Origin of the sequence: Pseudomonas sp. UBA7530, from assembly GCF_002479365.1 — a bacterium.
Classification (GTDB): Bacteria; Pseudomonadota; Gammaproteobacteria; order Pseudomonadales; family Pseudomonadaceae; genus Aquipseudomonas.
The window spans coordinates 773,604-827,445 of sequence record NZ_DLMS01000011.1; the positions used below are offsets into that span (position 1 = coordinate 773,604).

A 53,842-nucleotide genomic window follows, 5' to 3' on the forward strand; every position below is an offset into this window, starting at 1 on the left:
GCCGTGTTCCTGGCCGATCAGCCCCAGCATCAGATCCAGGCTGCTGGTACCGCCTGCACTGGTGATGCGCTTGCCGTCGATCTCGAACAGCTCCTGGGTCACCAGTAGCGCCGGGTAGCGCTCGCGAAAGGCATCGATGGCTTCCCAATGCAGGGTCAGGCGCTGGTGCTGGAACAGCCCGGCCTCGGCCAGCACGAAGCTGCCCGTGTCGATGCCGCCAAGCACAGCCAGCTCCGGCTCGCGCCGTTGCAGCCAGTGCGCCAGGTGGTGGTCGTAGTGCGCCAATGGCTCGAAACCGGCCACCACGAACAGCGCCCGGGTTGCCTCCGGCAGTTCCAGCGCACCGTCGACGTTCAGCGACATGCCATTGCTCGCCTGCACGGCGTTACCGTCCTGGCTGAGCAAACGCCAGCGATACAGCTCGCCGCGAAAGCGATTGGCCACGCGCAGCGGCTCGATGGCCGACATCAGGCCCATCATGGAAAAGCCGGGCAGCAGCAGGAAGCAGAAGGTCTGGGGCATGTAGGTGGCGAACAGGGTTGCTGGTAGCCCGGATGCAATCCGGGATGGATTTCGCAGGGCATGCGGACTCCGACGAAATCACAGCCTAGCAACCGAATAGCGTGCTGTGAAAAAAATAGTCGGTATGGGTCAATTAACGGTCGGCAGAGTGCGGGTAATACAGCGTGTCCCGGCGTAAGGTGACGTCATCGGGCGACTACGAACCCGAGCACGGTGGGGGCCGTCATGGCCTCTAGAAAAACGAAATAAAACCGCTGTGACACGATAAGGAGCACCCAGATGAAAGGTCTTACCGCACTGGCCGCGTGCTGCACCCTGAGCCTGTTCAGTACCTCCCTGCTGGCCGACGATGCCAGTTGCAAGAACGTTCGCATTGGCGCCGTCGGCTGGACCGACGTGGTCGCCACCACCGCCGTCGCCAGCGAGTTGCTGCAGGGTCTCGGTTACGAAACCAAGCAGACCCAGGCTTCGCAACAGATCATCTTCGCCGGTATCCAGAAGGGCCAGATCGACGCCTTTCTCGGTTACTGGAAGCCGATCATGGACGACAACATCAAACCCTTCCTCGATGCCGGCGCGGTCAAGGTCGCGGCCGAGCCGTCGCTGGATGATGCCGTGGCCGTGCTCGCCGTGCCCAGCTACACCGCAGACAAGGGCCTGAAAACCCTGGCCGACATCGCCAAGTTCAAGGATGAACTGGACGGCAAGATCTACGGCATCGAGGCCGGCTCAGGCGCCAATACGGCGATCCAGAAGATGATCGACTCCAACCAGTTCGGCCTTGGCGGCTTCAAACTGGTGGAGTCCAGCGAAGCCGGCATGCTCGCCGCCGTTGGCCGTGCCGTGCGCAATGAGAAACCCGTGGTGTTCTTTGGCTGGAAACCACACCCGATGAACCTGTCGATGCAGATCACCTATCTGACCGGCACCGAGGACGTGTTCGGCCCCAACGATGGTGCCGCCACGGTTTCCACCGTTACCGCGCCGGACTACGCCGAGCGCTGTCCCAACGCCAACCGGCTGCTGACCAGCCTGCGCTTCACCAGCGCGCAGGAAGCCGAGCTGATGCAGCCGATCATGGATCGCAAGCAGCCTGCGCAGGTGGCGCGCGACTGGATCAAGGCCAATCCGCAGGTGGTCGAGGCCTGGCTCGATGGCGTCACCACCCTGGACGGCAAGCCCGCCAGCGCGTCGCTGGTCGCCGGCAACTGATACACGAGCGCCGGTTTAACCGGCGCTGATTTCCCTATTTGCTCAACGCCTGCGGCCCTGCCGTCGGCTTCCGTTCGCCCCCGGAAAGGACAGTCGAAAATGAACTACGAGGTTATCGTCACCTGCGCGGTGACCGGCGCTGGCGACACCGTCGGCAAGCACCCGGCGATCCCGGTCACGCCCAAGGAAATCGCGGCGGCTGCCATCGAGGCGGCCAAGGCCGGCGCCACCGTCGCCCACTGTCATGTGCGTGATCCACAGACCGGCAAGCCGAGCCGCGATGTGGCGCTGTACCGCGAGGTGGTCGAGCGCATCCGCGAAAGCGACACCGACGTGATCATCAACCTCACTGCCGGCATGGGTGGTGATCTGGAGATCGGCCAGGGCGAGCAGCCGTTGGAATTCGGCGCCGGCACTGACCTGGTCGGGCCGATCACCCGCCTGGCGCATGTCGAGGAACTGCTGCCGGAAATCTGCACGCTGGACTGCGGCACGCTGAATTTCGGTGACGGCGACTTCATCTACGTCTCCACCCCGGCGCAACTGCGCGCCGGCGCCAAGCGCATTACCGAGCTGGGGGTGAAGGCCGAACTGGAAATCTTCGACACCGGCCACCTGTGGTTCGCCAAGCAAATGATCAAGGAAGGCTTGCTGGACGATCCGCTGATCCAGCTGTGCCTGGGCATCCCATGGGGCGCGCCGGCCGACACCACGACCATGAAGGCCATGGCCGACAACCTGCCGCCGGGCGTCACCTGGGCCGGCTTCGGCATCGGCCGCATGCAGATGCCCATGGTCGCCCAGGCCATGCTGCTCGGCGGCAACGTGCGGGTCGGCCTGGAGGACAACATCTGGCTGGATCGCGGCGTGCACGCCAGCAACGGCCAGCTGGTCGAGCGCGCCATCGAGATCATCGAGCGCCTCGGCGGCCGCGCCCTGACCCCGGCCGAGGGGCGGGAAAGGATGAAGCTCAAGGCCAGGCTGTAGGAGCGAATTTATTCGCGATTGTGCCGCGATTTTCGCGAATAAATTCGCTCCTACACAGCCCCGTAGCCCGGATGAAATCCGGGAAAACTTTACCTGCCATGCCCCGGATTGCATCCGGGCTACCGGAGTTCAACCATGACCTTCGTTACCGATATCAAGACTTTCGCCGCACTCGGCACCGGGGTGATCGGCGCCGGCTGGATTGCCCGCGCCCTGGCCCATGGCCTCGACGTGATCGCCTGGGACCCGGCGCCCGGTGCCGAGGCTGCGTTGCGTACCCGTCTGGCCAATGCCTGGCCGGCGCTGGAGAAAAAGGGCCTGGCGGCAGTTGCCTCGCTGGAGCGCCTGCGCTTCGTCGACAGCATCAAGGACTGCGTACGCGATGCCGACTTCATCCAGGAGAGCGCCCCCGAGCGCCTCGAACTCAAGTGCGAACTGCACGCGAAGATCAGCGCCGCCGCGCGCCCGAACGTGCTGATTGGCTCCAGCACCTCGGGCCTGCTACCCAGCGAATTCTACGAGGGTGCCACGCACCCTGAGCGTTGCGTGGTCGGCCATCCATTCAATCCGGTGTACCTGTTGCCGCTGGTGGAGGTGGTGGGCGGGGCAAAGAGCGCGCCCGAGGCGGTGCAGGCCGCCATGCAGGTCTACCAATCTCTGGGCATGCGCCCCTTGCACGTGCGCAAGGAGGTGCCGGGCTTTATCGCCGACCGCCTGCTCGAAGCGCTATGGCGCGAGGCGCTGCATCTGGTCAACGACGGCGTGGCGACCACCGGCGAGATCGACGATGCGATCCGTTTCGGTGCCGGCTTGCGCTGGTCGTTCATGGGCAGCTTCCTGACCTACACCCTGGCCGGCGGCCCGGCCGGCATGCGCCATTTCATGGCCCAATTCGGGCCGGCGCTGAAACTGCCCTGGACATATCTGGAGGCGCCGGAGCTTACCGAGGAGCTGATCGACGCGGTGGTCGAAGGCACGGCGGAGCAGCAGGGCGAACGCAGCCTGAATGCCCTGGAGCGCTACCGCGACGACTGCCTGCTGGCGGTGCTGGAGGCGATTCGCCAGACCAAGGCCAAGCACGGTTTTGCGTTCGCCGACTGAGTGTCGAAGTTTTGAGGCTATCGAGCTGTTTGTGGGAGCGGACTTGTCCGCGAAAAAGACCTGGCACAGTGCCAAACCATTCGCGGACAAGTCCGCTCCCACAGGTCCGCTCCCACCAGTTCGAAACCGAGTTCCTCCGATACAGATCAAACTGCCCAGCGGGCCGGACCACGGGAGACAGAGCATGTCCCTTGTCACTTACCAAACCAGCATCCAGAACGACTGGGTCGACTACAACGGCCACCTGCGCGATGCCTTCTATCTGCTGATCTTCAGTCACGCCACCGATGCGCTGATGGACGTGCTGGGCCTGGACGAAGCCGGTCGTGCCCGTACTGGACACACGCTCTACACCCTGGAGTGTCACCTCAACTTCCTGGCGGAAGTGAAGGAGGGCGAGCGGGTGGAAGTGCGCACGCAATTATTGGCGCATGACGGCAAACGCCTGCATATCCACCACGCACTGTATCGACCTGGCGAGAACGCCAGCCTCGCGGAGAGCGAGCAGATGCTGATGAACATCGACAGCGCTGCCGGCCGCGCGGCGCCGTTCGACGCGCAAGTGGCAGGCAAGGTCGCGCACCTGGCCAGCGAGCATCAGGGATTGCCTCAGCCGGCCTGCGTTGGCCGGGTCATTGGCCTGCGCCGCGGTTCTTAGGATAGATCCGCGTCGCAACCCTTATTTCGGTTTGTATGCGCAATACCCCGGCCGCGGGCCGACCTTGGGATGATGACGGCAGGTGTCCGGGCGCTTGTCGTAGACGGTGCACAGGCGCGTCTTGCGATCGAGAAACAGGCAGTCGTTGTTGGACATGCGCGTCAGGGTGAAGATGCCCGACTTCTGGTTGAAGCGTTCGACCACTCCATCCTTCTGCAGGCGCTTGGCGATGTTCTTCGGTGGCTCGCTGCGTTCGAACTCGTCCACCAGTTCCAGGCGGATCAGATCGTTCAGGCGCACTTCTACCGGCAGGGTGCAGCAGCTGGAGATGCAGCTGTGGCACATGTCGGCCGTATATTTGGCCCAGGTTTCCAGGCGGTCGATCTCGGCGGCGGCTATCAGGCGGGGCTTCATCATGGTTGGCTATCGTGCGGTCTGCGCCGCTGCTGTCACGGGGCGGCGATAATAGCGGGCGCGTAGCGTTTGTGAAGCACCGGCTGGCGGCTGATTGCGATGCGTTGTGCCTGTGAACGGCTTGGCAGTCGTCTCTCTGGGTGTTGGTCGATGCGGCTCCTATACTGTGTGCCCGTCTCGGGCGGCAGGAACGCGAGGCGACCTTTTCTCTGGATCGGAACATAACGCATGCAATGGATCTTCATGCTGGTCGGTTTGGTGCTCGGCATGGGCGCCAGCGAATCGGCCACGGGCGCAATTCTTGGCGGTTTGATGGGGCTCAGTCTGGGCCAGGCGCTGCGCCTGCAAGGGCTGGAGTCGCGCAACGCGCAGTTGGCCGCGCAGCTCAAGGACTTCGCCGAGCGCTTCGACCGCGGTACCCGCGCGATCCACGAACGCCTGGTCAAGGTGGAGCAGGGCGAGCGCAGCGAGCCGGAACCTTCCCCGGCCGCAGCACCTGCCGAAGCCGAAGCCCCGTCCGAGCCGGAGGTGCAGCCTGAGCCGGTCGTTGCCGAAGAGCCCGTGCCGGAGCTGGACTGGACGCTACCGGAGTTGGAGGCGCTCCCAGCCGAGCAACCTGTCCAGCTTGCTGCACAGGTCATCCCCGAGCCGCAGCCGGCTTCCCAGCAAAGCCCTTGGCGTGAACAGGCGCTGCGTGAACCGAATCTGATCGAGCGTGGCATCGCCGCCGCCAAGGCCTGGTTGTTTGGTGGCAACACCGTGTTGCGGATCGGCGTGGTGCTGCTGTTCCTCGGCCTGGCCTTCCTGCTGCGCTACGCCACCGAGGGCGTCGAGGTGCCGGTAGAGCTGCGTTACATGGGCGTTGCGGCCAGTGCCCTGGCCTTGCTCGGCCTGGGCTGGTGGCTGCGTCGGCGTAACCGCAACTACGCCCTGGTGCTGCAGGGCACCGGTATCGCTGTGCTGTACCTGACGGTCTTCGCCGCCATGCGCCTGCATCCGCTGCTCGACCCTGGCATGGCGCTGGGGCTGTTGGTCGCGGTCACACTGTTCTCGGCCATTCTTTCGGTGCAGCAGAATGCCCTTGGCCTGGCTGCTGCGGCGGCTCTGGGTGGCTTTGCCGCGCCGATCCTCACAGCGACTGGTAGCGGCAGCCATGTCGCGCTGTTCTCCTATTTCGCGCTGCTCAATGCCGGCATCTTCGCCATCGCCTGGTTCAAGGCCTGGCGCTTGCTCAACCTGATCGGTTTCGTCGGCACCTTCGGTATCGGCTTCGCCTGGGGCCTGCGTTCCTACACGCCAGAGCTGCTGTGGAGCACCCAGCCCTTCCTGATCCTGTTCTTCCTGATGTACGTGGCCATCGGCCTGCTGTTCGCTCGCCGCACCCTGCGTGACGCAGCGGATGCGCCCGAGGCGCGGGACGAGCTGCTGCGCTGGTCGCTGCGCCGTGGCGACTATGTCGATGCCACTACGCTGTTCGGCCCGCCGCTGGTCGGCTTCGGCCTGCAAGTGGCGTTGGTCAGCCATATCGAGTTCGCTGCGGCGTTCAGCGCCCTTGGTCTTGGCTTGTTCTATCTGTTGCTGGCGCGCGTACTCAAGGCGCGCGCCGGCGAACGAGCGTTGCTGCTGGTGGAAACCTGCCTGGCGCTCGGCGTGGTATTCGCCAGCCTGGCCATCCCGCTGGGTCTGGATACGCGCTGGACGAGCGCTGCCTGGGCGGTGGAAGGCGCCGGTATCTACTGGCTCGGTCTGCGTCAGGGCAGGCCGCTGGCGCGTGCCTTCGCTCTGTTGTTGCAGGTGGGCGCGGCGTTGGCTTTCCTCAGTGGTTTGGATTTCGGCTACAGCAGCCTGCTCGACGGTTCGCCGCTGGGCGCACTGATGCTCGGTATGGCCTTGCTGTTCAGCTACTGGCAACTGCGCCAGGCGCCGCAACTCGCCAATGCCTGGGAGAACCGACTGCTGCCCTGGCTTGGCCTGGCCGGTCTGGCATTCCTCTATCTGATTGCGCCGCTGCTGTTCGAGGCGCCCGGTACGGCGATTGCCTGGGCGCTGGCCGGGCTGGCGACCTTGTTCGTCGGGCTGCGTATTGCCGCGCCGAGCTTCGTCTACAGCGCCTTCGCCATCCAGTTGCTCGGTGGCCTGCTGTTCCTCGGCCAGATGGCGCTGGATTCGCTATCTGGCACTGGTGGTTTCAGCGCCGGATGGTTCGGCTTGCTGGCTGCATCCTTGGTCGGTTTCAGTCTGATTGCCGGCATGCTGCTGGCGGCGCGTGATCCGCACATCCGCGAGAACCGCCGGCTGCTCGGCGCACTGTCGGCGATCATGCTGGTGGGCCTGGTGTTCATCAATCTGGCCGTGCTGTTCGTTCTGCCCTGGGTCGCAGCCGCGGCGGTATGGGGCGGTACGGGGCTGCTGATTCTCTGGCTGGGGCTGTATCTGAAGCAGCGTGCGGCCTTCCTGTTCAGCCTGGTGCTGCAGGTATTCGCCGGCCTGGCCTTTCTTGCTGCGGGGCCGCTGTTGTTGGCGGGGATCAGCGGCGAAGGCTTGTCGCCGCTAGCGCATACCGGCTTCTGGACGCCTGCCGTGCTGGGTCTCGCCGCGCAAGTCGGTGCCTGGCGCCTGCATAGCCTGGCGCGCGGCGGTCGTGAGACGGGCATCGATGGCGTCAGCCTGCAGCGCCTGGGCCAGCTGCTGCTGGCCTGGGGCGCTAGTTGGTGGGCACTGGCGGTGAGCAGCGAAGTGCTGCGCTTCGTGGCGCCGGATCTGCAAGCCAGCGCGTTGCTGGTGCTGGCGGCACTGTCGGTGCTGATCTGGATGCTGCTGGCCCTGCGCACCCGCTGGCGCGAGTTGGCGGTGCTGTGCAGCCTGCTGGCCCCGGTAGCCGGGTTGATCCTGATTTATGCCTGGCATCCGCTTTACCATCCGGGCGCGAACTTTGGCTGGCTGGGGTGGACTGCCGTGATCGCGGTGCATCTGCTGGCACTGCGGCGCCTGACCGATCTGCTGCCGAGCCAGGTGGCCAGTGTCGCCCATGTGCTTGGCTGCTGGCTGCTGATCGGCGTGCTGGCTTTGGAACTGCGTTACCTGCTGCTGAGCCTAGCCGATCACTACAATGCCTGGCGCTGGCTGGGCTGGGCGCTGCTGCCGACGGCCTATCTCTGGGTCATGGCGCAGGCGCGTCGCCTGCCCTGGCCGGTGGCCGGCTTCGAGCGCGAATACCGCCTGTGGGCAGCGGCGCCGCTGGCCGCGCTGATGCTCGTCTGGTTCTGGCTGGCCAACGCCAACAGTGCCGGCGACAGCGACCCGCTGCCCTATCTGCCGCTGTTCAACCCGCTGGAGCTGGGGCTGCTGTTGTGCCTGGGCGCGCTGGTCGTATGGGGGCGATTCGCCCTGCCGCGTTTCGGCCTGGAATCTGCGCGTGCACTGCAGATCACGCAGGGTGTGGCGGGACTGTCGCTGTTTGCCCTGCTGACGGTGATGGTGATGCGTACCGCTCATCACTGGGGCGGTGTCGCCTGGGACAGCCCGGCGCTGTTCGATTCGATGCTGGTGCAGGCCGGCTTGTCCATTGTCTGGACCCTGATCGCCCTGGCGCTGATGCTGTTCGGCCACCTCCGCGTGCGTCGCGAGCTGTGGCTGGTCGGCGCCGCGCTGATCGCTCTGGTGGTGGCCAAGCTGTTCTTCATCGAGCTGGGCAATCGTGGCGGGCTGGAGCGCATCGTGTCGTTCATCGGTGTCGGCGTGTTGCTCCTGGTGGTGGGCTATTTTGCCCCGCTACCGCCGCGCAAGACCGATGAAACCCCTGCGAACAAGGAGTCGTTGTCTTGAGAATCATCGCTGCCTGTCTGGCCCTTGGCCTGTCGCTGATCGCCTGCGTACAGGCCGAGGAGCGCCCGCAGGACTATCGCCAGTTGCTGCCGCTGACGCTGGATGGGGCAGGCCCCTGGTATCGGGTCGAGCTGCCGATGGCCGTGCACTACGCCGCTCGGCATGCTGATCTGCGTGACCTGCGTATCTTCAATGGCGCCGGTCAGGCCCAGGCCTACGCGCTGTTGCCAGGCCAAAGCGAATCGCGCGACGAGGAACAGGAGCACGGCGTGCGCTGGTTCCCGTTGCACGCCGATGCACAGCAGAGCGATGTGCCGCGCCTGCGCGTGCAACGCAGCACCGACGGTACCCTGATCGAATTGACTGGCGACGAGCCGGCGCCCGCGCAGCGCCAGTTGCGCGGCTGGTTGCTCGACGCCAGCGCCATCGATGCGCCGCTGGTGCGCCTCGACCTGAGCTGGAGTGGCGGCGAGGAGGGCTTTCAGCATTTCGCCATCGAGGCCAGCGACGACCTGCAGCAATGGCGCAGCTGGGGCGAGGGGCAGGTGGCGCGCCTGAGCTTCGCAGGCGACAGGATCGATCAGCGCCAGGTGGAACTGCCCGCTCGCTCGGCACGCTACATCCGGCTGCTCTGGGACAGCCCGCGGCAGGCGCCGGAGCTGGACGCGGTGACGCTGCGCAGTCGCCGCCAGGCGAGCAGCCCGGCGCCGCTGGTCTGGTCCGAACCGATGCAGGCGCAGGCCATGAACGATGGGCATTACCAATGGCAATTGCCGCAAGCGCTGCCCCTCCAGCGCCTGCGCATCAACCTGGACGAGCCCAACACCCTGGCCCCAGCCTCGTTCGAGGCGCGCGTGCTGGAGAAGGATCCCTGGCGGCCGCTTGCCCGTGGTGTGCTCTATCGGCTGCGGCAGGATGGTCACGAGGTACTTCAGGATGAATTGGCCTTACCGGCCTGGCCGGTGCGCCATCTGCGCATGAAGATCGACGCGCGTGGCGGCGGCCTGGGCGATCAGGCACCGACCGCGGCCTTCGCTGTCCGCGCCACCCAGCTGGTGTTCCTGGCGCGCGGCGAGCCGCCCTACCGACTCGCGGTAGGAAGGGGCGATGTCACATCGGCCGCGCTTCCCGTCAGCACCCTGATCCCCGGATATTCGGATGAGCGTCTGGCTTCGCTGGCTGTGGCACAGGTCGATGTCGCTGCCGTGCAGTCGACTGAGGTGGATGTACCGACGACTGCGGCGATGGACTGGAAGCGTTGGGGACTTTGGGCTGTACTGTTGCTCGGCGTGGCATTGTTGGCTGCGATGGCGGCGAGCCTCCTGCGGCGCCCCGACAAAGGCTGAGTGCTATGGTCGGGAATGCATGTCATTACTGTTCAAGCCATGCTTTTGCAGTATCGTAAGCAGCGTTCACGGTTTCTTCGGTTGGGAAGTATCGCCGCGTTGTGAGTCGTGAGCAGTTTCGGGCGCCAGCGCCCTCTACTCTGGTCAGGAAGGCCCGCTTGCGTATCTCGACTTGCTTCATCGTTCCCTCCGTAAAAGGCTTTTGCCAACGGAGGCCCGGTTGATGCAGGCCTGCCTGGCGCCGGGCTGGTCACCGTCGCCCCCGGTTCTCGTCACTCTGCTAGTGTGCTTTGGCGTCATCCTGCTGGCGCACTGGATGACCCGCCAGCGCGATTTTCCAGGACGCGACAGCTTCATACTGCTGCACCTTTCCAGCCTCTGGTGGATGGCCTGCGCATCACTCGAACTGAGCGTGATGTCGGCAGAGTGCAAGATGTTCCTCTCCGGCCTCGCCTGGCTCGGCATCCTGTTCACGCCCACGTTCTGGGCGGTATTTCTCTGGCAGTACGTCAACAGTGTGCGCACACCGGTGCCGCGTGCCGGGGTGCTGGCGCTGAGCCTGATGCCCGTGCTGGTCTGGATCATTGCGCTGAGCAACCCCTGGCACGGCCTTTTTTACCTTGCCAGCACTGGCCCGATCGACGACAGCCCCGGGGCTCCGGTGCTTTATCGGCATGGCCCGCTGTTCTATGCCACCGCGGCTTATGTCTACCTGCTGATGGCGTTCTGCATGGGCGTGGTGGTGCGTGCAGCGGTGCTCAGCCATGGGTTGCATCGGCGACATTATCTGGGTTTCGTTCTGGTCACGGCAGCGCCTTGGACGGCCAACATCGCTTACGTGGTGTTCGGCTGGACGGTGTTTGGCGTCGACCCCACGCCGTTCTGCTTCGCCTTCACCCTGGTCGCCTTCGCCTGGCTGATTCTCGGTGTGCGCCTGTTCGACCTGCTGCCGGTGGCGCGGCACCTGCTGCTCGAAGCGCTGATCGATCCGGTGCTGGTGGTCGACCCGCGCGGGCGGGTGATCGAGGCCAACCCGGCCGCGCTCAAGCTGGCCGGCCTGCAGCAGGGCTGGCAGGGGCGAGCGCTGGCCGACTGGCCGGTATTCGGCGCCGACCTGCAGCGCTTGCTCGAACAGCACGAGGGCGAGGCGAGCGAGCAGATGCTCAGCCTGACCAGCGCCGCGCGCTACTACGAAGTGCGTGTGCGCGGGATCGAGCGCACGACGCGCAACGGCCCGGTTCTGCTTGGGCGCATGCTTTACGTGCGTGATGTCACGCAGCGCCATCTCGCCGAGCTCAAGCTGGCCGAGGCCCTGGCCGTCAGCGAGGAGCGCTTGCGCACCATTTCCGTTTTGCACGAGCAACTGCGTGAGCAGGCGTTGTGCGACCCGCTGACCGGACTCTACAACCGTCGCTATCTGGATGAGTTCTTCGACCGTGAACTGGCCAGGGCGCAGCGCGAAAATCTGCCATTGGCACTGGCGCTTATCGATCTCGACCATTTCAAGCAGCTCAACGACGAGTACGGCCACCTGGTAGGCGACGACGTACTCAAGTCCGTGGCACAGCACCTCTTGGACAACCTGCGCAGCACCGACGCGGTATTCCGTATCGGTGGCGAGGAATTTCTGCTGATTCTGCCGGGGTTGAATGCGCAGGCTGCGCACGCTCGACTCGAATCGCTGCGCATGCAGCTGGCGAGCGTGGATCACCCGACGCGCATGGGTACGATGCCTGTGACTTTGTCCGCTGGCATCGCAGTATGGCCGGCCAATGGTGGACAACTCGATGCGCTGCTGCATGCGGCAGACATAGCGCTGTATGCGGCCAAACGCGGCGGGAGAAATCGTATAGCTTTGGCTTCATAGAGTGAATATCGCAGCCAACTGGGTGTTTTTCAGCGCAGGAGCCGCTACATTTGTTGAGAAGTTCATTCCAACAACAATAAGGACTTGCCATGAAACGTCTGCTTAAACCGCTGGCGGCTGCCTGTTTGCTGGCTAGCGCCCATCCTCTTTACGCCGCCCCCTACAGCGCATTGCACGTATTTGGTGACAGCCTCAGTGATGCAGGCTGGTTTACTGATGCTGACGGCCCAGCCGGTGCTACTACCCGTTTCACCAATCGAGTTGGCCCTACCTATCAGGACGGCAGTGGCGAAGCTTTCGGCCCGGTGGCGCCCATGCTGCTTGGCGATGCCCTTGGTTTGGGTGGAGCAGGCCTGGGGCCCGCGAATTCGGTTGATGGTGGCAACAACTGGGCGGTTGGTGGCTATCGTACCGACGAGATCCTCAACACCATCAGCGGTCCAGGCGGGTACCTGGCCTCCAGCGGCGGGCGTGCCGATCCCAACGCGTTGTATTACCTCACCGGTGGTGGGAATGATTTTCTTCAGTTTCGTGTAATCGATACCGCCAGCGCTCAAGCGGCTGGCGGTAGGCTGGTCGACAGCGTCGAGGTTCTGCAGCAGGCAGGCGCGCGCTACATCATGGTGTGGCTGCTGCCGGATATCGGTCTCACACCGAATTTCTACGGTGGCGGACTGCAGGACTTCCTTTCCGGGCTGGGAAGCGACTTCAACCAGGAGGTGGTAAGTCAGTTGGCAACCATCAATGCCAATGTGATCCCGCTGAATATCCCGCTCAATCTTTCGGAAACACTGGCTGATCCCGGCCGTTACGGCCTGGTCGATGACCGCGACGCGGTAATCGGCAGCTGTTTCGATGACTGCACCAACCAACACCCGGTTTACGGGGTCAATGGCACCAATCCTGACCCGACCAAGCTACTGTTCAACGACAGCGTTCATCCGACAATCGCCGGGCAGCGTATCATTGCCGACTATGCCTACTCGCTTCTCGCGGCGCCCTGGGAAATCACGCTTCTGCCGGAAATGGCATTGGGTACGCTGCGTGGCCACCAGGACCAGTTGCGCGCTCAGTGGCTTGCTGACTGGGAAGCCTGGCAAGGGGTAGGGCAGTGGCGTGCCTTCATCAACACCGGCGGCCAGCGCCTGGATTACGATCTGCACGATGGCGATGCCGATGGCAATGGCTACAGCCTCAACTTCGGGACCAGTTATCGAGTCAGTGATGCCTGGCGCCTGGGTCTGGCCGCCGGGCTTTACCAGCAGAGCCTGGAAGCAGGTGCTGCAGATTCCGATTACGATCTGCGCAGCTACCTGGGCACTGCGTTCGCGCAGTATCAGCACAATCGCTGGTGGGGCGATTTGTCCGCCAGTATCGGTCGTCTCGACTACGACGACCTCAAGCGCAAGTTCGCTATCGGTCCTGCCACCAACTCGGAAAAGGGCGATACCGACGGTGATCTGTGGGCCTTCAGCGGCCGCTTCGGCTACGACATCGCTCAGCCTGGCAGCCAGTGGCACCTGAGCCCTTTCCTGAGCGCCGACTATGCGCGGATCGAAGTGGACGGCTATGCCGAGGATGGTCAACGCTCCACGGCCCTGAGCTACGGAGATCAGGTGCGCAAATCCAAGCGTCTCGGTGCCGGCCTGCAGGGGCTTTACGACCTCACGCCACAGACCCGTCTCTTCGCTGAGCTGGCGATGGAGCGGGAATATGAAGACGATCCAAGCGAAGTGCGCATGGCTCTTAACAGCCTGCCGGGGATCGGTTTCGAACTGCCTGGCTATCAACCCGACGATCGTATGTGGCGCGGTCATGTCGGTGTCAGCCATAACCTGGGGAACGGTTTGTCGCTACGCGGCAGCTATAGCTACCGGCATGCCGACGATGAAGCCCAGCATGGTTTGAATCTTTCCCTGTCACTGGAGCTCTAAGAGTCGTTCCGACGCCAGCGTACTTCCTCTGAAGAGCGCTGGCAGCCGGTCCGAAGCGCGCTTCGTCATTTTCTCCTGCTCGTCGTGGCCTCAGGGAGGCGGCCATGGCGGGAACGGGTTAAACTGCGCGCGATTTTTCCCCTTTCCGGAGCCGTCCATGTCCCGCGTCACCCTGAGCCGCTACCTGATCGAGCAGACTCGCAGCCATAACACCCCGGCCGACCTGCGTTTCCTTATCGAAGTCGTAGCACGGGCCTGCAAGGCGATCAGCCACCAGGTTTCCAAGGGCGCCCTCGGCGGCGTACTGGGCAGCCTGGACAGCGAGAACGTACAGGGCGAGGTACAGAAGAAGCTCGATGTGATCTCCAACGAGATCCTGCTCGAAGCCAACGAATGGGGTGGCCACCTGGCCGGTATGGCGTCCGAGGAAATGGACAATGCCTACCAGATCCCCGGCAAGTATCCGAAAGGCGCCTACCTGCTGGTATTCGACCCGCTGGACGGCTCCAGCAACATCGACGTCAACGTTTCGGTCGGCACCATCTTCTCGGTGCTGCGTTGCCCCGAGCGCAACGGCGAGACCGGTGACCTGGGCGAGGAGGCTTTCCTCCAGCCGGGCACGCAGCAGGTTGCGGCCGGCTACGCCATCTACGGTCCGCAGACCATGCTGATGCTGACCCTTGGCGACGGCGTCAAGGGCTTCACCCTGGATCGCGAACTGGGCAGCTTCGTGCTCACCCACGACAACATCAAGGTGCCGGAGTCGACCAAGGAATTCGCCATCAACATGTCCAACCAGCGTCACTGGGAAGCGCCGGTGCAGCGTTACGTGTCCGAGCTGCTGGCCGGCGAGACCGGGCCGCTGGGGCGTAACTACAACATGCGCTGGATTGCCTCTATGGTGGCCGACGTGCATCGCATCCTTACCCGTGGCGGCGTGTTCATGTATCCGCGTGACGCTCGCGAGCCCGAGAAACCGGGCAAGCTGCGCCTGATGTACGAAGCCAACCCGATGTCGATGATCATCGAACAGGCTGGCGGCGCTGCCACCGACGGTAGCCAGCGCATTCTCGATATCCAGCCCACCTCGCTGCACCAGCGCGTGCCGGTCTTCCTCGGCTCCAAGGAAGAAGTGTTGCGCGTTACCGCCTATCACCGTAGCTGATGCACGCCTGGCAGCCGTTGCTCGACTGGTGGTTCGGTGCCGATCACGGCACCGCCACCGAAGTGGCGGTGGCGCGCCACGGTTTGTGGTTCGGCAAGCGTGACAGCCAGGATCGCGAGGCCAAGGTGCGTTTCGGCGCATTGGTCGAACGGGCCCTTGCCGGCGAGCTGCAAGGCTGGGCGGATGACCCACAGGGCTGGCTGGCGCAACTGATTCTTCTCGATCAGTTGCCGCGTATGATCTTCCGCGATACGCCCCGGGCCTTCGCCGGTGACCGCCTAGCTCGCCCGCTGTTGCAAGCAGGGTTGGATCGCGATTGGGATCGCAGGCTGGCACCCATCCAGCGGGTGTTTGCCTATCTGGTGTTCGAGCATGCCGAAGACCTGCCATTGCAGAACCGCGCTATCGAGCTGTTCGCCAGCCTGGTGAACGAAGCCGCCGCCGGCGAGCAGACGTTATTTGCCGACTTCCTCGATTTCGCCGAGCGCCACCAGCGGATTATCGCCCGTTTCGGGCGCTTCCCCCATCGCAACGCGATTCTGGGGCGCGCCTGCACTGACGAAGAACAGGCCTTCCTGCGGGAACCCGGCTCGCGTTTCTGAACTCCAATCGGGCAAGTCGTCGCCGGCTATGCCAAGCTTGCCGGCACCTTCCCATCTGGAGCTTTATCCATGTCGATGCGTATCGTCGCTTTGCTCGCCTGCTGCCTGCTTGCCGCCTGCAGCAAGATCAATCAGGAAAACTACTCCAAACTCGAAGCCGGCATGAGCAAGCAGGAGGTTGAAAGCCTGCTCGGTACGCCGGCCGAGTGTGCCGGTGCGCTGGGGATGACCAGCTGTACCTGGGGCGACGACAAGGCCTATATCAGCGTCCAGTACGCCGGGAACAAAGTCATGCTGTTTTCCGGCAAGGGACTCAAGTAAACAGGAGCTTCCATGCGTTCGATCCTAATCGCCAGCGCCATTCTCGCCCTCGCCGGCTGTGCCAACTCCGGTACTGGCAGCATTCAGAAACCGCCACCGCAGACCATGCAGGTCGACCTGCAGCGTTACCAGGGCACTTGGTACGAGCTGGCGCGCCTGCCGATGTTCTTCCAGCGCAACTGCGTGGAGTCCGAGGCGCATTACGGCCTGCGTGACGATGGTCGCATCGACGTGACCAACCGCTGCCGCGACAAGGATGGCGAGTGGATCGAGGCCAAGGGCGTGGCCGAGCCGCAGGTCGAAGGCAAGACCGACAAGCTCTGGGTCACCTTCGATAACTGGGCCAGCAAGCTGCTGCCGATCAAGGGCGACTACTGGGTGATCTACCACGACGAGGACTACCGCGTGGCGCTGGTCGGCCACCCGGAGCACAAGTACCTGTGGCTGCTGTCGCGCACTCCGGAAATCGACCAGGAAACCCGCAACAAGCTGCTCGACATCGCGCGCGAGCAGGGTTACGTGACCTCGGAGCTGATCTGGCGCAAGGCCGACTGATATCCCTGTAGCCCGGATGCAATCCGGGGATGTTTTTCCGGACTGTCACGGATTGCATTCGGGCTACGCCTTCACTCCCAATCCAGGCGCGCGAGCTTCCATTCGCCGTCGTCGAGCCACCACTCCAGTTTCACCGAATAGTGCCGCGCACTGTCGGGAATCAATCCTTCGGCGCCGCTCAGGCCCACCTGCGCCTCGGTGTAACCCTTGCTGCTGATGGCCTTGTCGATCCAGCTATTCTTGCCCAGGGCGAGCACCTTGATGTTCTTGTGGCGCAGAAACAGCAGGGTCATGGTGCGCTTGGCCCATTCGCGATCAAGCTCCTGGCGGGCCAGGAAATCGCCATGCAACTGGTCCATTACCGCACCGGTGCTCTTGGCTTCGATATTGTCCTGCAACTGCTGAACAGCGGCTTCCAGTGCAGCCTGCGGGTCGTCCCGGCCGCCGCAGCCGGCGAGCAGGAGGGTGATAGTCATGAACAGCGACCAGGATAGATGACGCATCGACATGCTGAACTTCCTTTTCATGGTTATGATGCCGGGCAGAGCGGACACGGCAGTTGTAGCCCAGCGAACAGGAGCCAACCATGCAGACTTTGTATCCGGAGATCAAACCCTACGCACGCCATGAGCTGGCGGTCGAGGCGCCGCACGTGCTGTACGTCGACGAGAGCGGCTCGGAGGACGGGTTGCCGGTGTTGTTCATCCATGGCGGCCCGGGCGCCGGCTGTGATTCTGCCAGCCGCCGCTATTTCGACCCTGCCCTGTATCGCATCGTTACCTTCGACCAGCGCGGCTGTGGTCGTTCCATGCCGCACGCGAGCCTGGAGAACAACACCACCCAGGCGCTGATCGGTGATATCGAGCGTATTCGCGAGCACCTGGGGATCGACAGGTTCGTGCTGTTCGGCGGCTCCTGGGGTTTCACCTTGGCGCTGGCCTACGCGCAAGCGCATCCGCAGCGGGTGCTCGGGCTGATTCTACGCGGCATCTTCCTGTGCCGGCCGCAGGAGTTCAGCTGGTTCTATCAGGAGGGCGCCAGCCGCCTGTTCCCCGATTACTGGGAAGACTATATCGCGCCGATTCCGCCAGAGGAGCGCGGCGATCTGATACAGGCCTTTTACAAGCGCCTGACCGGTGCCGACCAGATCGCCCAGATGCACGCGGCCAAGGCCTGGTCGACCTGGGAAGGGCGTACCGCCACGTTGCGCCCGAACACCCAGGTGGTCGAGCGCTTCAGCGAGGCGCATCGAGCGCTGTCCATTGCCCGTATCGAGTGCCACTACTTCGTCAATGATGCCTTTCTCGAGCCGAACCAGCTTCTGCGCGACATGCCGAAAATCGCCCACCTGCCGGGCATCATCGTGCACGGCCGCTATGACGCCATCTGCCCGCTGGACAACGCCTGGGCACTGCACCAGGCTTGGCCCAACAGCGAGCTGCAGATCATCCGCGACGCCGGCCACTCGGCGGCGGAACCCGGTATCACCGATGCGCTGATCCGCGCCACCGAGCAGATGGCCCGCCGCCTGCTCGACCTGCCGCCGGAGGACGCATGAAGCTGCTGATCCAGCGCGTCAGCGCAGCGAAGGTCGAGGTCGACGGCGAGGTGGTAGGCAGCATCGATCAGGGCCTGCTGGCACTGGTCGGCATCGAGCCGCAGGACGATCAGGCCAGCCTCGCCCGCGCCCTGCACAAACTGCTGAACTACCGCGTATTCAGCGACGAGGCGGGCAAGATGAACCGCTCGCTGACGGACGTGCAGGGAGGTCTCCTGCTGGTCTCGCAATTCACCCTGGCCGCCGATACCAAGAGCGGCATGCGCCCCAGCTTTTCCAGCGCAGCGCCGCCTGCGCAGGGCGCTGCACTATTCGATGCCTTGGTCGAGATGGCCAAGGCCCAGCACCCTCAGGTCGGCACCGGACGTTTCGGCGCCAATATGCAGGTGCACCTGGTCAACGATGGGCCGGTAACCTTCCTGCTCGAGGTATAGCGCTCGCTCCTACAGATTGGTCGTTCTCGTTCAGAACAACCGGGCCAGTAACGCTGGCACCGCCGTCTCCACCCGTAGAATGCGCTCGCCCAACTGCACCGGTTGCAGGCCTGCGGCTTCGCGCAGTAGCTCGACTTCGTAGGGAATCCAGCCACCTTCCGGGCCGATGGCCAGGGTCACCGGCTGCTGCACCGCGCGCGGGCAGGCCGGGTAGTCGCCCGGGTGGCCGATCAGACCCAGCGTGCCGGTTGTCAACGCCGGCAGGCGATCCTCGACGAAGGGCTTGAAGCGCTTCTCGATGCTCACCTCGGGCAGCACCGTATCCCGCGCTTGTTCCAGGCCGAGAATCAGCTGTTCGCGAATCGCCTCGGCCTCCAGGAATGGCGTCTGCCAGAAGCTCTTTTCCACCCGGTAGCTGTTGACCAGCACCAGACGCGGTACGCCCATCGCGCTGACCGTCTGCAGCACACGCTTGAGCATCTTCGGGCGGGGCAGGGCGAGGACCAGGGTCAGCGGCAGCTTGGCCGGTGGCGGCTGGTCGAAGCTGACCTGCAGCTCTGCATGTTCGGTATCCAGGGCGAGTAGATGCCCCTCGCCCATCATCCCGCCAAGGCGGCCGACGCGCAGACGATCACCCGCTTCGGCGCGATGCACCTCATGCAGATGCTTCAGGCGCCTGCCAGTGAGGCGAACTCGATCGACGCCGACGAAATCGGCGTCTTCCAGCAGCAGCAGGTTCACGACAGCGGCGCGGGGGGCTGGTCTTCGGGCTCGGCCTGTTCTTCGCCCTGTTCCTCGTCGCGCTTGCGCTTGACCAGCGCGCCGGCCAGCAGGCCGCTTTCGAACAACAGCCACATCGGCAGGGCCAGCAAGGTTTGCGAGAACACGTCCGGCGGCGTCAGCACCATGCCGACCACGAAGCAGCCGACAATCACGTACGGGCGGCTCTTGCGCAAGGTTGCGACATCGACCAGTCCGACCCAGATCACCAGGAAGGTGGCGATGGGAATCTCGAAGGCCACACCGAAAGCGAAGAACAGCGTCAGGACGAAGTCCAGGTACTGGCCAATGTCGGTCATCATCGCCACCCCTTGCGGGGTCACGCTGGCGAAGAAGCCGAACATGATCGGGAACACCACGAAGTAGGCGAAGGCCATGCCGGCGTAGAACAGGAAGATACTGGAGATCAGCAGCGGCACCGCGATGCGTCGCTCGTGGGTGTACAACCCCGGGGCGATGAAGCCCCAGGCCTGGTGCAGGATCACCGGCATGCCGAGGAACAGCGCGCACATCAGGGTCAGCTTGAACGGCGTGAGGAAGGGCGAGGCGACGCCGGTGGCGATCATCGTCGCACCTTCCGGCAGATAGGCGCGCAGCGGCGCCGCCACCAGGGCGTAGATATCCTGAGCGAAGTAAAACAGCCCGCCGAAGATCAGCAGGATGATCACCACGCAGCGCAACAGACGCGTGCGCAGCTCGGTCAGGTGCGAGACCAAGGGCATTTCCTGGTCGGCGTCCGGCAGTTTGCTCATGGCTGGGGATTCTTGTCCTGGGCGGCGGGCGGGGTCGGCTCGGCGGCGCTTTTGCTGGTCTCGCTACCCGGGTTGAGGCTGGTGGTGTCGAGGATGTCCTGCTTCATCGCCTTCATTTCCCGCTCCAGCTCGAGAATCCGCTCGTTGTGCAGCTGGCGGCGGATTTCGTCGGCGCCGATCTCCCGCTCCACCTCGGCCTTGATCGAATTGAAGCTGCGCTTGATCCGGCCGATCCACAGGCCGGTGGTGCGCACGGCGCCGGGCAGGCGCTCGGGGCCGAGCACCACCAGGGCCACCAGACCGACCAGCAGCAGTTCGGTAAAACCGATGTCGAACATGGCTTAGTCTTTCTTCGCCGGCTCTTCGACCTTGCGTGCCTGGGCGTCGATGGTCTGGCCCTTGGGTTCTTCCACGGCCGGCTTGTCGGCCTCACCGTTGTCCATCGACTTGCGGAAGCCCTTGATCGCGTCGCCCAGGTCTGAGCCCAGGTTCTTCAGGCGCTTGGTGCCGAACAGCATGACCACGATGAGCAGGACGATCAGGAGTTGCCAGATGCTGATACCGCCGAATCCCATGATGAGTACTCCGTTGTAAAAGTTATTCCGATTGCGGTCGCGCGGCTTTTTCCGCGTGGCCGGAGAGGCCGAAACGGCGATCCAGTTCATCCAGCACGGCCTGTGGATGCTGGCCGAGGGCGGCAAGCATGACCAGGCTGTGGAACCACAGATCGGCGGTTTCGTAGATCAGGTCCTTGCAGTCACCGCTGGCGGCGGCGTCCTTGGCGGCGAGGATGGTTTCCACCGATTCCTCACCGACCTTTTCCAGAATCTTGTTCAGGCCCTTGTGATACAGGCTGGCGACATAGGAGCTGTCCGGCGCTGCGCCTTTGCGCGCTTCCAGTACTTCGGCCAGGCGGCTCAGGGTGTCACTCATGGCTGTGTCCTGCATAGATGGCGTGCGGATCTTTCAGCACGGCGTCGACGGTTTTCCAGCCGCCATTCTCATAAACGCGATAGAAGCAGCTCTCACGCCCGGTGTGGCAGGCGATGCCGCCCAGTTGCTCGACCATCAGCACGATGACGTCTGCGTCGCAGTCCAGGCGCAGCTCGTGCAGCTTCTGTACATGGCCGGATTCCTCGCCCTTGCGCCACAGCTTGCCGCGCGAGCGCGACCAGTAGATGGCGCGCTGTTCGCTGATGGTAAGGGCGAGGGATTCGCGGTTCATCCAGGCCATCATCAGGATGCGGCCGGTCTGGTGTTCCTGGGCGATGGCCGGCACCAGGCCGTCTTCGTTCCAGTGGATTTCGTCGAGCCAATCGTTCATCGGTGTTCCAAGTCTGCCGGGGCTGCCGGACTGTCAATTCGCCAAGTGTGCCAGCGCCGTGGCTAGCTGGCTATCGGCGCAGCACCAGATAGAGTCCACCGCCGACCATCAGCCAGGCGGGCCAGGCGGCCAGCAGCGGTGCCAGGCCTTGAATGGTGCCGGCGCCGATCAGCGCGGCGCCGAGCAGGCGCAGTGGCCAGCGATCATTGTCCGGACGTTGTTCTTCCCGTTGCTGCGAGCGCTGCAGGCGCTCCAGGGTGTCGCGCGCGATCTGCGACAGGTGCGGCACCTGCTCGGCCTGTTGCTGCAGGTTGCGCAGCAGATGCAGCGGGCTGATGCGCTCGCGCATCCAGCGTTCGAGGTAAGGCTGGGCAGTGCTCCACAGGTCCAGATCCGGATACAGCTGGCGGCCCAGGCCTTCGATATTGAGCAGGGTCTTCTGCAGCAGCACGAGTTGGGGCTGCACTTCCATGTTGAAGCGACGGGCGGTCTGGAACAGGCGCAGCAGCAACTGGCCGAAGGAGATGTCCTTAAGCGGCTTTTCGAAGATCGGCTCGCACACGGTGCGGATAGCGGCCTCGAACTCGTTGACCTTGGTTTCTGCCGGTACCCAGCCCGAGTCGATGTGCAGCTGCGCCACCTTGCGGTAGTCGCGCTTGAAGAAGGCCAGCAGGTTGCGCGCCAGGTAGTCCTGGTCCTCGTCGGTGAGGCTGCCGACGATGCCGCAGTCGATGGCGATGTACTGCGGGCTCCAGGGCGTGCGGGTGCTGACGAAGATATTGCCGGGGTGCATGTCGGCGTGGAAGAAGCTGTCGCGGAACACCTGGGTGAAGAAGATCTCCACGCCGCGCTCGGCCAGCAGCTTCATGTCGGTGCGCTGGTCGGCCAGGGTGGCCAGGTCGGTCACCGGAATGCCGTAGATGCGCTCCATCACCAGCACCTGGTGACGGCACAGGTCCCAGTAGACCTGCGGCACGTAGAGCAGTGGCGAACCTTCGAAGTTGCGCCGCAGCTGGCTGGCGTTGGCCGCCTCGCGCAGCAGGTCGAGTTCGTCGTAGATGGTCTTCTCGTAGTCGCTGACCACCTCCACCGGGTGCAGGCGGCGAGCATCGGCCGAGGCCTTCTCGGCGATGCGGGCGATCAGAAACAGCCAGGCCAGGTCCTGGCGGATCACTGGCTTGAGGCCCGGGCGTACTACCTTGACCACCACTTCCTCGCCGGTCTTGAGCTGCGCGGCATGTACCTGGGCCACCGAGGCCGAGGCCAGCGGCTGGCTGTCGAAGCGGGCGAACAGCTCGCTCACCGGCGCGCCGAGCTGGCGCTCGATCAGTGCGATGGCCTGATCCTCGGGGAACGGCGGCACTCGGTCCTGCAGATGCGTCAGCTCGTCGGCGATGTCCGGCGGAAGCAGGTCACGACGGGTGGACAGCAACTGGCCGAACTTGATGAAGATCGGCCCCAGGTCCTCTAGCGCCAGGCGCAGGCGCGCGCCGCGCGACAGCGCCAGCGGCTTGCGTGGCAGCCAGCGCCAGGGCAGCAGGCAGGACAAGGTGCGCAGCCAGAACGGCAGCGGCAGCTCGAAGAGCATCTCGTCCAGTTGATAGCGGATCACTACGCGCTGGATGCGCAACAGACGGCGAACGGCAAGCAGCTTCATGCGTCGGGCTTATTGGCAGAAGTGAGGCGCTCGATGCGTGCTTCCAGGCGGTCGAGGGCGAGTTTGAGTTGGTCCAGCTCGGCGAAGCGCACATCGGCTTCGCGCTGTCCCACCAGGGTTCGGGATTCTTCGGCCAGGTAGTCGGCCAAGTCCTGCTTGAGGCTGGCGGCGCCGTTGCTGGCCAGGTTCACCCGGCTGCGCAAATGGCCGGCGAGCAGGGTAGTGGCCACCGGGCCGAGCCAGCGCGAGATTTCGTATTCCCAGTCCAGCTCCAGGTCCTGCAGGACGCCTGCCAGTTGCAGCAGCACGGCGCTGTCGCCATCGAGCGAGACTTCCGGGCGATGCAGCACGGCAGTCTTCTCGCGGCTCAGGGCCAGGCGCGCCAGGCTGGCAGCCGGTGCGGTGAGGGTGCAGTCGGCGGGCGCGTGCCATTGTGAGGCCAACTGCAGACCGTCGCCGCTGGGCAGGATGAACAGCTCCAGCGCCGGGCTTTGGCAATGCACGGCGATAACCTTGCCGCTGAGCGCCTGCAGGCGTGGCAAGGCCGTACCATCGAGGCGCAGGACGCGATTGAGGCCCGTCTCGACGCCGGCCAGCAAACCCGTGATGAGCATTAAGGCTTGATGCCTCTGTGCAGGGCGACGATGCCGCCGGTCATGTTGTGGTAGGTGACGCGCTCGAAACCGGCGTCGACCATCATCGCCTTGAGGGTCTCCTGATCCGGGTGCATGCGGATCGACTCGGCGAGGTAGCGGTAGCTGTCCGAATCATTGGTGATCAGCTTGCCGGCCAGCGGCATGAAGCTGAACGAGTAGGTATCGTAGGCCTTGGCCAGCAACGGGTTGCCGGGCTTGGAGAACTCCAGCACCAGCAGTCGCCCGCCCGGCTTGAGCACGCGCAGCATGGAGCGCAGGGCGTCTTCCTTGTGCGTTACGTTGCGCAGGCCGAAGGCGATGGTGACCACGTCGAAGTGGTTGTCCGGGAAGGGCAGCTTCTCGGCATCGGCTTGGACGAACTGCACGTTGCCGGCCACGCCCTTGTCCAGCAGGCGATCACGGCCGACCTTGAGCATCGAGTCGTTGATATCGGCCAGCACCACTTCGCCGGTCGGACCGACAATGCTGGCGAACTTGCGGGTCAGGTCACCGGTACCGCCGGCGATATCCAGCACGCGATTGCCCGGGCGTACGCCTGACAACTCGATGGTGAAGCGCTTCCACAGGCGGTGCAGACCGCCGGACAGCACGTCGTTCATCAGGTCGTACTTGGCCGCCACCGAGTGGAATACTTCGGCTACCTTCTCCGCCTTCTGGCTTTCCGGCACATCCTGGAAACCGAAGTGAGTGGTGGGTTCCTGCTCCTGGGCCTTGCGTGGATCGCTCATGTCGCTCTCACCGGATAGAAAACCGCATCATTCTAAAGCTGCGGGCAGTCTTTGTCTTGCTCGGGTGCCCGGCCGCGCGGTGGGCTGGTAGAGTGATGTGACCTCATGCCGCAGCCTTGCGGCGCGCTGCCAGTTCAAGGAGTTGCCATGTCCCGCATTCGTGTCGAACGAACCCATTCCCTTGGTCGCGAGGGCGCCCGTGAAAAGGCCGAGCGTCTGGCCGAACGCCTGGCCAGCGAGTACGACGTGCGCTATCGCTGGAACGGCGACACCCTGGAGTTCAAGCGCAGCGGCGCCGACGGCGCCATTACGGTCGGTGAAGATACCGTGCGTGTGGAGCTCAAGCTCGGGCTGCTGCTGTCGCCCATGGGCGGCATGATCCAGCGCGAGATCGAGCAGGTGCTGGACAAGTCGCTTGCTTGAACCTGTAGGAGCGGGACTCTTAGCGCGTAGGGTGGATGTCGCTTTTTACATCCACCGGGTTGGTGGATCGGTGAAGCGTGATCCACCCTACGGGTTGTGGCTAGCAGCTGCTCTTAGTATGTGATTTCTAATTTTTCTCCCTAGGGTGTACCCAAGCCTGCATTTCCGTGGGCGTTTCCGCTAACTGTAAAGCGCGTGAGGTGCACCATGTCGAAAGTCGCCGTGAAGAAAAAAGTCGAAGCCGTGGTCGAAGACAAGGCCGGTCTGTTCGACGACGTGAAGGGCTATGCCCGCAAGATCTACCTCGCTGGCCTGGGCGCTTATGCCAAGGCGGGTGTCGAGGGGGCTGAATACTTCAAGGAACTGGTCAAGGCCGGTGAAGGTGTCGAGAACAAAGGCAAGAAGCTGGTCGACGAACAGGTCGAGGCCGCCAACAGCCAGATCGAATCGGTCAGGCAGTCGGTCAATTCCAATGTCACCAGCGTTAAAGGCAAGGTCGAAGTTCGACTCGACAAGATCGAGAAGGCTTTCGATACTCGTGTGGCTTCCGCTCTGAACCGCATCGGCATTCCGTCCAAGCAGGACGTCGAAACACTCTCTGCTAAGCTGGATGAGCTGAGCGCGTTGCTCGAGCACGTCGCGCGTACCAAATAAGGAGATCAGGATGGCTGTTAAGAAGAAAACCGAGAAACAGACCAGCTCCTGGATCGGCGAGGTCGAGAAATACTCGCGCCAGATCTGGTTGGCAGGCTTGGGCGCTTATTCCAAGGTCAGCAAGGACGGCACCAAGCTGTTCGATACTCTGGTCAAGGACGGCGAGAAAGCCGAGAAGCAGGCCAAGAGCGAAGTCGACAAGCAGGTTGACGCGGTGAAGTCCGGCGTCGGCAGCAAGGTCGGTTCTGCCAAGTCCAAGGTCGATGAAGTCCGGGGCAAGGCGATCGGCAAGTGGGGCGAGTTGGAAGAGGCTTTCGACAAGCGTCTGAACAATGCCATCTCGCGTCTGGGCGTACCCAGCCGCAATGAGGTCAAGGCATTGAACGACAAGGTCGACAGCCTGACCAAGCAGCTGGAGAAAATCACCGGCGTGTCGGCCAAGTCGGTCGCCAAGCCAGCTGCCAAAGCAGCGCCCAAACCTGCTGCCAAGGCCGCTGCGAAACCTGCTGCGAAGCCGGCCGCCAAGCCAGCTGCCAAAGCTGCAGCCAAGCCAGCCGCGAAACCAGCCGCTTCGAAAGCTGCGGCTGCAAAACCGGCAGCCAAACCTGCGGCCAAGCCCGCGGCGAAGCCGGCAGCCAAGGCCGCAGCGAAACCCGCCGCCAAGCCAGCCGCTGCAGCAAAACCTGCGACCGCCGCCAAGCCGGCAGCTGCCAAGCCTGCGGCCAAACCGGCTGCCGCGAAGAAGCCGGCGGCGAAAAAGCCTGCCGCGCCCAAGGCGACTGCGGCGAAACTGGCAGCACCGACTCCGGCCCCGACGACCGCTGCAACTCCGGCAGCTACACCGGCTCCGGCTGCCGCTCCGGCGACTCCCGCCGCCTCGTCCTGAGTTTTTCGGGATCGCAAACGCCCGGCCTAGTGCCGGGCGTTTTCATTTCAGGCTTCCAGATAACGTTCTGCCAACTGCTCGACCGTGCCGCGTGAAGGCGGGTTCAGGTGCGGTGCGACCAGCATCATGATCTGGTACACCACCAGGCGTACTTCTGCGTCCTGATCGAGGATGCGCTGGTAGTCGAGGGAGAACAGCAGGGTCAGGGTGATCTGCTCGACCAGTTGGCCAAGTGCCTGGGTACCGCTGTTCAGCTGTCCATCGGCCATCAGGCGGGCGAGCAGGGCGGCCAGGGTGCGTTTCAGCGCGTTCAGCCAGTGGCGAATGCCACGCGCCAGTTTCGGCAGGCGTCCGGCCAGGTTGGACATGTCCTGAAAGAGAAAGCGGTACTGCGACAGGCGCTCGACGATCAGGTGCAGAAACAGCCAGTAGTCTTCGACATCCAGTTCGGCCTCGGCAGGCGGGTCGAGCAGCGGCGCCATCTCGCTCTGGAAGCGTTCGAACAGCTCCAGCACCAGCGGCTCCTTGCCGTGGAAGTGGTAGTAGAGATTACCCGGGCTGATGTCCAGTTCGTTGGCGATCTCCAGAGTGGAGACGTTGGGCTCGCCCTGCTCATTGAACAGCTGCAGGGCGGCTTGCAGAATGCGTTCGCGGGTTTTCATCCTTGGCTTCTTGTTCGACTGAGCGCGAAGAGCTGACGATAACCGGCCGCTGCGCTGCCGGCCATTGCTTTCAACGGATATGCACGTAGGTGCCCGGTGCCGCCTCCATGGCCGGATGGTTCTGGTTGCCCAGCGCCATCAGGGTTTCCCGCTGCTCGCCGGAACGCGCCTGAATCCACTCCAGCCACTGTGGCCACCAACTGCCCAGTTGATGCTGAGCCTCGTGGTACCAGGCGCGCGGGTCGGAGGTGAGCTTGGTGTTCTCGTAGTAGTTGGCCTTGGGGTTGCCCGGCGGGTTGAGAATGCTCTGGATATGGCCGCTGTTGGAGAGGATGAAACGGCGGTTGCCGCCAAGCAGCAGGGTCGAGCGATAGACCGCATCCCAGGGCGTGATGTGATCGTTGATGCCGGCCACGCTGAAGCTGTCGACGTTGACCTTGGCCAGGTCGACCGGTGTACCGCAGACCTCCAGCCCGCCGGCACGGCGCAGCGGGTTGTGCTTGAAGAAGTCGATCAGGTCGCCATGCAGGGCAGCGGGCAGGCGGGTGTTGTCGTTGTTCCAGTAGAGGATGTCGAACGCCGGTGGCTGCTTGCCGAGCAGGTAATTGTTGATCCAGTAGTTCCAGATCAGGTCGTTGGGACGCATCCAGGCGAACACCCTGGCCATGTCGCGGCCATCGAGTACGCCTTGCTGGTAGGAGCGGCGCTTGGCCGACTCGAGGGTTTCCTCATCGGCGAAGAGCATCGCCGGGCTGTCGATCTGGCTGTCGAGCAGGCTGACCATGTAGGTGGCGCTGGAGACTTTACGCAACTGCCGACGTGCCTGTAGATGGCCTTGCAGGGCGGCGATGGTGAGGCCGCCGGCGCAGGCGCCGAGCAGGTTGACGTCCTTGCCGCCGGTGATGGCGCGGCAGGCATCGACGGCTTCCTCGACCGCCTGCACATAGCTCGACAGGCCCCACTCGCGGTGGCGCGGATCCGGGTTGCGCCAGCTGATCATGAAGGTCTGCAAGCCGTTTTTCAGCGCGTATTGGACGAAGCTCTTGTCGTTGGACAGATCGAATATGTAGTACTTGTTGATCTGCGGCGGCACGATCAGCAGCGGCCGCAGGTACTGCTTTTCGCTCATCGGCTTGTACTGGATCAGCTCCAGCAGCTCGTTGCGAAACACCACGGCGCCGGGTGTGCAGGCCAGATTACGGCCGACCTCGAAGGCGTGCTTGCTGACCTGGCTGGGCAGGCCGTCGTTATGCAGCAGGTCGTCGAGCAGGTGGCGCAAACCCTTGAAGGCACTGCTACCGCCGGTGTTGAACAGCTCCTTTACCGCCTGCGGATTGAGCGGGCTGTTGGACGGCGACAGCGCGTCGCTCATCAGCGAGGCGAGAAAGCGTGCGCGGGCGCGATCATCGGCCGACAGATCGCTATCGTCGATCCACGCCGCCAGCTGTTTCTGCCAGGCCAGATAGGCCTGCAGGCTGCGTCGATAGAAGGGATTGAGGTGCCAGGTCGGGTCGGCGAAACGCGCATCCTGCGGGTTGACCTTGTGCAGGGTATCGCCGAGCAGCACGCGGCCCAGCTGGCCGCCGAAGGCCAGCAGATGCCGGCCGCTGCGTACTGGGTTCTTCAGGCTCTGGGCGGCCAGCAGGCGCATGGTCGATAACAGATCGCGCCCGCGTACGCCCACTACTGCGCTTTGGGCATTCATGAAAGTGGCAGGTGCCGGCAGTGAGGCCGGGTTCGACTTGTCTCGCATGGTGTAACACTCCATCGTCAAACCGCCTGGCAGATCGTTGCAACGACCTGCAAGAGACTTTCATGGCGCGGACTGCCTGACGCGCGCCTTGTACTTGTGCCGGGTGTGCAGCAAGCCCTGTACCAGGCGCACGGGAAGTGCATTGCAGAGCGCCTGTGGAAAATCGAAGGGGCCGTGATCGGCCCCTTTGTAGAGCATGCAGAACATTGCGCACCAAACCGGTGCCGTCAATGCTGGCGTACGGGGGTGGGCTGCGGGTGCATCACCGCACGGTGCCGCTCCTCCTCGAGGAATTTCATGATGATCGGCGCCACCGCTTCGGCGCGGGTCACTAGAAACAGGTGACCGTCGTCGATGATGTGCAGCTCCGAGTTGGGGATGCGCCAGGCCAGCAGGCGCATGTTGATCAAGGGAATCAGCGGGTCGTCGTCGCCGGCCATGATCAGCGTGGGTTGGCGAATCTTGTGCAGCCAGTGGATGCTGGTCCAGCCGAGGCCGGCAAACAGTTGCCAGTAGTAGCCCATCTTGCCGCCCGAGCGCACCTTGCTCGCGTGCGCCATGGCCAGCTTGGGATCGCGACGGAAGGCGCCGCCATAGATGTCAGGAGCGATACGCACGCCATAGGAGGGCTGCACGTAACGCCGTGGACTGGCCATGCGCCAGAGTACCTTGGGCTTGCCTGGCACCATCACCGCACCGGCCGAGGTGGCGGCAAGGATCAGCTTCTTGCAGCGCTCGGGGTAATCATGGGCGAATTGCTGCGCCAGGGCGCCGCCCCAGGACACGCCGATGGCGTTGACCTGGCCGTAGTCGAGGTAATCGAGCATGCGCGCTGCCAGCTTGGCCAGGCCCGGGAAGCGATAGGGTGTGGCCGGGGTCGATGAACCGCCGACGCCGGGTACGTCGAAGGCAATGATTTCCAGCTGCGGATCCAGGGCGGCGACGAAGGGCATCACCAGCTCGAGGTTGGCGCCGATGCCGTTGAAGATCAGCAATGGCACCAGTTGGCTGTTGCCCGGTCGCACCGCGGTGCGGATGGTCTGCCCATCGAGATCAATGGTGCGAAATACGAATGGTTGCGGCATCGGCGCAGCCCCTGTGGAGTTGAGCGCTGGAGACGGCCGTCCGGGCTGCCTCCAGGATTACCAGGATGAACCTGGTTAGCCACGCCCTGGCTGGCGCGTGGCGTGCGGCACTTCCCGGTGCCGCGGCGGTTGAAGCTGACGATCAGCGTTCGTGTACATAGGTGCCCGGAGCGGCTTCGCCTGCCGGGAATTTCTTGTTGCCCAGCGCTCTGGGCGCGTTTTTGGTTTCGCCCGAGCGTTCGGCCAGCCAGCTCTGCCAGTGCAGCCACCAGGAGTCGGCATGCTTGGTCGAGCTTTCCTGCCAGGCTTTCGGATCCAGTGGCATCTCGCTATTGGTCATGTAGCGCGCCTTGGGGTTGCCCGGCGGGTTGAGAATGCTCTGGATATGGCCGCTGTTGGACAGGACGAATTCGCACTTGCCGCCGAACAGATGAGCCGACTTGTAGCAGGAGTCCCACGGCGTGATGTGGTCGGTGGTGCCGGCGACGACGAAGAAGTCGCAGGTGACCTGCTTTAGGTCGATCGGCGTGCCGCAGACTTCCAGCGCGCCCGGGCGGGTCAGCGGGTTGGTCTGGAACATCTCGATGAACTCGCCGTGTAGCGCAGCCGGCAGGCGCGTGGTGTCGTTGTTCCAGTAGAGGATGTCGAACACCGGCGGCTCGTTGCCGAGCAGGTAATTGTTGACCCAGTAGTTCCAGATCAGGTCGTTGGGGCGCATCCAGGCGAACACCTTGGCCATGTCGCTGCCTTCCAGCACGCCGGCCTGGTAGGAACGGCGCTTGGCCGCTTCCAGAGTCTTCTCGTCGGCGAACAGCGCCACCTGTGTGTCGAGCTGGGTGTCGAGCACGCTGACCAGCAGGGTCAGCGCATTGACCTTGGGCTGGCCGAGGGCGGCGTAATGGCCGAGCAGCGACGCGGTGGTCAGGCCACCGGAGCAGGCGCCGAGCATGTTGATGTCCTTGCTGCCGGTGATGGCGCAGATGACGTCGATGGCTTCCTTGAGCGCCTCGATGTACGTGGACAGGCCCCACTCGCGCTGAGCCTTGGTCGGGTTGCGCCAGCTGACCACGAAGGTCTGTACCTGGCTGCGCAGGAGGAAGCGCGCCAGGCTCTTGTCCGGCGACAAGTCGAAGACGTAGAACTTGTTGATCTGCGGCGGCACGACAAGCAGCGGGCGCTCGTGCACGCTTTCGGTGATCGGCTTGTACTGGATCAGCTCCAGCACGTCATTGCGAAACACCACGGCGCCGTCGGTGGTGGCCAGGTTCTTGCCGACCTCGAAGGCCTCCATGTTCACCTGGCTGGGCATGCCGCCGTTGTGCACCATGTCCTTGGCCAGATGAGAGAGACCATCGAGCAGGCTCTTGCCGCCGGTCTCGAAGAAGCGTTTGACCGCCGCCGGGTTGGCCATGCTGTTGGAGGGCGCCATGGCTTCGGTCATCAGATTGATGACGAAATGACCGCGGCTGGCGTCCTGCTCGGACAGCGAGCTGTGCTCGACCCAGTCGTGCAGTTCCTTGCGCCAGGCCAGGTAGGTCTGCAGGTAGCGGCGATAGAGCGGGTTCTGGCTCCATGCCGGATCGGCGAAGCGGCGGTCGCCATCCTCGGGTTTGAGCGCGGACTGGCCGAGCACGACGTTCTTCAGTTCGAGGCCGAAATGGGCGACGTGCTTGGCGCTGTGGAAGGGTTGCTTGAGTGCCTGGGCGAGCACCATGCGGGCAGAGGTCAGGAGGTCCTTGCCGCGGATGCCGATCACCGGGTTGAGACCCAGGGTGTTTTCCGAGGCCTGGCGTTTCAGGTCTTCGTTATTCTTGTCACTCATCTACGACGCTCCAATGTCCTGAGTCGCGCACCGGCCGTGCTCGCGGCGAAACAAGGGCCAGGTACTGCTCGGGTTGCCGGGGGCGGATCGAGTCCGCGTCATGCATTGCATCTGGCTGGGCCAAATGCAGGGAACCTGCCAGTTCCTTGGTTACCCGAGTTTTTGCCGTTAGGCAAGCTGATCGATGGAGCAGGAGTATGCCGCGATAGTTTAGAAAAATCGTTCTAACTACCGGGTAATGAGCGGGGAGACGGGGCGGACGCTCTGCAACGGGGGCTTGCGCCTAAGGTCAGAGCATCAGACGTACGACGGACTCGTTGGGGTCGCGGGATTTGCCGGCGGCGCTGAGCTGCGCCAGGTAATCGGCCCAGAGCTGGTCATGCCGGGTGGCCAGCTCGTGCAGATAGTCCCAGGTGAACAGGCCGCTGTCATGGCCGTCGTCGAAGCACAGTTTCAGTGCGTAGTTGCCGGCCGGTTCGATGCGTTCGAGGCCGACATGGAGCTTGCCGGTCTGCAGGATCGGCTTGCCATGCCCCTGCACCTCGGCAGACGGCGAATGCACGCGCAGGAACTCGGCGCTGAGCGAGTAACGCTGTTCGCCGTAACGCAACTCCAGCGTTTTCGACGCCTTGTGCAGTTTGATCGCGCTGGGGATGGGCATGAGGCAGCTCCAAGTTGCAAGCCTCAAGCTACAAGTTCAAGCGGATATGCTTGCGGTTTGTAGCTTGCAGCTTGCGGCGGTTTTCAGAGGATATAGCGCGACAGGTCTTCGTCCTGCGCCAATTCGCCGAGGTGGCCGTTGACGTAGGCGGCATCGATGCGGATCGGTTCGCCGTTCTGCTGGCCAGCCAGATCGCCAGCGCTGAAGGAAACCTCTTCCAGCAGGCGTTCAAGCAGGGTGTGCAGGCGACGGGCACCGATGTTCTCGGTCTTTTCGTTGACCTGCCAGGCGATCTCCGCCAGGCGCTTGATGCCGTCTTCGGTGAATTCGATATCCAGCCCTTCGGTCTTCAGCAGAGCACTGTATTGCTCGGTGAGCGAAGCGTGCGGTTCACTGAGGATGCGTTCGAAGTCCTGCGGGCTCAGGGCCTTGAGCTCGACCCGGATCGGCAGGCGGCCCTGCAGCTCAGGCACCAGGTCGCTCGGTTTGGACAGATGGAAGGCGCCCGAGGCGATGAACAGGATGTGGTCGGTCTTGACCATGCCCAACTTGGTGTTGACCGTACAGCCTTCGATCAGCGGTAGCAGGTCGCGCTGCACGCCTTCGCGCGAGACGTCGGCGCCGCCGGCATTGGCACGCTTGGCCACCTTGTCGATCTCGTCGATGAAGACGATGCCGTGCTGTTCGACGGCTTCCAGCGCGCGGGCCTTGAGCTCTTCCTCGTTGACCAAGCGCGCAGCTTCCTCGTCACGCACCAGTTTCATGGCATCGACGACCTTGAGCTTGCGGCTCTTCTTCTTGCCCTTGCCCATGCTGGAGAACAGGTTCTGCAGCTGGTTGGTCATCTCCTCCATGCCTGGCGGCGTCATGATCTCCACGCCCATGGGCGAGTCGGCCACTTCGATGTCGATTTCCTTGTCGTTCAACTGACCTTCGCGCAGGCGCTTGCGGAACAGCTGACGGGTGTTGGAATCCTCGCTGCGCGCCGGCTCGTCGCCGAAGCCCTGGCGCGCAGGCGGCAGCAGCGCGTCGAGGATGCGCTCCTCGGCGGCATCTTCGGCGCGGTGGCGAACCTTGGTCATTTCCTGTTCACGCAGCATCTTCACTGCGGCATCGGCCAGGTCACGAATGATCGATTCGACGTCGCGGCCGACGTAGCCGACCTCGGTGAACTTGGTGGCTTCCACTTTCAGGAAAGGCGCACTGGCCAGCTTGGCCAGGCGACGGGCGATCTCGGTCTTGCCGACGCCGGTCGGGCCGATCATCAGGATGTTCTTCGGCGTGACTTCCTGACGCAGCTCGGCCGGCAATTGCATGCGCCGCCAACGGTTGCGCAGGGCGATGGCGACGGCGCGCTTGGCGTCGTCCTGGCCGATGATGTGGCGGTTGAGTTCGTGGACGATCTCGCGGGGCGTCATGGACATGGAATTGGGCTCGCAATAAACGGAAAGCGGTGAGGCAGTGGACGCTACTCGGCGGCGTCCAGTTCCTCTATTGTCTGGTGGTGGTTGGTGAACACGCAGATGTCGCCGGCGATGCCGAGCGCGGTTTGCGCCACTTCGAGAGCGGAGAGGTCCGTCTTCATCAACAGCGCACGCGCGGCGGCCTGGGCGAAGTTGCCGCCGGAGCCCATGGCGATCAGGCCTTCCTCGGGTTCGACTACGTCACCGTTGCCGGTGATGATCAAGGATGCGTCCTTGTTAGCGACTGCCAGCATGGCCTCAAGGCGGCTCAGGCTACGGTCGGTGCGCCAGTCCTTAGCCAGCTCGACGGCGGCTCGCACCAGGTGGCCCTGATGTTTTTCCAGTTGGCCTTCGAAGCGTTCGAACAGGGTGAAGGCATCGGCGGTGGCGCCGGCGAAGCCGGCCAGCACCTGGCCGTGGTACAGGCGGCGAACCTTCTTGGCGTTGCCCTTCATAACGGTGTTGCCGAGCGATACCTGGCCGTCGCCAGCCATCACGACCTTGCCGTGGCGGCGCACTGAAACGATGGTGGTCAAGGGTGAATCTCCACGCTGCGGGGCGAACTTGCCCGAATGGAAACTCAGATGGGGTGCGCGCCGCGGCTTTTCAACCAGCGGCGGGTGAATCGACGATCAGCGGACCTGGCGCTGCTGTAACAGCAGATTGCTGTAGCCGTTGCCGGCCAGGGTCTTCTGCGCTGTCGCCAGTTGCTCACGACTGGCGAAGGGGCCGACCAGTACGCGGTGCCAGGTTTCCTCACGCACCTTGCCGGTTTCCACCCGTACATTCTGGCCGAGCAGGATGATCTGCGCGCGCAGGGTATCGGCGTCGTCACGCTTGCGGAAAGAGCCGGCCTGGAGGAAGAACTGCGTGGTGACCGGCGCGCTGGCCAGCACCGGCGGCGGGGGCGGCGGCACTTCGCCTTTGAGCGCAGCTTCGGCGCGGGCGGTGTCGATCTTCGCGGCTTCTTCCGGGGTGACCGGTTTTTGCTCCGGTGCAGGCGGCGGCGTTTCCTCCAGGGCCTGCGGCAGGATCACTTCCGACTCCGGCAGCAGGGTGTAGAAGTCGTACTTGGGCCTGGCCGGCTCGGGCTGCGTCGGCTTGGGCTCGGGTTTGCTGCTGCGCACCTGCTCGCCCTTGTCGCGCTTGATCTCGTCACGGCCCGGTTCGAGGCTGAACAGGAACATGAAGAACCCGCCAACCACCAGGCCGCAGGCCAGCCAGATCCAGCCCGGTACGGGCTTTTTCGCCGGGGCCTGATAGCGACTGGCGCCGCGTTTCGGCGCCGGCTTCTTGCGCGCTGCCATTTACATCCGCTCCAGAGTTTCCAGGCCGAGCAGCTCCAGGCCTTGCTTGAGGGTACGGCCAGTGAGGGCGGTCAGGCGCAGACGGCTGTTGCGCGTGGCTTCGTCCTCGGCAGTCAGGATCGGGCAGTTTTCGTAGAAGCTGGAGAACAGCCCGGCCAGGTCGTACAGGTAGCTGCACAGCATGTGCGGCGTGCCCTTCTCGGCGACGCTGCCCAGCAGCTCGCCAAACTGCGCCAGTTTGGCGGCCAGGGCCTGCTCATGCTCGGCGACCAGGGTAATCTGTCCGCCGATCTCGTCCACGCCCTTGCCGAGTTTGCGGAACACGCCCGCGACGCGGGTGTAGGCATACAGCAGGTACGGCGCAGTGTTGCCCTCGAAGCTCAGCATCAGGTCGAAGTTGAAGCTGTAGTCGCTGGTGCGGTGCTTGGACAGGTCGGCGTACTTCACCGAGGCGATGCCGACCACGCGGGCGATCTGGCGCAGCTCGTCTTCAGCCAGCTCCGGGTTCTTGTCCTTGACCAGGGCGTAGGCGCGCTGCTCGGCCTCGTCGAGCAGTTGCACCAGCTTCACGGTGCCGCCGTCGCGGGTCTTGAACGGGCGACCATCCGGGCCATTCATGGTGCCGAAGCCCATGTGTTCCATGTCCATGCTGGCCGGTACGAAGCCGGCCAGGCGCGCGCAGGCGAAGACCATCTGGAAGTGCAGGGCCTGGCGCTGGTCGACGAAGTACAGCACGCGATCGGCCTTGAGCGTGCCGGCGCGGTAGCGGGTGGCTGCCAGGTCGGTGGTGGCGTACAGGTAGCCGCCGCCGGCCTTCTGCACGATCAGCGGCAGCGGGTTGCCTTCGGCGTTCTTGAATTCGTCCATGAAGACGCACTGCGCACCGTTGTCTTCGGTCAGCAGACCCTTGGCGGCGAGGTCTGCGACCACCTGCGGCAGGTCGTGGTTATAGGCGCTCTCGCCCTTGACGTCAGCCATGGAGAGCTTGACGCCGAGGCGGTCGTACAGCGCCTGACAGTGCGACAGGGAGATGTCGTTGAAGCGGTGCCACAGGCGCAGGCACTCGGCGTCGCCGGCCTGCAGCTGGACCACCAGCTCGCGGGCGCGGTCGGCGAACTCGGGCGATTCGTCGAAGCGCTTCTTGGCCGCGCGGTAGAAACCTTCCAGGTCGGCCAGCTCGCTTTCGGCAGCCGCCGGATTTTCCTGCATGTAGGCCAGCAGCATGCCGAACTGGGTGCCCCAATCGCCGACGTGGTTCTGGCGGATCACGCTGTCGCCGAGGAACTCCAGCACGCGCGCCACGCCGTCGCCGATGATGGTCGAACGCAGGTGGCCGACGTGCATCTCCTTGGCCAGGTTGGGCGCGGACAGGTCGACCACCACGCGCTGCACCGGGCCGTTCTTGCGTACGCCGAGTTTGGCATCGGCCAGTGCCGCTTCCAGGCGCTGTGCCAGGGCATCGCTGTTCTGGAAGAAATTGAGGAAGCCGGGGCCGGCGATTTCCACCTTGGTGATCTGCTCGTCGGCCGGCAGGGCAGCGATCAGCTTCTCGGCCAGGTCGCGCGGCTTCATGCCGGCTGGTTTGGCCAGCATCATGGCGATGTTGCTGGCGAAATCGCCGTGGCTCTTGTCCTTGGTGTTCTCCACCTGGATGGCCGGCGTCAGGCCCGCAGGCAGCACGCCTTCGGCGGTCAGGCGGTCGAGGGCTTGCTGGATCAGGTGGCGAATGCTGTCTTTCATGTTCGGCTCGGGTTGCCTTGGGGCTTTGGTCGAAAACTGCGCATTATAAGAGCAGCGACAAGCTGCAAGCCACAAGCGGCAAGGAAAAGCGTGCCGCGTTTTTCTTCGCCGCCGCGTTTGCGTGGGTAGGGTGGGTTTCAGCCCACCAAGGGTGACCGCTGTTGGTGGGCTGAAGCGGATCGCCGCCCGGCCCACGCTACGCTAGAACAGGTCAATCGGGTCCACGTCCAGCGACCAGCGCACCGCGCGGCCGCTGGGCATCTGCTCCAGCGCATGCAGCCAGCGATTGAGCAGGCGGTGCAGCGGGGCGCGGGCATTGCCCTGCAGCAGCAACTGCGCACGGAAACGCCCGGCGCGACGCTCCATCGGCGCCGGTACCGGGCCGAGCAGTTCGATACCGGACAAGTCCAGCTCACCCAGCAGATGCTCGGCCTCGCTGCAGGCTTCATCGAGGAAGCTCTCGGCCTGGCCAGGCTTGTGCGCTTCGGCGCGCAGCAGGGCCAGGTGGCAGAACGGCGGCAGGCCGGCGCTGCGCCGCTCGCTCAACGCCTGCTCGGCGAAGGCGAAGTAGCCCTGTTCGGTCAGTTGCACCAGCAGCGGATGGTCGGCCAGGTGGCTCTGGATGATCACCTTGCCCGGTTCCTCGGCGCGCCCGGCGCGCCCGGCCACCTGTACGATCAACTGCGCCATGCGCTCGCTGGCGCGAAAGTCAGCCGAGAACAGGCCACCGTCGGCATCGAGAATCGACACCAGCGTCACTCGCGGGAAGTGGTGACCCTTGGCAAGCATTTGCGTGCCGACCAGGATGCACGGCTCGCCCTTGTTGATGGTGGCGAACAGGCGATCCATCGCGCCTTTGCGCGAGGTGCTGTCGCGATCGATGCGTAGCACCGGGTAATCAGGGAACAGCACCGCCAGGCGCTCTTCGGCGCGCTCGGTGCCCGCGCCGACCGGGCGCAGGTCGACGTGCTGGCATTTCGGGCAGTTGCTCGGCTGTCGCTCGACATGGCCGCAGTGATGGCAGCGCAGCTCCTGATAACGCTGGTGCACGGTCATGCGCGCGTCGCAGCGTGGGCACTCCGATAGCCAGCCGCAATCATGGCAGAGCAGGGTTGGGGCGAAGCCGCGGCGGTTGAGGAACACCAGCACCTGCTGGCCGGCTGCGAGGGTCTGGGCGATGGCCTGCTGCATCGGCCCGGAAATGCCCGAGTCCAGTGGCCGGCTCTTCACGTCCAGACGCAGGAAGCGCGGCTGGCTGGCGCCGCCGGCGCGCTGGGTCAGCTTGAGCAGGGCGTAGCGGCCGCTGTGGGCGTTGTGCAGGCTTTCCAGCGAGGGTGTGGCTGAGCCGAGGACGATCGGTACGTCTTCCTGACGCGCGCGAACCAACGCCAGGTCGCGGGCGTGGTAGCGCAGGCCTTCCTGCTGTTTATAGGAAGCATCGTGTTCTTCGTCGACGATGATCAGCCCCGGATTCTTCATCGGCGTGAACAGCGCCGAGCGGGTGCCAATGATGATGTCGGCCTCGCCATCGCGCGCCGCCAACCAGGCGTCAAGACGATCGCGGTCGTTCACCGCCGAGTGCAGCAGGGCGATGCGTGCGTTGAAGCGGCGGGCGAAACGGTCGAAGGTCTGTGGGCCAAGGTTGATCTCGGGGATCAGCACCAGCGCCTGCTTGCCGGCCTCCAGGCATTGGTGGATAAGCTGCAGGTACACCTCGGTCTTGCCGCTGCCGGTGACGCCCGCGAGCAGAAACGCATTGAACTGGTCCCAACCTGACGCCACGGCATTCACCGCGGCCCGTTGCTCGGCGTTCAGCGGCAGTTCCGGTTGTGCCAGCCAGTGTGCGGGCTTGGCGTGAGGCTGAGTGCGGCGCACCTCTACCCGTACCAGGCCCTTCTCATGCAGCAACTGCAGGCTGTCGCGGTTGAGTTGCAGCTGGCTGAGCAGGCTGTGGGCCACACCGTGCGGATGTTGCGCCAGTGCCTTGAGTGCGTCGCGCTGGCGCGGAGCGCGGGCCAGCCGTGGGTCGTCGACGCTGGCGCCCTTGCTGGCCAGCCAGTAACGCTCCTGGCGGGTTTCGGCCGGCTCGCCCTCGCGCAGCAGCACCGGCAAGGCCCAGCTCAGGGTGTCGCCGAGGCTGTGCTGGTAATACTGTGCCGTCCACAGACACAGTTTGAACAGCGGCGCCGGCAACGGTGGGCGGGCGTCGAGCAGCTCCAGGGCGGGCTTGAGCTTGTCGAGTGGAACTTCGCTCTGGCTGTCGACTTCCACCAGCACGCCAATCATCTCGCGACGGCCGAAGGGTACGCGCAGGCGCACGCCAGGCTGCAAGGCGCTGCGCGACACGCCAGCGGGGGCGAGGTAGTCGAACAGGCGGCGCAGCGGCGAGGGCAGGGCGAGGCGCAGGATCAAGTCGGGCAAGCCAGGAGCTCCGTTGACAGGCTGGCGATCTTAGCACGCGACGACCGGCGCCTTGCGCGGCTTGCATCGACTCGCGCGTCTGGTAAGATGCGCGGCCTATTTCTGTGCGGTGCCTGACATTGGTCGGGTGGCGGCACGACTACCCCGAGGAAAGCACCATGAAAGCCGATATCCATCCGAACTACGTTGAAATCGACGCCACCTGCTCCTGCGGCAACGTGATCAAGACCCGCTCCACCCTGGGCAAGAACCTGAGCCTGGACGTTTGCTCCGAGTGCCACCCGTTCTACACCGGTAAGCAGAAAGTGCTGGACACCGGCGGCCGTATCGATCGCTTCAAGCAGCGCTTCGGCGTATTCGGCGCCAAGTAAGCGGCCGAATCGAAACGGAATCTGGCATGCGCCACTCCGTGCTACTGAAAAAGGCGTCCCTGGTGGGCGCCTTTTTCGTTTCTCTGCTTTGCGTCGATCTGGCGCAGGCCTTCTGTCCGCTGCGCGCCGATCTGGCTCCGGTCGCCGTGCGCCAGGTGGTCGACGGCGATACCGTGCGCCTGGCCGACGGCCGCAGCATTCGCCTGATCGGCATCAATACGCCGGAACTGGGGCGCAAGGGGCGCAGCGACGAGCCTTATGCCGTGCAGGCCAAGCGTCGTCTGCAGGCGCTGGTCGATGCCAGCGATGGCCGCGTCGGCCTGCTCTACGGCAAGCAGCGCAAGGACCGCTACGGCCGCACCCTGGCCCATCTTTACGACCGCCAGGGGCGTAATCTCGAAGCGCAATTGCTCGGCGAAGGCCTCGGTTTCATGGTTGCGGTGGCGCCCAATGCTGCGCTGGCGACCTGCCAGGCACAGGCCGAGCGCCAGGCGCGCAGCAAGCGCCTCGGCGTGTGGCGTGACGAGCAGGTGAAGACGGCTGGCCAGTTGCAGGGAGGCGGCTTCGCCCTGCTCGGCGGCCGGGTTGTCGGCGTGCAGCGCAATCGTGGCGGCCTGTGGCTCGATCTCGATGGCGGTCGGGTCCTGCGCGTGTCGCCCGAACTGCTCGGCGAGTTCGACGTGCCTGCCTTGCAGAAACTCAAGGGGCGGCGAGTGGAGGCGCGGGGTTGGGTCATCGACCGGCAGAGCCGCGGTGGCTTGAAATCCGGGCAGGCGCGCTGGATGCTGCCGCTTACCCATTCGGCGATGCTGGAGGTGTTGCCATGATTCGTGCATTGATGCTGTGTCTGTTGTGCAGCTGGTTGGCGGGTTGCGCGGTCAATCCCGCGACCGGTCGCACCGATTTCGTGATGATGAGCGAACGCCAGGAGCTGGACCTCGGTGCGCGCTACAACCAGGAAATTCTCAAGCAATACCCGCGCTACGAGGATGCCAAGCTGCAGGCCTATATCCAGCGTGTCGGCGAGCGGGTGGCGCGCAGCAGCCATCGCAATCAGCTCAACTACGTCTTCACCTTGGTCGACAGTCCGGACGTCAACGCCTTCGCGCTGCCGGGTGGCTACATCTATATCCATCGTGGCCTGCTGGCCTACCTCAACTCGGAGGCGGAGCTGGCCGCCGTGCTGGGCCATGAGGTCGGTCACGTGACGGCCCGTCACAGCGTGCGCCAGCAGAGCCAGTCCACGGCCTGGGGGCTGCTCGGCCAGGCCGCGGCCATCGGCACCGGTGTGGGCGCGGTGGGCGATCTGACCAGTGCCATGGGCAACGCCTTCGTGCGCGGCTACGGCCGCGACATGGAGCTGGAGGCCGATGGCCTGGGCGCGCAATACCTGGCGCGCGGGGGCTATGACCCGCAGGCAATGATCGAAGTGGTCAAGGTGCTCAAGGGGCAGGAGGATTTCGCCCGCGAGCAGGCCGCCAGGCGCGGCGAAGCCCCGGCAGCGGGCAGCTATCACGGCTTGTTCGACACCCACCCGGACAACGATCGTCGTCTGCAGGAAGTGATCGGCCCGGCGCGGGCGCTGGTCGGCAGTAACCAGGAAGTGGGTCGGGACAATTTTCTGCAGATGCTCGACGGCCTGGTGTTCGGCGATTCGGCCGCCAGCGGAATTCGCCGCGGACGCAATTTCTATCACGGTGAACTGGATTTCACCCTGAGCTATCCGCAGGGCTGGCAGCTGGTCAATCGTCCCGATGTGCTGATCGGTCACACCCCGGATGAGCAAGCCTTTATCGCAATGACCCTGGAGGCGGCGGACAAGCAGCTTTCGCCTGCCGAATTCCTGCGCAAGCGCGCTGGCAATCAGCGCCTGGTTGCTGGCGAAGAACTGCGCCTGGGGGCACTGCAAGGCTATACAGCGGTGTTGCAGGGGCAGTCGGCGCGGCGTGTTGCGGTGATCTATCGAGGCGACAATGCGTACCTGTTCGTGGCAGCGGTAAAAGGGCGCGCTTCGCTGGAAACCGAGGATCAGCGCTTCCTCGACGTCATCCGCAGTTACCGGCCGCTGAAGGCGAGAGAACGCAAGCTGGCCGAGCCGGTGCGCCTGCATCTGGTGAAGGCCAAGGCGGGACAGAGCCTCTCCGCTCTGGCCAAGGATTTGCCGCTGTCGACCGATGGCGAGGCCCAGTTGCGACTGCTCAACGGGCTCTACCCAAGCGGCGAACCGCGCCCTGGCGAGTGGCTGAAAACGCTGCGCTAGCGCGGCGCTTCAATCGCGACCGAACGGTCTTGTGCAGGTGTATACAACTTGCGTATCCTCGGCCGCCTGCCCGTTCAACAGCCAACAAAAGCGGAAATGCCACTATGTCAGATCTAAAAACTGCCGCTCTCGAATATCACGCCCAGCCCCGCCCCGGTAAGCTGAGCGTCGAGTTGACCAAAGCCACGGCCACTGCCCGCGACCTGTCGCTGGCCTACAGCCCGGGCGTTGCCGAGCCGGTACGCGAAATCGCGCGTGACGCCGAGCTGGCCTACCGTTACACCGGTAAAGGCAACCTGGTCGCCGTTATCTCCGACGGTACCGCCATTCTCGGTCTGGGTAACCTCGGCCCGCTGGCTTCCAAGCCGGTGATGGAAGGTAAAGGCGTGCTGTTCAAGCGTTTCGCCGGTATCGACGTGTTCGATATCGAAGTCGATTCGGAAAGTCCGCAGGCTTTCATCGACACCGTAAAACGCATCTCCATCACCTTCGGCGGCATCAACTTGGAAGATATCAAGGCCCCCGAGTGCTTCGAGATCGAGCGCGCGCTGATCGAACAGTGCGACATCCCGGTATTCCACGATGACCAGCATGGCACCGCGATCGTGACCGCCGCCGGCATGCTCAACGCCTTGGAAATCGCCGGCAAGACCCTGGAAGCGGCGAAGATCGTATGCCTGGGCGCCGGTGCAGCCGCCATCTCCTGCATGAAGCTGCTGGTGAGCATGGGTGCCAAGGTCGAGAACATCTTCATGATCGACCGCAAGGGCGTGATCCATGCCGGTCGCGATGACCTGAACCAGTACAAGGCCGTGTTCGCCACCGAGACCGACAAGCGCACTCTGTCCGACGCTCTCGATGGTGCTGACGTGTTCGTCGGTCTGTCCGGTGCCAACCTGCTGAGCCCGGAAGACCTCAACCGCATGGCGGCCAACCCGATCGTCTTCGCCTGCTCCAACCCGGACCCGGAAATCAAGCCGGAGCTGGCGCACGAGACCCGCGGCGACGTGATCATGGCCACCGGTCGTTCCGACTACCCGAACCAGGTCAACAACGTGCTGGGCTTCCCCTTCATCTTCCGCGGTGCTCTGGACGTTCGCGCCACTCGCATCAACGAAGAGATGAAGATCGCCGCTGCCCTGGCGCTGCGCGACCTGGCCAAGTTGCCGGTGCCGCAGGACGTCTGCGACGCTTACGGCGGTATCGAGCTGTCGTTCGGCCGTGAGTACATCATTCCAAAGCCGATGGATCAGCGTCTGATCACTGTGGTTTGCGATGCCGTGGCCAAGGCCGCCATCGAATCCGGTGTGGCGACCCTGCCCTATCCGAAGCACTATCCGCTGAAGTCGGTGGATGACGTGTTCAACGGCTAAGCCGTTCGGATGGAAATAAAAAAACCCGCTTCGGCGGGTTTTTTTATTGAGCCTCATGCTGCCAGCAAGAGAAAAATCGCCGCCGGCGCATGATCGTAGCGCCGGTATCCCAAGTGCTCCCCGCGCCGCTTCTACTTGGCGCCTGAGGCTTGCAGCTTGTGGCTGCTTCTCTAGAACAGATCGATCGGCGCCATCTCGTCAGCCGGCAGCGGGCTGCCAGGAGCGCCCATGCCCGGTTCGAACTCGCTCATGGGTGGCGGTGAATCTTCGCTCTTGAACAGTTCGAAGTAGGCGTCCGGTGTGCCGGGCACGGCGGCGCGACCGCTGACCGGATCGACGCGCAGGGTCAGCAGGCCCTTGGGTTCCTTGGGCAGATGGCTTGGACGATCCTTGAGTACCGGGCCCATGTAGTTCATCCAGATAGGCAGGGCCACGGTGCCGCCGTATTCATGGCGTCCCAGGCTCTCCGGCTGATCGAAGCCGGCCCAGACGGTGGTCACGTAGTCGGCGTTGTAGCCGGAAAACCAGCTGTCCTTGGACTCGTTGGTGGTGCCGGTCTTGCCTGCCAGGTCGTTGCGTCCCAGCGCCAGGGCGCGGCGGCCGGTACCGCGCTTGATCACGTCCTGCAGCATGCTGGTCATGATGTAGGCCGTGCGCTCGTCAATGATCTGTTCGGCGACCTTGGGATCTTCCTGGGGCAGGTCGTCAACCGCGTTCACCGCCAGGTTGGCGTTCTCCTCTGTCGGCTCGCTGCCAGGGACGCGCGCCGGGTTGGCGCGGAACAGCGGCTTGCCGTTGCGGTCGTCGATGCGTTCGATCAGGTAGGGCTCGATCTTGTAGCCACCATTGGCAAAGGTGGCCCAGCCTTCGGCGATTTCCATCGGCGTCAGGCTTGCAGTGCCGAGGGCCAGCGACAGGTTGCGTGGTAGGTCCTGCGGAGCGAAGCCAAAGCGTTCGATGTAGCGCAGGCTGCGGTCGATGCCCATATCCTGCAGCAGGCGGATCGACACCAGGTTGCGCGACTTGTACAGCGCCTCGCGCATGCGGATCGGGCCGAGGAACGTGTTGTTGTCGTTCTTCGGCCGCCACTTTTGCGACAGGTAGTCGTCAGAGAGGATGATCGGCGCATCGTTGACCAGGGTTGCCGCGGTATAGCCGCTATCGAGTGCCGCACTATAAATGAAGGGTTTGAAGCTGGAGCCTGGCTGACGCTTGGCCTGCACGGCGCGGTTGTAGTTGCTCTGGTCGAAGGAGAAGCCGCCGACCAGGGCCTGAATGGCGCCGCTGTAAGGATCGAGGGAAACCAGCGCGCTTTGCGCCGCCGGCACCTGGGTAAAGAACAGGCTGCCATCCTCCTGGCGTTGCACGCGCACGATATCGCCGACCTTGGCGACATCGCCGGGCTGCTGCGGGCGCGGGCCCAGGCTGTTGGTATTGAGGAAGGGGCGCGCCCATTTCATGCTGTCCCAGGACACGGCCTGCTCTTCGCCGTCGCGGGTCAGCACGAGGATGCCGCTCTTCTCGACCTGGGTCACCACTGCAGGCTCCAGGCCACCGATGCTGCGGAACTTGCCCAGTTCGCTGAGCCAGGTTTCGCGGGTCATGCCCGGTAGGCGGCTTTCGGGGCCGCGATAGCCGTGGCGCTGGTCGTAGGCGATCAGCCCATCACGCAACGCGGTGTCGGCCACTTCCTGCAGGTGGCTGGGCACCGTAGTGGTGACGTTGAAGCCCTCTGTGTAGGCCTCGCTGCCATAGCGCCCGACCATCTCCGCCCGTGCCATCTCTGCTATATAAGGCGCGCTGAGTTCGGGGGTCGGTACGTGGTAGCGTGCGTCGACTTCTTCGGCCAGCGCTTGCTCATAGCTGGCCTGATCGATACGGCCGAGGCGATACAGGCGGCCGAGGATCCAGTCGCGGCGCTCCTTGGCGCGCGTCGGGTTGACCAGTGGGTTGTAGCGCGAAGGCGCTTTCGGCAGGCCGGCGATCATCGCCATCTGCGCCAGGTTCAGATCGCGGATCGACTTGCCGTAATACACCTGCGCGGCGGCTTCGATGCCATAGGCGCGGTGGCCGAGATAGATTTTGTTGACGTAGAGCTCGAGGATCTCGTCCTTGCTCAGCTCACGTTCGATCTGCAGCGCTAGGAGAATCTCGGTGGCTTTGCGCGAGAAGCTGCGCTCGCTGGTGAGGAAGAAGTTCTTCGCCACCTGCATGGTGATGGTGCTGCCGCCGCTCTGAATCTGACCGCTTTTCAATAATTGCGTGGCAGCGCGCATCAGGCTGGTCACATCGACGCCATAATGATTGGCGAAATTATCGTCTTCTGCTGCCAGCAGGGCGCTGATGAATTCCTTGGGGATTTCGTCGAAGCGAATGGGCGAGCGACGCATCTCGCCAAACTCGGCGATCAGCTTGGCATCGCTGCTGTAGACGCGCAGGGGGATCTGCAGCTGAACCTGGCGCAGCGATTCGACGGAAGGAAGCGTCGGGCTAAGATAAAGGAACGCGCCGCTGAAACTGAGCAGCAGCCCACAAAAAACGGCAACGCAAGACCACCAGATGAACTTCAGCAGGCGTATCAAAATGTTCGGAATTCCAAGTAAAAGAATGAGTTAAGCAGGAGTCGTGGCTCAAAGGGAAAAGCTGATCACATTATAAGCGTTTTTTTTCCCGGGGAGCCATTTGCGCTTCTGTCAAGACTGATATTTAATGTGGAAAAACATAAATAGTCCGTAAGTCGCGGATGCCAATAGGAAAACGGTCGTGCTAGGGCTCTTCACTAAGAAAGCGAATACGCTGCTGGGGATCGATATCAGCTCGACTTCGGTCAAGCTCCTCGAACTGAGTCGCTCGGGAAGCCGCTACAAGGTAGAGGCATACGCAGTCGAGCCACTCCCGGCAAATGCAGTGGTCGAGAAGAACATCGCCGAGCTGGAGGGGGTCGGTCAGGCGCTCTCCCGCGTGTTGGCCAAGGCCAAGAGCGGCGTCAAGACAGCGGCCGTTGCCGTTGCCGGTTCGGCCGTCATCACCAAAACCATCGAAATGGAAGCCGGGCTCTCCGAGGATGACCTGGAAAACCAGCTGAAGATCGAGGCCGACCAGTACATCCCTTATCCGCTGGAAGAAGTCGCCATCGATTTCGAGGTGCAGGGCCCGGCGCCGCGCAACCCCGAGCGGGTCGAGGTGTTGCTGGCTGCGTGCCGCAAGGAAAACGTCGAAGTCCGTGAGGCGGCGCTGGCGCTCGCCGGTCTGACTGCGAAGGTGGTCGATGTCGAGGCCTACGCGCTGGAGCGCGCCTACGGTCTGCTGGAGGCGCAGCTGGGCGGTGGGCATGACGAACTGACGGTCGCGGTGGTCGATATTGGTGCCACCATGACCACGCTCAGCGTTCTGCACAACGGTCGTACCATCTATACCCGTGAACAGCTTTTCGGCGGTCGACAACTGACCGAGGAAATCCAACGTCGCTATGGTCTGTCAGTCGAAGAAGCTGGCCTTGCCAAGAAGCAGGGTGGTCTTCCAGACGACTATGACAGTGAAGTGTTGCAACCGTTCAAAGAGGCTGTGGTTCAGCAGGTTTCGCGCTCGCTGCAGTTCTTCTTCGCCGCTGGGCAGTTCAACGATGTCGACTACATCCTCCTGGCTGGCGGTACCGCGTCCATCCCCGATCTTGATCGGCTGATCCAGCAAAAGATCGGTACGCAGACGCTAGTGGCCAATCCCTTTGCCGATATGGCGCTCAGCAGCAAGGTCAACGCCGGCGCGTTGGCCAGTGATGCGCCGGCACTGATGATTGCCTGTGGTCTGGCGATGAGGAGTTTCGACTGATGGCGCGGATTAACCTACTCCCCTGGCGCGAACAGCTGCGCGAAGAACGCAAGCAGCGGTTTCTGGTAAGTCTTGCCGGGGTTTTCATCGTTGCAGCTGGCCTGGTGTTTCTTGGCGATCAGTGGCTTAACGCTGCGATCAGTAATCAGAGCGCCCGCAATGATTTCATCAAAAAAGAAATTGCCGTTCTGGATGCGCGTATCAAGGAAATCAGTGAGCTGAAAACTCGCCGCCAGCAATTGTTGGAACGTATGAAGATTATTCAGGATCTTCAGGGCAATCGCCCGATCATTGGCCGTGTCTTCGATCAGTTGGTTCGGACATTGCCCGATGGCGTGTATTTCACCAATGTCAAAATGACCGGTAAGAACATTGCGATTGTCGGCGCTGCCGAATCCAACAATCGGGTTTCAAACCTTATGCGCAATCTGGACGGCTCCGAGTGGCTGGCCGCTCCAAATCTGACAGAAGTGAAGGCTGTCACGGCGGGGGCTCTGGATCAGGCGAACGTATTTCAGTTGACGGTTCAGCAAACGCAGCCTGATCAGGAAAAAGCGGAGGCGGCGCAATGAGTATCAAAACTTCTCTGGACAGCCTGCGCAGCATTGATGTCAATGACCTCGATATGAATAACGTCGGCTCTTGGCCGGCTGCCGTCAAGTTTATTGCTGGTCTGTTATTACTGATTATCGTTTTGGTGCTGGGCTACCAATTCCATCTCAAGGACCTGCAAAGCATTTTGGAGCAGCGTCAGCGGGAAGAGGTAACGCTAAAGGAACAGTTCACCAGTAAAGCTTTCCAGGCCGCTAATCTGGAAGCTTACAAAGAGCAAATGCAAGAAATGGAGGTGTCGTTCGGCGCCCTGTTGCGTCAGTTGCCGAGCGATACCGAGGTGCCGGGTTTGCTGGAAGACATTACCAGAACTGGTTTGGGTAGCGGGTTGGAGTTTGAAGAAATCAAACTTCTACCTGAAGTGGCTCAGCAGTTTTATATCGAGTTGCCTATCCAGATAAAGGTCACAGGTGGGTATCACGATCTCGCAACCTTCGTCAGTGGCGTTGCCAGTCTGCCGCGGATTGTTACGCTGCATGACTTCCAGTTGGCGCCTGCTAGTGCAGAAAGTTCGAGTCGACTGAATATGCAAATTATGGCCAAGACCTATCGCTATAATGATAAGGGGGCTCAATAATGAGTTTCTCTCGTTCAGCTCTGGTGGTGGGGCTTTTGCTTTTGGCGGGATGTGGCGGGAGCGGGGATTTTTCCGATTTGCGCGCTTATATGGATGATGCGCGGGCAAAACCTAAAGGCGCTATCGAACCGCTACCAACTTTTCAGCCTTATGAGAGCTTTACCTATCGGGCAGCCTCATTGCGTAGTCCGTTTCAGCCCCCGGTCAAGATTGATGTGGTTACCCGACAAAAAGGTGCTCCAGAGATCAAACCGGATGAGAGTCGTGTCAAACAGTTCCTCGAAGGTTTCAACATCGAAACTTTCGAGATGGTCGGTATCTTGAGGAACGATCGTGAATTGTTTGCGCTGGTTAGCGGTGCGGGGGGCGTTCACCGTGTCAAAGTGGGCGATTATCTGGGCCGCAATCACGGCAAGATACTTGTGATCGATGAGTCCAAGATCGATGTGATGGAAATTGTGCCGGATGGCGAAGGTGGCTGGCTTGAGCGACCACGCAGCCTTTCCTTGAAGGAGCGCTCCTGACGGGGTGATGTGAAAAATGAATACAAATAATCTGTCTGCCAAACGGGATACGAAAATGAATGGCTCTCTTTCGCGTCTTAGCGTCGCCCTGATGGCGGTGTTGCTGTCGCCCGCACTATTGGCGGCCAATCTACAAGATCTGGATGTAGCCAGTTTGCCTGGTGACCGGGTGGAGCTGAAGCTGTCCTTTGACGAGCCGGTAACTGCCCCGCGGGGATATACGATTGAGCAGCCTGCGCGCATTGCCCTGGACCTGCCCGGCGTGTCGAACAGGCTGGGCTCCAAGAACAGGGAACTGGGGGTCGGTAATGCGCGCAGCGTGACCATTGTCGAAGCCAAGGACCGCACCCGGCTGATTGTCAATCTGACCAATCTGGCACCTTATAGCACCCGAGTCGAAGGCAATGACTTGTTTGTTCTGGTCGGCGACACTTCCGCGGCTGCTTCGCGTCCGGCTGCTGCGCCTGCCGTCGCCAGCTCTGCGCCAGCGAAGAAAACCTACGGTCCGCAGCCTAAGGCCATTAGCAATATCGATTTTCAGCGTGGTGAGCAGGGCGAAGGCAATGTTGTGATCACGCTTTCCGACAAGTCAGTTGCGCCGGACATTCAGGAGCAGGGCGGCAAGATTCGACTCGACTTTGCAAAGACCGAATTGCCCGAGTCTTTGCGGGTTCGTCTTGATGTTAAGGATTTCGCGACGCCAGTTCAGTTCGTCAGTGCGACAGGCGGTGCGGATAAAACCAGCATCGTGATCGAGCCGGTCGGCTTGTACGATTACTTGGCTTATCAGACCGAAAACAAGTTGACCCTCAGTGTAAAGCCGCTCAGCCAGGACGATGCAGAGCGTCGTAATGCTGAGCGATTTGCATATACCGGTGAAAAGCTGTCGCTTAACTTTCAGGATATCGACGTGCGGTCCGTGCTGCAGTTGATTGCTGACTTTACCGATTTGAACCTGGTCGCCAGCGATACTGTGGCTGGCAACATCACATTGCGTTTGCAGAATGTGCCTTGGGACCAAGCGCTGGACTTGGTATTGAAGACCAAGGGGCTCGATAAGCGTCAGATTGGTAACGTTCTCCTGGTTGCGCCAGCCGATGAAATTGCCGCGCGTGAGCGTCAGGAGCTTGAGTCGCAGAAGCAAATCGCCGAGCTGGCTCCGCTACGTCGTGAATTGATTCAGGTTAACTATGCCAAAGCGACCGATATGGCCAAGCTCTTTCAATCGGTCACCAGCGCTGATGGTTCGCCTGACAGTCGTGGCTCTATCACGGTCGATGATCGTACCAACAGCATCATCGCGTATCAGACTCAGGAGCGTCTGGATGAGTTGCGTCGGATCGTTGCTCAACTCGATATTCCGGTGCGCCAGGTCATGATCGAGGCACGCATCGTTGAGGCCAACGTTGATTACGACAAGGCACTTGGTGTGCGCTGGGGGGGCTCGGTGCGTAATGGCCGTTGGGATGTAAGTGGCAAGGATGGCGTGCAGGGGTTTGACGAGGATACCGGGGCGAGGGCGCCATTCGTCGGCACTGACACAGTCGGAAATACTACCTTGGAGGATGGTTTGGCTCGGCTGCCATTCGTAGATATGGGCGTCCAAAACAGTACTTCTGGTATCGCTATTGGTTACTTAGGCAGTAATGTCGTGCTGGATTTGCAATTGTCCGCCATGGAAAAAACCGGGAATGGTGAGATCGTTTCCCAGCCCAAGGTGGTTACTTCCGACAAGGAGACGGCGAAGATCCTGAAAGGGCAAGAGGTTCCCTATCAAGAGGCGAGTTCGAGCGGCGCGACCAGTACGTCTTTCAAAGAGGCTGCTTTGGCCTTGGAGGTAACTCCGCAGATTACGCCGGATAACCGCATTATCATGGAAGTTAAGGTTACTAAGGATGCTCCTGATTTCGCCAATCTGGTCAACGGTGTGCCGCCGCTCAACAAGAACGAGGTTAACGCCAAGGTTCTGGTCAATGATGGTGAGACGATCGTAATTGGTGGTGTGTTCTCCAATACTCAGACGAGTGCGGTTGAGAAAGTGCCATTCCTGGGTGACCTTCCCTTCCTGGGGCGTGTGTTCCGTCGTGACATCATCCGGGATAACAAGGCCGAGTTGCTGGTTTTCATTACTCCGCGCATCATGAACAACCAAGCCATTGCCGTGAATCGATGACCTAAGTGCGGAATGTAATCCTCGTAGGCCCGATGGGAGCTGGAAAGAGCACCATCGGGCGTTTGCTTGCCAAAGAGCTGCGTTTGCCTTTCAAGGACTCCGATAAGGAGATTGAGCAGCGTACCGGTGCTGATATTCCCTGGATCTTCGATGTCGAGGGGGAGCAAGGCTTTCGTGAGCGGGAGCAGGCGGTGATCGCCGAGCTTTCGATGCAGGACGGCCTTGTATTGGCCACTGGCGGCGGGGCGGTCATGCGTTCAGAAAACCGTCGGGCTCTGCATGCTGGGGGGCGAGTCGTCTATCTGCATACCTCTGTGGAGCAGCAGATCGACCGTACCTCGCGTGATCGTAATCGTCCGTTGTTGCGCGCGGCCAATCCGGCTCAGGTGCTTCGGGACCTGATGGCCATGCGTGATCCTCTTTACCGAGAGGTCGCCGATATCGTCATCGAGACGGACGAGCGTCCGCCGCGTATGGTGGTTCAGGAAATTCTCTCGCGTCTGGAAGCCTTGTCGCCCCGTTAAAGCGCGGGGCGAACTGCGCTATCCTAGAGGCCTTTTTATTCTGGGGGCCTCATGCAGACTCTTCACGTTGATCTCGGCGAGCGCAGCTATCCCATTTATATCGGGGATGGCCTGCTGGCACGCCCCGAGTTGCTCACGCGTCATGTCGCCGGGCGGCAGGTGGCAGTGGTTACCAATGAAACCGTTGCGCCTCTGTATCTGGAAGCGCTGATGCGCTCCCTGGAAGGCCTCAAGGTCGCCTCGGTCGTATTGCCGGACGGCGAGGCATTCAAGAACTGGGAAACCCTGCAGTTGATCTTCGACGGTCTGCTGAAGGCCCGGCATGATCGACGCACGACCGTTATCGCTTTGGGCGGCGGTGTGATTGGTGATATGGCAGGCTTCGCGGCCGCCTGTTACCAGCGTGGTGTGGATTTCATCCAGGTGCCGACGACGCTGCTGTCGCAGGTGGACTCCTCGGTGGGTGGCAAGACCGGGATCAATCATCCGCTGGGCAAGAACATGGTCGGTGCCTTCTATCAGCCCAAGGCCGTGCTGATCGATACCGCTAGCTTGCATACTTTGCCTCAGCGCGAGCTGTCCGCCGGTTTGGCCGAGGTCATCAAGTACGGCTTGATCTGTGACGAGCCTTTCTTGGCTTGGCTCGAGGAAAACATGGCTGCCTTGCGCGCCCTGGATGGTGCTGCGCTGACCTATGCCATCGAACGCTCATGTGCGGCCAAGGCACGAGTGGTGGGCGCCGATGAGCGTGAGTCGGGTGTGCGAGCTACCTTGAACCTGGGGCACACCTTCGGTCACGCCATCGAGACCGAGCAGGGCTATGGCGTGTGGCTGCACGGTGAGGCTGTTGCCGCCGGAACGGTGATGGCGCTGGAGATGTCCCATCGCCTTGGTTGGTTGTCCGTGGCGGATCGGGACCGTGGCGTGCGCCTGTTGCAGTCTGCCGGTCTGCCAGTGGTGCCACCGCAGGATATGTCGCCCGAGCAGTTCCTGGAGCATATGGCGGTGGACAAGAAGGTTCTCGATGGCCAGTTGCGCCTCGTGTTGCTCAAGCGTCTGGGGGAGGCGGTGGTGACCGCGGATTACCCGCGCGAAATTCTCGACGCCACGTTGCGTACTGACTACGCCGCGTTGGCCCAGTCGTTCAACTCTTGAAGAGTGAATCATGACCAGTTTGCATGCTGACGAAGCTTTCCTGGCCCATTACCAGTTCAGCCACGATCCCTTCGCGCCACGAGTGCCTGGCTTCAAGTTCTTCCCGGCGCAACGCAAGCCGGTGTTGGGGCAGTTACATCACCTTGCGCGCTACAGCCAGCTCCTGCTGGCGGTGGTGGGGCCTGAAGGTAGCGGCAAGACGCTGTTGCGTCAGGCGTTGGTTGCGAGTACCAACAAGCAGGCGGTGCAGAGCATCGTCATTGCGCAGGGTGTCGCGGATAGCGAGTCGCTGCTGCGCCAAGTGGCGCAGGGCTTGTCCATCGCTCAGGCTGATGTGCGCTCGATCCTGGCTCAGGTTGGACAGTTGGCGCTGACCGGTCAGGAGGTTTACCTGCTGATCGATGATGCGGATCAGCTGGATGATGTTGCGCTGAAGAATCTGCTGGTACTCGCTGCAGGGGGCGACGAAGGGCGTCCGCACGTCTTTCTGTTTGCCGAGCACGAATTGTTGGCTCGGCTGGAAGCTCTGGCGGGCGGCGAAGAGTGCTATCACGCCATCGAGCTTCAGCCCTATGCCGAGGACGAAACGCGCGAATATCTTGCGCTGCGGCTGGAAGGGGCTGGGCAGGACATCGGGCTGTTGGCCGATGAGCAGATCGAGGATATTCACGCGCGCTCCCAGGGTTGGCCGGGTGCGATCAATCAGGAGGCGCGTGAATTGCTGGTCGAGCAGATGCTTGCGCAGCGGGCTGCCGGGCGTGGCGCTGCAGGCGGTGGTTTCGCTTTGCCGAAAAAACATCTGTTGGCGCTAGCGGTCGTTCTGGTTGGCGTCGCTGCCGCCTGGTTCATGCAGGGGCGCGAATCTTCCACTCCTGAGCCGGTAGCCAGTAATACGTCTCTGCCCTTGCAATCTTCCACTCCGGCAGTCGAGGCTGAAGAGCCCGCGCAGGAGCCTGCGTCGGAGAGTCGCACGCCGGCCATCGAGTTCGCGGGTGCCAGCCAGCCACTGCCCCTGCCGCTGGTGGGTGAATCGCAGACCGTGATTCGCCAGCCGTTGGCCGAAGCAGCCGGTGAGGAGTTGGATAACTTCGAGCCGCCGGCCTCGCCTGAGCCCTCGACAGTGACACTGCCATCGACTCCAATCCCTGCTGCACCTGCACCTGCACCTGC

53 protein-coding genes (1 of these 53 running past the window's edge) are annotated in these 53,842 nt (G+C 62.9%); 29 read left to right on the top strand and 24 right to left on the bottom strand.

Annotated features, from left to right (window positions below):
* Nucleotides 1–522 carry the 5' portion of a GlxA family transcriptional regulator gene (locus B2U07_RS17470; protein WP_275545523.1) on the bottom strand. It extends 423 nt beyond the left edge of the window, so 522 of the gene's 945 nt are visible here — the first part of the coding sequence; its start codon is at nt 520–522; its stop codon lies off the left edge, out of view.
* A gap of 279 nt (nt 523–801) precedes the next feature.
* Here B2U07_RS17470 and choX point away from each other — a divergent pair, with 279 nt between their 5' ends.
* The 4 genes from choX (at nt 802) to B2U07_RS17490 (ending at nt 4,480) form a co-directional block, all read left to right on the top strand.
* The gene (choX, locus tag B2U07_RS17475) at nt 802–1,734 is read left to right on the top strand and encodes a choline ABC transporter substrate-binding protein (RefSeq protein ID WP_296277402.1); all 933 of its coding nucleotides are present in this window, start codon (nt 802–804) and stop codon (nt 1,732–1,734) included.
* Nucleotides 1,735–1,833: 99 nt separating this feature from the next.
* Complete coding sequence (locus B2U07_RS17480; protein WP_275545521.1) at nt 1,834–2,721, top strand: 3-keto-5-aminohexanoate cleavage protein; 888 nt, start codon at nt 1,834–1,836, stop codon at nt 2,719–2,721.
* A gap of 135 nt (nt 2,722–2,856) precedes the next feature.
* Nucleotides 2,857–3,822, top strand: coding sequence for an L-carnitine dehydrogenase (locus B2U07_RS17485; RefSeq protein WP_275545520.1), 966 nt, complete (start codon nt 2,857–2,859; stop codon nt 3,820–3,822).
* A gap of 184 nt (nt 3,823–4,006) precedes the next feature.
* A complete protein-coding gene (locus B2U07_RS17490) occupies nt 4,007–4,480 on the top strand; it encodes a thioesterase family protein (protein WP_275545519.1) in 474 nt (157 codons plus the stop codon).
* A gap of 21 nt (nt 4,481–4,501) precedes the next feature.
* Here B2U07_RS17490 and B2U07_RS17495 read toward each other — a convergent pair whose 3' ends face one another.
* On the bottom strand, nt 4,502–4,897 hold the full coding sequence (locus B2U07_RS17495) for a YkgJ family cysteine cluster protein (RefSeq protein ID WP_011920733.1): 396 nt from the start codon (nt 4,895–4,897) through the stop codon (nt 4,502–4,504).
* A 225-nt stretch (nt 4,898–5,122) separates the two neighbouring features.
* Here B2U07_RS17495 and B2U07_RS17500 point away from each other — a divergent pair, with 225 nt between their 5' ends.
* The 8 genes from B2U07_RS17500 (at nt 5,123) to B2U07_RS17535 (ending at nt 16,509) form a co-directional block, all read left to right on the top strand.
* Complete coding sequence (locus tag B2U07_RS17500; protein WP_275545518.1) at nt 5,123–8,719, top strand: DUF2339 domain-containing protein; 3,597 nt, start codon at nt 5,123–5,125, stop codon at nt 8,717–8,719.
* The gene (locus B2U07_RS17505) at nt 8,716–10,065 is read left to right on the top strand and encodes a DUF3999 domain-containing protein (RefSeq protein WP_275545517.1); all 1,350 of its coding nucleotides are present in this window, start codon (nt 8,716–8,718) and stop codon (nt 10,063–10,065) included. The genes B2U07_RS17500 and B2U07_RS17505 overlap by 4 nt, the downstream gene beginning before the upstream one ends.
* A gap of 223 nt (nt 10,066–10,288) precedes the next feature.
* Nucleotides 10,289–11,932, top strand: coding sequence for a histidine kinase N-terminal 7TM domain-containing diguanylate cyclase (locus tag B2U07_RS17510; RefSeq protein ID WP_197857989.1), 1,644 nt, complete (start codon nt 10,289–10,291; stop codon nt 11,930–11,932).
* Nucleotides 11,933–12,021: 89 nt separating this feature from the next.
* Complete coding sequence (gene estP, locus B2U07_RS17515) at nt 12,022–13,866, top strand: esterase EstP (protein WP_296277403.1); 1,845 nt, start codon at nt 12,022–12,024, stop codon at nt 13,864–13,866.
* Nucleotides 13,867–14,023: 157 nt separating this feature from the next.
* On the top strand, nt 14,024–15,031 hold the full coding sequence (locus B2U07_RS17520; RefSeq protein ID WP_197857987.1) for a class 1 fructose-bisphosphatase: 1,008 nt from the start codon (nt 14,024–14,026) through the stop codon (nt 15,029–15,031).
* Nucleotides 15,031–15,633: a DUF924 family protein gene (locus tag B2U07_RS17525; protein ID WP_296277404.1), complete on the top strand. Its 603-nt coding sequence runs from the start codon at nt 15,031–15,033 to the stop codon at nt 15,631–15,633. Before B2U07_RS17520 ends, B2U07_RS17525 begins: the two co-directional genes overlap by 1 nt.
* Nucleotides 15,634–15,702: 69 nt before the next feature.
* The gene (gene bamE / locus B2U07_RS17530) at nt 15,703–15,954 is read left to right on the top strand and encodes an outer membrane protein assembly factor BamE domain-containing protein (RefSeq protein WP_275545513.1); all 252 of its coding nucleotides are present in this window, start codon (nt 15,703–15,705) and stop codon (nt 15,952–15,954) included.
* Between the two features lie 12 nt (nt 15,955–15,966).
* Nucleotides 15,967–16,509, top strand: a complete 543-nt coding sequence (locus B2U07_RS17535; RefSeq protein WP_296277405.1) for a lipocalin family protein — start codon at nt 15,967–15,969, stop codon at nt 16,507–16,509.
* Between the two features lie 71 nt (nt 16,510–16,580).
* Here B2U07_RS17535 and B2U07_RS17540 read toward each other — a convergent pair whose 3' ends face one another.
* The gene (locus tag B2U07_RS17540; protein WP_275545511.1) at nt 16,581–17,018 is read right to left on the bottom strand and encodes a hypothetical protein; all 438 of its coding nucleotides are present in this window, start codon (nt 17,016–17,018) and stop codon (nt 16,581–16,583) included.
* Between the two features lie 77 nt (nt 17,019–17,095).
* Between B2U07_RS17540 and pip the strand changes: the two genes are divergently transcribed.
* On the top strand, nt 17,096–18,067 hold the full coding sequence (pip, locus tag B2U07_RS17545) for a prolyl aminopeptidase (protein ID WP_275545510.1): 972 nt from the start codon (nt 17,096–17,098) through the stop codon (nt 18,065–18,067).
* A complete protein-coding gene (gene dtd / locus B2U07_RS17550) occupies nt 18,064–18,501 on the top strand; it encodes a D-aminoacyl-tRNA deacylase (protein ID WP_275545509.1) in 438 nt (145 codons plus the stop codon). The genes pip and dtd overlap by 4 nt, the downstream gene beginning before the upstream one ends.
* 30 nt (nt 18,502–18,531) lie before the next feature.
* Here the strand turns inward: dtd and B2U07_RS17555 are convergent, their stop codons facing one another.
* The 9 genes from B2U07_RS17555 to ubiE all read right to left on the bottom strand — a co-directional run bounded on the left by B2U07_RS17555 (nt 18,532) and on the right by ubiE (nt 24,398).
* The gene (locus tag B2U07_RS17555) at nt 18,532–19,242 is read right to left on the bottom strand and encodes a 16S rRNA (uracil(1498)-N(3))-methyltransferase (protein ID WP_197857980.1); all 711 of its coding nucleotides are present in this window, start codon (nt 19,240–19,242) and stop codon (nt 18,532–18,534) included.
* Entirely contained in the window at nt 19,239–20,033 is a 795-nt protein-coding gene (gene tatC / locus B2U07_RS17560) for a twin-arginine translocase subunit TatC (RefSeq protein WP_197857979.1), read from the bottom strand. The genes B2U07_RS17555 and tatC overlap by 4 nt, the downstream gene beginning before the upstream one ends.
* Nucleotides 20,030–20,371, bottom strand: a complete 342-nt coding sequence (gene tatB, locus B2U07_RS17565) for a Sec-independent protein translocase protein TatB (RefSeq protein WP_275545508.1) — start codon at nt 20,369–20,371, stop codon at nt 20,030–20,032. Before tatB ends, tatC begins: the two co-directional genes overlap by 4 nt.
* A 3-nt stretch (nt 20,372–20,374) precedes the next feature.
* A complete protein-coding gene (gene tatA, locus B2U07_RS17570; RefSeq protein WP_197857977.1) occupies nt 20,375–20,608 on the bottom strand; it encodes a twin-arginine translocase TatA/TatE family subunit in 234 nt (77 codons plus the stop codon).
* A gap of 22 nt (nt 20,609–20,630) precedes the next feature.
* Nucleotides 20,631–20,966: a phosphoribosyl-ATP diphosphatase gene (locus B2U07_RS17575; RefSeq protein ID WP_011920745.1), complete on the bottom strand. Its 336-nt coding sequence runs from the start codon at nt 20,964–20,966 to the stop codon at nt 20,631–20,633.
* Nucleotides 20,959–21,357: a phosphoribosyl-AMP cyclohydrolase gene (hisI, locus tag B2U07_RS17580; protein ID WP_275545507.1), complete on the bottom strand. Its 399-nt coding sequence runs from the start codon at nt 21,355–21,357 to the stop codon at nt 20,959–20,961. Before hisI ends, B2U07_RS17575 begins: the two co-directional genes overlap by 8 nt.
* Before the next feature lie 70 nt (nt 21,358–21,427).
* Nucleotides 21,428–23,014, bottom strand: coding sequence for a ubiquinone biosynthesis regulatory protein kinase UbiB (gene ubiB, locus B2U07_RS17585; RefSeq protein ID WP_197857976.1), 1,587 nt, complete (start codon nt 23,012–23,014; stop codon nt 21,428–21,430).
* Nucleotides 23,011–23,628, bottom strand: coding sequence for a ubiquinone biosynthesis accessory factor UbiJ (locus B2U07_RS17590; RefSeq protein ID WP_275545506.1), 618 nt, complete (start codon nt 23,626–23,628; stop codon nt 23,011–23,013). The genes ubiB and B2U07_RS17590 overlap by 4 nt, the downstream gene beginning before the upstream one ends.
* The gene (gene ubiE, locus B2U07_RS17595; protein WP_275545505.1) at nt 23,628–24,398 is read right to left on the bottom strand and encodes a bifunctional demethylmenaquinone methyltransferase/2-methoxy-6-polyprenyl-1,4-benzoquinol methylase UbiE; all 771 of its coding nucleotides are present in this window, start codon (nt 24,396–24,398) and stop codon (nt 23,628–23,630) included. The genes B2U07_RS17590 and ubiE overlap by 1 nt, the downstream gene beginning before the upstream one ends.
* A gap of 147 nt (nt 24,399–24,545) precedes the next feature.
* Here ubiE and B2U07_RS17600 point away from each other — a divergent pair, with 147 nt between their 5' ends.
* The 3 genes from B2U07_RS17600 (at nt 24,546) to B2U07_RS17610 (ending at nt 26,361) form a co-directional block, all read left to right on the top strand.
* On the top strand, nt 24,546–24,821 hold the full coding sequence (locus B2U07_RS17600) for a polyhydroxyalkanoic acid system family protein (protein ID WP_275545504.1): 276 nt from the start codon (nt 24,546–24,548) through the stop codon (nt 24,819–24,821).
* Nucleotides 24,822–25,028: 207 nt separating this feature from the next.
* Nucleotides 25,029–25,475 carry a phasin family protein gene (locus B2U07_RS17605; RefSeq protein ID WP_197856955.1) on the top strand — a complete coding sequence of 149 codons (447 nt, stop codon included), beginning with the start codon at nt 25,029–25,031 and terminating at the stop codon, nt 25,473–25,475.
* A 10-nt stretch (nt 25,476–25,485) separates the two neighbouring features.
* A complete protein-coding gene (locus tag B2U07_RS17610; RefSeq protein WP_275545503.1) occupies nt 25,486–26,361 on the top strand; it encodes a phasin family protein in 876 nt (291 codons plus the stop codon).
* 47 nt (nt 26,362–26,408) lie between these two features.
* On the opposite strand, the gene B2U07_RS17615 is transcribed toward B2U07_RS17610, so the two are convergent.
* The 11 genes from B2U07_RS17615 to B2U07_RS17665 form a co-directional block, all read right to left on the bottom strand.
* Nucleotides 26,409–27,023: a TetR/AcrR family transcriptional regulator gene (locus B2U07_RS17615; RefSeq protein WP_275545502.1), complete on the bottom strand. Its 615-nt coding sequence runs from the start codon at nt 27,021–27,023 to the stop codon at nt 26,409–26,411.
* Between the two features lie 70 nt (nt 27,024–27,093).
* On the bottom strand, nt 27,094–28,776 hold the full coding sequence (phaC, locus tag B2U07_RS17620) for a class II poly(R)-hydroxyalkanoic acid synthase (RefSeq protein WP_275545501.1): 1,683 nt from the start codon (nt 28,774–28,776) through the stop codon (nt 27,094–27,096).
* Between the two features lie 60 nt (nt 28,777–28,836).
* On the bottom strand, nt 28,837–28,974 hold the full coding sequence (locus B2U07_RS17625) for a hypothetical protein (RefSeq protein WP_296277406.1): 138 nt from the start codon (nt 28,972–28,974) through the stop codon (nt 28,837–28,839).
* A gap of 29 nt (nt 28,975–29,003) precedes the next feature.
* A complete protein-coding gene (gene phaZ / locus B2U07_RS17630; RefSeq protein WP_197856959.1) occupies nt 29,004–29,861 on the bottom strand; it encodes a poly(3-hydroxyalkanoate) depolymerase in 858 nt (285 codons plus the stop codon).
* Nucleotides 29,862–30,003: 142 nt separating this feature from the next.
* Nucleotides 30,004–31,683 carry a class II poly(R)-hydroxyalkanoic acid synthase gene (gene phaC / locus B2U07_RS17635; RefSeq protein ID WP_275545500.1) on the bottom strand — a complete coding sequence of 560 codons (1,680 nt, stop codon included), beginning with the start codon at nt 31,681–31,683 and terminating at the stop codon, nt 30,004–30,006.
* 289 nt (nt 31,684–31,972) lie between these two features.
* A complete protein-coding gene (locus B2U07_RS17640; protein ID WP_197856961.1) occupies nt 31,973–32,344 on the bottom strand; it encodes a gamma-butyrobetaine hydroxylase-like domain-containing protein in 372 nt (123 codons plus the stop codon).
* Between the two features lie 83 nt (nt 32,345–32,427).
* Nucleotides 32,428–33,768: an HslU--HslV peptidase ATPase subunit gene (gene hslU / locus B2U07_RS17645; RefSeq protein ID WP_275545499.1), complete on the bottom strand. Its 1,341-nt coding sequence runs from the start codon at nt 33,766–33,768 to the stop codon at nt 32,428–32,430.
* Between the two features lie 44 nt (nt 33,769–33,812).
* Nucleotides 33,813–34,343: an ATP-dependent protease subunit HslV gene (gene hslV / locus B2U07_RS17650; protein WP_004372920.1), complete on the bottom strand. Its 531-nt coding sequence runs from the start codon at nt 34,341–34,343 to the stop codon at nt 33,813–33,815.
* Between the two features lie 96 nt (nt 34,344–34,439).
* Entirely contained in the window at nt 34,440–35,114 is a 675-nt protein-coding gene (locus tag B2U07_RS17655; RefSeq protein WP_275545498.1) for an SPOR domain-containing protein, read from the bottom strand.
* Nucleotides 35,115–36,854, bottom strand: coding sequence for an arginine--tRNA ligase (gene argS / locus B2U07_RS17660; RefSeq protein ID WP_275545497.1), 1,740 nt, complete (start codon nt 36,852–36,854; stop codon nt 35,115–35,117). It abuts the gene before it with no gap.
* A gap of 201 nt (nt 36,855–37,055) precedes the next feature.
* A complete protein-coding gene (locus B2U07_RS17665; protein WP_296277407.1) occupies nt 37,056–39,275 on the bottom strand; it encodes a primosomal protein N' in 2,220 nt (739 codons plus the stop codon).
* A gap of 158 nt (nt 39,276–39,433) precedes the next feature.
* Between B2U07_RS17665 and rpmE the strand changes: the two genes are divergently transcribed.
* The 4 genes from rpmE to B2U07_RS17685 all read left to right on the top strand — a co-directional run bounded on the left by rpmE (nt 39,434) and on the right by B2U07_RS17685 (nt 43,279).
* Nucleotides 39,434–39,646, top strand: a complete 213-nt coding sequence (rpmE, locus tag B2U07_RS17670; protein ID WP_003459015.1) for a 50S ribosomal protein L31 — start codon at nt 39,434–39,436, stop codon at nt 39,644–39,646.
* A 26-nt stretch (nt 39,647–39,672) separates the two neighbouring features.
* Nucleotides 39,673–40,473 (top strand): thermonuclease family protein, encoded by an 801-nt coding sequence (locus tag B2U07_RS17675; protein WP_197856967.1) that lies wholly within the window; start codon nt 39,673–39,675, stop codon nt 40,471–40,473.
* A complete protein-coding gene (locus tag B2U07_RS17680; RefSeq protein WP_275545496.1) occupies nt 40,470–41,906 on the top strand; it encodes a M48 family metalloprotease in 1,437 nt (478 codons plus the stop codon). Before B2U07_RS17675 ends, B2U07_RS17680 begins: the two co-directional genes overlap by 4 nt.
* 104 nt (nt 41,907–42,010) lie before the next feature.
* Nucleotides 42,011–43,279 (top strand): malic enzyme-like NAD(P)-binding protein, encoded by a 1,269-nt coding sequence (locus B2U07_RS17685; protein WP_197856969.1) that lies wholly within the window; start codon nt 42,011–42,013, stop codon nt 43,277–43,279.
* Nucleotides 43,280–43,449: 170 nt separating this feature from the next.
* On the opposite strand, the gene B2U07_RS17690 is transcribed toward B2U07_RS17685, so the two are convergent.
* Nucleotides 43,450–45,858 (bottom strand): penicillin-binding protein 1A, encoded by a 2,409-nt coding sequence (locus B2U07_RS17690; RefSeq protein ID WP_419096364.1) that lies wholly within the window; start codon nt 45,856–45,858, stop codon nt 43,450–43,452.
* A 184-nt stretch (nt 45,859–46,042) separates the two neighbouring features.
* Between B2U07_RS17690 and B2U07_RS17695 the strand changes: the two genes are divergently transcribed.
* The 8 genes from B2U07_RS17695 to B2U07_RS17730 form a co-directional block, all read left to right on the top strand.
* Complete coding sequence (locus tag B2U07_RS17695) at nt 46,043–47,107, top strand: pilus assembly protein PilM (protein ID WP_197856971.1); 1,065 nt, start codon at nt 46,043–46,045, stop codon at nt 47,105–47,107.
* Nucleotides 47,107–47,679 carry a type 4a pilus biogenesis protein PilN gene (gene pilN / locus B2U07_RS17700; RefSeq protein WP_275545494.1) on the top strand — a complete coding sequence of 191 codons (573 nt, stop codon included), beginning with the start codon at nt 47,107–47,109 and terminating at the stop codon, nt 47,677–47,679. The genes B2U07_RS17695 and pilN overlap by 1 nt, the downstream gene beginning before the upstream one ends.
* On the top strand, nt 47,676–48,296 hold the full coding sequence (pilO, locus tag B2U07_RS17705; RefSeq protein WP_275545493.1) for a type 4a pilus biogenesis protein PilO: 621 nt from the start codon (nt 47,676–47,678) through the stop codon (nt 48,294–48,296). Before pilN ends, pilO begins: the two co-directional genes overlap by 4 nt.
* Nucleotides 48,296–48,820, top strand: a complete 525-nt coding sequence (gene pilP, locus B2U07_RS17710; protein ID WP_275545492.1) for a type 4a pilus biogenesis lipoprotein PilP — start codon at nt 48,296–48,298, stop codon at nt 48,818–48,820. The genes pilO and pilP overlap by 1 nt, the downstream gene beginning before the upstream one ends.
* A 55-nt stretch (nt 48,821–48,875) precedes the next feature.
* Nucleotides 48,876–50,993 (top strand): type IV pilus secretin PilQ, encoded by a 2,118-nt coding sequence (gene pilQ / locus B2U07_RS17715; protein WP_275545491.1) that lies wholly within the window; start codon nt 48,876–48,878, stop codon nt 50,991–50,993.
* A 5-nt stretch (nt 50,994–50,998) separates the two neighbouring features.
* Entirely contained in the window at nt 50,999–51,517 is a 519-nt protein-coding gene (aroK, locus tag B2U07_RS17720) for a shikimate kinase AroK (RefSeq protein ID WP_197856975.1), read from the top strand.
* Between the two features lie 51 nt (nt 51,518–51,568).
* Nucleotides 51,569–52,672: a 3-dehydroquinate synthase gene (gene aroB / locus B2U07_RS17725; protein WP_275545490.1), complete on the top strand. Its 1,104-nt coding sequence runs from the start codon at nt 51,569–51,571 to the stop codon at nt 52,670–52,672.
* A 10-nt stretch (nt 52,673–52,682) separates the two neighbouring features.
* Nucleotides 52,683–53,842 (top strand): AAA family ATPase (locus B2U07_RS17730; RefSeq protein ID WP_296277408.1); only part of this gene is annotated, 1,160 nt, incomplete at its 3' end.

What these genes read in the sequence shown, in the direction of transcription:
- choX (WP_296277402.1), top strand. Translation starts at nt 802, where the DNA reads ATGAAAGGTCTTACCGCACTGGCCGCGTGCTGCACCCTGAGCCTGTTC.
- B2U07_RS17480 (WP_275545521.1), top strand. Translation starts at nt 1,834, where the DNA reads ATGAACTACGAGGTTATCGTCACCTGCGCGGTGACCGGCGCTGGCGAC.
- B2U07_RS17485 (WP_275545520.1), top strand. Translation starts at nt 2,857, where the DNA reads ATGACCTTCGTTACCGATATCAAGACTTTCGCCGCACTCGGCACCGGG.
- B2U07_RS17490 (WP_275545519.1), top strand. Translation starts at nt 4,007, where the DNA reads ATGTCCCTTGTCACTTACCAAACCAGCATCCAGAACGACTGGGTCGAC.
- B2U07_RS17495 (WP_011920733.1), bottom strand. Translation starts at nt 4,897, where the DNA reads ATGATGAAGCCCCGCCTGATAGCCGCCGCCGAGATCGACCGCCTGGAA.
- B2U07_RS17500 (WP_275545518.1), top strand. Translation starts at nt 5,123, where the DNA reads ATGCAATGGATCTTCATGCTGGTCGGTTTGGTGCTCGGCATGGGCGCC.
- B2U07_RS17510 (WP_197857989.1), top strand. Translation starts at nt 10,289, where the DNA reads ATGCAGGCCTGCCTGGCGCCGGGCTGGTCACCGTCGCCCCCGGTTCTC.
- estP (WP_296277403.1), top strand. Translation starts at nt 12,022, where the DNA reads ATGAAACGTCTGCTTAAACCGCTGGCGGCTGCCTGTTTGCTGGCTAGC.
- B2U07_RS17520 (WP_197857987.1), top strand. Translation starts at nt 14,024, where the DNA reads ATGTCCCGCGTCACCCTGAGCCGCTACCTGATCGAGCAGACTCGCAGC.
- B2U07_RS17525 (WP_296277404.1), top strand. Translation starts at nt 15,031, where the DNA reads ATGCACGCCTGGCAGCCGTTGCTCGACTGGTGGTTCGGTGCCGATCAC.
- bamE (WP_275545513.1), top strand. Translation starts at nt 15,703, where the DNA reads ATGTCGATGCGTATCGTCGCTTTGCTCGCCTGCTGCCTGCTTGCCGCC.
- B2U07_RS17535 (WP_296277405.1), top strand. Translation starts at nt 15,967, where the DNA reads ATGCGTTCGATCCTAATCGCCAGCGCCATTCTCGCCCTCGCCGGCTGT.
- B2U07_RS17540 (WP_275545511.1), bottom strand. Translation starts at nt 17,018, where the DNA reads ATGTCGATGCGTCATCTATCCTGGTCGCTGTTCATGACTATCACCCTC.
- pip (WP_275545510.1), top strand. Translation starts at nt 17,096, where the DNA reads ATGCAGACTTTGTATCCGGAGATCAAACCCTACGCACGCCATGAGCTG.
- dtd (WP_275545509.1), top strand. Translation starts at nt 18,064, where the DNA reads ATGAAGCTGCTGATCCAGCGCGTCAGCGCAGCGAAGGTCGAGGTCGAC.
- tatC (WP_197857979.1), bottom strand. Translation starts at nt 20,033, where the DNA reads ATGAGCAAACTGCCGGACGCCGACCAGGAAATGCCCTTGGTCTCGCAC.
- tatB (WP_275545508.1), bottom strand. Translation starts at nt 20,371, where the DNA reads ATGTTCGACATCGGTTTTACCGAACTGCTGCTGGTCGGTCTGGTGGCC.
- tatA (WP_197857977.1), bottom strand. Translation starts at nt 20,608, where the DNA reads ATGGGATTCGGCGGTATCAGCATCTGGCAACTCCTGATCGTCCTGCTC.
- B2U07_RS17575 (WP_011920745.1), bottom strand. Translation starts at nt 20,966, where the DNA reads ATGAGTGACACCCTGAGCCGCCTGGCCGAAGTACTGGAAGCGCGCAAA.
- hisI (WP_275545507.1), bottom strand. Translation starts at nt 21,357, where the DNA reads ATGAACGATTGGCTCGACGAAATCCACTGGAACGAAGACGGCCTGGTG.
- ubiB (WP_197857976.1), bottom strand. Translation starts at nt 23,014, where the DNA reads ATGAAGCTGCTTGCCGTTCGCCGTCTGTTGCGCATCCAGCGCGTAGTG.
- B2U07_RS17590 (WP_275545506.1), bottom strand. Translation starts at nt 23,628, where the DNA reads ATGCTCATCACGGGTTTGCTGGCCGGCGTCGAGACGGGCCTCAATCGC.
- ubiE (WP_275545505.1), bottom strand. Translation starts at nt 24,398, where the DNA reads ATGAGCGATCCACGCAAGGCCCAGGAGCAGGAACCCACCACTCACTTC.
- B2U07_RS17600 (WP_275545504.1), top strand. Translation starts at nt 24,546, where the DNA reads ATGTCCCGCATTCGTGTCGAACGAACCCATTCCCTTGGTCGCGAGGGC.
- B2U07_RS17605 (WP_197856955.1), top strand. Translation starts at nt 25,029, where the DNA reads ATGTCGAAAGTCGCCGTGAAGAAAAAAGTCGAAGCCGTGGTCGAAGAC.
- B2U07_RS17610 (WP_275545503.1), top strand. Translation starts at nt 25,486, where the DNA reads ATGGCTGTTAAGAAGAAAACCGAGAAACAGACCAGCTCCTGGATCGGC.
- B2U07_RS17615 (WP_275545502.1), bottom strand. Translation starts at nt 27,023, where the DNA reads ATGAAAACCCGCGAACGCATTCTGCAAGCCGCCCTGCAGCTGTTCAAT.
- phaC (WP_275545501.1), bottom strand. Translation starts at nt 28,776, where the DNA reads ATGCGAGACAAGTCGAACCCGGCCTCACTGCCGGCACCTGCCACTTTC.
- B2U07_RS17625 (WP_296277406.1), bottom strand. Translation starts at nt 28,974, where the DNA reads ATGCTCTACAAAGGGGCCGATCACGGCCCCTTCGATTTTCCACAGGCG.
- phaZ (WP_197856959.1), bottom strand. Translation starts at nt 29,861, where the DNA reads ATGCCGCAACCATTCGTATTTCGCACCATTGATCTCGATGGGCAGACC.
- phaC (WP_275545500.1), bottom strand. Translation starts at nt 31,683, where the DNA reads ATGAGTGACAAGAATAACGAAGACCTGAAACGCCAGGCCTCGGAAAAC.
- B2U07_RS17640 (WP_197856961.1), bottom strand. Translation starts at nt 32,344, where the DNA reads ATGCCCATCCCCAGCGCGATCAAACTGCACAAGGCGTCGAAAACGCTG.
- hslU (WP_275545499.1), bottom strand. Translation starts at nt 33,768, where the DNA reads ATGTCCATGACGCCCCGCGAGATCGTCCACGAACTCAACCGCCACATC.
- B2U07_RS17655 (WP_275545498.1), bottom strand. Translation starts at nt 35,114, where the DNA reads ATGGCAGCGCGCAAGAAGCCGGCGCCGAAACGCGGCGCCAGTCGCTAT.
- argS (WP_275545497.1), bottom strand. Translation starts at nt 36,854, where the DNA reads ATGAAAGACAGCATTCGCCACCTGATCCAGCAAGCCCTCGACCGCCTG.
- rpmE (WP_003459015.1), top strand. Translation starts at nt 39,434, where the DNA reads ATGAAAGCCGATATCCATCCGAACTACGTTGAAATCGACGCCACCTGC.
- B2U07_RS17675 (WP_197856967.1), top strand. Translation starts at nt 39,673, where the DNA reads ATGCGCCACTCCGTGCTACTGAAAAAGGCGTCCCTGGTGGGCGCCTTT.
- B2U07_RS17680 (WP_275545496.1), top strand. Translation starts at nt 40,470, where the DNA reads ATGATTCGTGCATTGATGCTGTGTCTGTTGTGCAGCTGGTTGGCGGGT.
- B2U07_RS17685 (WP_197856969.1), top strand. Translation starts at nt 42,011, where the DNA reads ATGTCAGATCTAAAAACTGCCGCTCTCGAATATCACGCCCAGCCCCGC.
- pilN (WP_275545494.1), top strand. Translation starts at nt 47,107, where the DNA reads ATGGCGCGGATTAACCTACTCCCCTGGCGCGAACAGCTGCGCGAAGAA.
- pilO (WP_275545493.1), top strand. Translation starts at nt 47,676, where the DNA reads ATGAGTATCAAAACTTCTCTGGACAGCCTGCGCAGCATTGATGTCAAT.
- pilP (WP_275545492.1), top strand. Translation starts at nt 48,296, where the DNA reads ATGAGTTTCTCTCGTTCAGCTCTGGTGGTGGGGCTTTTGCTTTTGGCG.
- pilQ (WP_275545491.1), top strand. Translation starts at nt 48,876, where the DNA reads ATGAATGGCTCTCTTTCGCGTCTTAGCGTCGCCCTGATGGCGGTGTTG.
- aroB (WP_275545490.1), top strand. Translation starts at nt 51,569, where the DNA reads ATGCAGACTCTTCACGTTGATCTCGGCGAGCGCAGCTATCCCATTTAT.